Here is a 57,671-nt window from a genome sequence, read left to right on the forward strand (position 1 = left end):
CATGCATCAGCTTGGCGGCATCAGGAGGCGAATGCGAGAGGCAATATTGATTTCCGCCATTTTGTAAAGCTGGCACAAACGGCGGAGAGAGGGAAGCTCGACATGGTTTTTATTGCTGACGCTTTGGCCGTGGGACGCAGCCGTTCGTCCATTGGACATAACCTGGGCGGCGCACTGGAGCCCTTTAGCTTATTGTCGGCTTTAGCCTCTGTCACTGACAAGATCGGTTTGGTCGCAACCTCCTCTACGACCTACAACGAGCCTTTTCATACAGCCCGCAAGCTTGCTACATTGGATCATATAAGCGAAGGCCGTGCTGGCTGGAACATCGTGACGACCGGCACCGAAGCCGAAGCTCATAATTTTGGGCGAGAAACGAATCTGGCCCATGATCTACGTTACGACCGTGCGGATGAGTTTGTTCATGTCGTTAAGAAGCTATGGGACAGCTGGGAGGATACGGCGCTAATTGCGGATCAGCGCTCAGGCGTCTACACGGATCTAGACCAGGTCCGTGAGATTGACCATAAGGGGAACTGGTTCACTGTCAAAGGGCCGCTGGATGTGCCGCGTTCTCCTCAAGGTTACCCTGTTCTTATACAAGCCGGCTCTTCGACTGCGGGTCAGGCTTTTGCCGCACGGACGGCTGAGGTGGTATTTACAGCACAGCAGACAATAGAGGATGCGAAGCAATTTTATACGAGCGTGAAGGGACAGATGGCTGCTTTCGGTCGTGCCGAGCATGAGCTGTTAATTATGCCCGGCATCTCGCCGATCCTTGGAGAAACGGAGCAATTAGCGAGAGAAAAGCAGCATGAGCTTGATGCCTTGGTGCTTCCGCATGTAGCGATAGCTCAATTATCCGGTTTGTTGAATTATAATCTAGCTTCATTCGATCTGGATGGTCCATTGCCTGATATTCCGCTACCTGAATCTTCAACCAGCGGGGTAATCAGTCGAATTAAGATGCTCATAGGCATAGCTGAGAAAGATAACTTGACTATTCGTGAATTGAGTCAGCGCGTCATTGGAGCACGTGGTCACAAAACCTTCGTAGGAACACCTGCACAATTGGCGGATATGATGGAGGAATGGTTTTTGCAGGGGGCCTGCGACGGCTTTAATCTGATGCCGCCTTTGTTGCCAAATGGACTGGAGGAATTCGTAGACAAAGTGGTGCCGGAGTTGCAAAAAAGGAATTTGCTGCGCACTCGTTATACTGGAGTAACGCTTCGCGACCACTTAGGGTTGAAGCGTCCTTTAAATTCTTATCTTTGATAAAATGAAATCGGAAACGGCATGGATAAGTGCCGTTTGTTTTTTTAGGCTTTAGCCAGTTGAGTTGAGTGCGAGAAACGCGCGAAACAAAAAAACCACCCGGGTGGCATGTGAACCGGATTATGCTACGCTGCAGATTCTAACTACTGCTTCACGGGGAAATTCGCCTGCGCCTACGTTTGAGCTTAAGAGGGGGAATAGCAGGAAAAGATACCGTTAATTGTTTCCTTACCCTTTATTTATCATGAATAAAGGGATTTTGTCCTGTTAAAAAGCTCTTTTATCCATAGGTTGGGCAGGAATGAGATAATTAACGGGGGTTTTTATAATGGCTTTCGTTATTTTAGATCCAGAAGCAGCAGCCGTTATGTTCGAAGTGTACAGTATCCTCCAGCTATAGGTGTATAATCTTTGAAAGCTCAAGCACCGGACATTTTTAACTCATTCTCGGGCTTTTTAAATTCTTATTGGAAAAGTGGGATTTATATATTGAATATCTAAAATTAGCATGATATTATCTAATTGCAATAATTCATTACCTATATTTGATATTATTTTAGAAGGAGGAGAGTACACATGTCTAATAAGAAGAAATTGCAGTTTGATTCAAATCCAAGACGAGTAAGAGTGGAGTTTGAAGGGACAACGATTGCGGATAGCAAGAATGTGATCACGGTTCATGAGAGAGGGCATCTTCCGGTTTATTATTTTCCTGAAAGTGATGTTCGCAAGGATCTGTTCGTTGAATCGGAGCATCATTCCCATTGCCCATGGAAAGGTGCAGCATCATACTGGAGTATTCAGGTTGGGGATCGAATTGCAGAAAATGCAGTCTGGAGTTATCAGGATCCTATTCCAGAGAGTGAGCCCATCAAAGGATACATTTCATTCTATTGGAATCAAGTAGATGCCTGGTTCGAGGAAGATGAAGAAATCTTTGTTCACCCGCGTGATCCCTATAAGAGAGTAGATGCACTGCAGAGTTCTCGGCATATCCAGGTAGTGATTGATGGTGTAACGGTAGCAGATAGCAAACGTCCGATCATTGTGTTTGAGACAGGTGTTCCTGTTCGTTATTATTTACCGAAGGAAGATGTGAAGCAAGAGTTCCTGCAGGCAAGCGACTTGGAAACAAGATGCCCTTATAAAGGTAAGGCTTCTTATTGGTCCGCTGAAGTGAATGGTAACGTTCATGAGAATATTGTGTGGAGTTATCTTAATCCGATTCCCGAAATCCCTAAGATTAAGGAATATCTCTCCTTCTATAATGAACGTGTAGAGACTTATATTGACGGCGAGAAAGAAGGAGAGACTTCTTGGTATCGCTCTGCACTAGATTTTTTTAATGCCAATGAGATTAAACCGACGCTTGTTGAAAGTAATTAATTCTAATTCATTCATAGGAATAACTGTATAGTATACTCATATGGCTGACCTGTTCACAGGAGGTCTTTTTTTATGCCTTATAACATAAATCCTCCCCTGATCTGATCGAAATCCTTCCATTACTCAGAGCTAAATAGTACTATGAAAAAGAAAATTTAAATCCGATATGTTTACTTGTTTTTAATGATTGACAAAAAATTATACGTAATATAATATTGCATTAAAGTATTACATTACAGTATTGAATTATCGGATGTTAATAATATAAGAGGCTAACCTGACAAACGGAGGTCTCATTTCCCTTGCAATTATAAGTGGGAGATGTGATCTTTTTTTATACCTAAAAACCAACTAAATAAATGTAATAAGTTGGTTTATATTTTAGAAAAGGAAGAGTGATGGATATGGGGGCTGGCGTAGCCGCAGTAGAGTTCAAGCAAGTGACCAAAAACTATGGTTCAGGCAATGTGTTGGAGAATTTTGATCTAACCATACCTAGTGGTCAAATCGTTACGATTATCGGACCGTCAGGTTGCGGGAAGACAACCCTGCTTAAAATGATCAATCGACTGATTGAGCCGGAATCTGGCTCTGTGTTGGTAGAAGGTCAGGAAGTCAGCACGCTTAATCCGGTGGAGCTGCGGCGGAATATTGGTTATGTCATTCAACAGATCGGACTATTTCCGCATATGACCATTGAACAGAATATCTCTATCGTTCCAAGGCTTAAGGGTGAGAAGAAGAAGGATTTGGTTCATCGCACAGAAGAACTTCTGCAACTGATTGGTCTTGATCCGAAGCAATTTCGCAGCCGTTACCCACATGAGCTAAGTGGTGGACAACAACAGCGCATCGGTGTAGCACGTGCACTTGCTTCTAACCCTTCTATTATTCTCATGGATGAACCTTTCAGCGCATTAGACCCTATTAGCCGAGTACAGCTACAGAAGGAGCTTATTAAGCTGAATGAGAAAGTGCAGAAGACGATTGTGTTTGTAACGCATGATATCGATGAGGCACTTAAAATCGCTGACCAGGTCATTCTGCTGAAGGATGGTTTTATTGTTCAGACTGGAACGCCTGCGAATCTACTTGAGGAACCCGCTTCTGACTTCGTTCGTGAATTTCTCGGGGCAGAGCGGTTTGAACAATATTCAATTTGATCTTGATTATGAATGAAGGGCGTGGTTATGGGTGGATCAATTTTGGAATACCTTGCTAGCAGATTGGCCTATGATTTTGCAAAAGACAGGAGAGCACTTCAATCTGTCACTGATCTCGGTTGTGATTGCTTGCTTGATTGCAGTACCGACTGGAATTATTCTTACTGCCTATAAACGTGTAGCGAACGCGGTCATAACAACGGTATCTGTGATTCAAACCATTCCCAGTCTTGCGTTATTCGGATTTATGATCCCATTTCTGGGTATTGGAACAAAGCCTGCGATTATCGCGTTAACGCTGTATGCGTTACTTCCGATTCTTCAGAACACCTATGTAGGTATTGGAGGGGTGAATCAGGCCTTAATTGAAGCCGGCACGGGGATGGGAATGACCAGATGGCAGATTCTGTGGATGGTTCAACTTCCCATTGCGCGTAGCGTTATTATGGCCGGTGTAAGGCTAGTTGCGGTGCAGACGATCAGTATGGCTACTATTGCTACTTATATTGCTGCTGGAGGACTAGGCGATATTATTACCAGAGGGATCGCGATGATCAATACGGTAACTATTATGGAAGGTGCAATCCCAGTATCGTTACTCGTTATTATTGTTAATTTATTGTTGCTTGGATTGAATAAGTTGCTTACGCCAAAAGGCCTGCGTCAGTAAATCAGAAATTAAGGCAAACCAAGAGAGTGAGCGAATCTTGAATAGGCTCCTTAGAAACTTATGACATCGTGAAAGAGAAACTCAAAGCATAAAGGATGGTGTGTAGAGATGAGTAATAACAAACGACAAATGGCGCTGGGAGCTATGATGTTCTTTCCAGCAGGTGAGCATATCTCCAGTTGGAGACATCCAGAATCGGATGCGGCTGCTCTGCTTGATTTTAATTACTACAAGCATATTGTTCAGACTGCTGAGCGTGGGAAATTTGATATGTTCTTCTATGCAGATGAATTATATGTCTGGGACAGATTTCAGTCAGGGATTAGCGCGGCAAACAGCATTCGTCCAGAGCCATTCACCCTATTATCTGCGCTATCCGCGGTCACAGAGCGAATTGGTCTTGCAGCTACCGTATCCACGACGTATAACGAGCCGTATCATATTGCCCGAAAGTTAGCCACACTGGATTATTTAAGCAATGGACGTTCGGGATGGAATATTGTTACTTCGACGGCTGATGAAGAAGCCCGGAACTTTGGTAAAGATAAGCACTTGGAGCATGAGAACCGTTATGGAAGAGCTGGCGAGTTCGTCGATGTGACCCAGGGGCTGTGGGACAGTTGGGAAGATGATGCCATTGTGCTGGATAAGGCGTCAGGCATTTTTGCAGATAAAGATAAGCTTCATAATCTGAATTATAAGAGTGACGAGTTTCAAGTTCGGGGTCCGTTGAATGTATCCCGACCTCCGCAAGGGTATCCTGTATTGATTCAAGCAGGGGCTTCGGAAGCAGGCAAGGAACTGGCAGCTGCATCGGCAGAAGTTGTATTTGCACCTGGTACAGCCTTCGGACCCTTTGGAACCGTTGAAGAGGGAATTGAGCTTTATGAGGATATCAAATCAAGACTAGCTAAATACGGTAGATCACGTGATGATCTGAAGATTCTGCCGGGCTTTATGCCTGTTATCGGACGGACAGAGGAAGAAGCGGCTGAGCGGTTGGCAATTGTGGAGGATCTCACGCCTGAGAAGCTGGGACTGGATCTGCTCTCTCATTACTTGGGGCATGATGTATCACAGTATCCACTTGATGAGCCATTGCCGTTCACACCAAAGCTGGAGGGCTTCAATCAGAGCAAGAGCAGTCTGGCCAAAATCATTCAATTGCTGGAGCGGGAGACCCTGACTATTCGCCAGCTCTATAAACGTCTAAACTCACGCGGAATAGCCGGAACACCTACGCAAATTGCTGACCAGATGGAAGAATGGTTTGTTCGCGGCGCAGCGGATGGTTTTAATGTGATGTTCCCGCATTTGCCTGGCGGACTGGATGACTTTGTGAACTTGGTTGTCCCTGAATTGCAGCGGCGCGGGATCTTCCGCGAGGATTATGAAGGAACGACCCTTCGTGATCATTTGGGACTGCGTCGCCCTGCTAATCGTTATAGTGTGATCACTGCACGTTAATCTAGTATATAAAAGATTAACAAAAGAGAGTAACAAAAAGCGAGAAGGAACGAAGGGGGAAGTTTGGAACTGTAGGAGCGCAGCGTTCGCCTGAAAGCTTTCCGAAGGAAAGCTCGCATCGGAAGCACAAGCTGTTCCCAGATTTCAACCGCTAAAGGCGGTTTATAAAGAAGAAATCTGGCGACAACAGCGACCGGAAGTCCAAACATTCCACCGCAGTGACGACCAAGCTTTAAGTTGAAATCTTATGTTTATCTTATTTAGAAGACAATATTATACGAATAGATGGGAGATGAATTAGGATGACACATTATGACCCGCAATGGAATCTAAATGATGAATTTGATGGGGATTGGCAGATTCGAGCTGAAGTGAGTCCGAAATGGATTCGTGTAAAAATAGGCGAGACATTCGTGGCCGATAGCAAACGTGTGCTGATCGTTACGGAGACCGGCAAGCTGCCGGTGTACTATTTTCCCAAGGAGGATGTTCGGACCGAGTTCCTTCAAGAATCCTCTCATCGTAGAGAAGATCTACACAAAGGGGAAGCCGTCTATTGGAATATTGGAGTCGAGGATACGCTTGTAGAGAATGCTGTCTGGAGTCATCTGAGTCCGCCCGGGCCCAGTGCGATTATTGCAGGATACATTACGTTTATCTGGAAAAATAAAGAGATTAGATGGTTTGAAGAAGAGGAAGAGGTCATTAACCATGCCCGTGATCCTTATTCGAGACTGGATGCCATTCCTAGCTCCAGACATATAAAAGTAATCGTAGGCGGAAAGGTTGTTGCAGACAGTGATGATCCGGTTATCCTGTTTGAGACAGGATTGACGCCACGCTTTTATTTGCCAAAAGAGGATATTAACTTTGATTATCTAGTGCCAACAGATACAGTGACAACCTGCCCTTATAAAGGAGAGGCTACGTATCATTCGTTCAATAGTGACGGAGTGATTGCTGAGAATGTGTTGTGGAGCTATCAGAAGCCACTGCCCGAGGTTCATGAAATAGCGGGTAGATATAGTTTTTATAATGAAGAAGTTGAGGCGATCTACATTGATGGAGAGAAATGGTCCCTGCAGGAGAAAGACCGTCTGCCTTATAAATCAATCGCTCATAAGCAATGATATGTGCTTCTTCAGTTAATGTAGGGGAGTGCAGGTAATGTCGAGTTATAGATCGGCTATTGTTGGACTTATAGGGGCAACTCTGTGTTGGGGAATAAGCTATATCATGAGTGCGTATCTGATAAATTTTTTCTCTTCTTCATTTCTATCCTTTATACGCATGACTTTGACATGGCTGATTGTCCTATTGTTGCTGTATCGCGTGGGAAAATTAAGATGGCCAACCCGGCGGGAATGGTTGCTTTTGACGGCTAGTTCGTTGTTTGGCACTTTGGTTCAACAGCCACTCTATTTTTCAGGTCTCAAGCTGTCCTCAGCAGCCAACGCTTCCTTAATCTATGCAGTAGCACCATTGGTAGCCATCTTCATGGAGCGTCTATTCTATAAGGTATCGTTGACTGCGGGGAAGCTGGTTGGAGGCCTGCTTGGTGTAGTCGGTGTCGTTATTATTATCAGTTTTGGTGGAGGAAAGTTCAGTCTATCGTTAGGTGATTTGTATTTGGTACTGGCGATGCTGGGGATGACGATCGGTATGATGTTCACGCCACTGCTGGTAAAGACGATGTCACTATCAGCTATTAATATTATTTCTGGTGGCTTAGGCGCTATTCTGATATCGCCTATGGTAGCCATAGAGTCGTATAATGGTGGTTTGATAGCAACAAATGATGTTTATATCTGGTTAATGCTACTTCCGTTAGCCTTGATTACAGCAACCTCGGGGATATGGTGGACAAGGGGCGTAGCGGTCACAGGGCCTGGGACAGCTTCCATGTTCATGAACATCCCACCGTTTATCTCGCTGATCCTAGGGCATTTTTTGTTAGGAGATGAGATATACGTCAGTCAATTGCTTGGTGGAGCCCTGATTCTCATTGGAGTATTCATCTCTAATCGCAATGCTTCCAAAAATGTTACGCAGGTGAATGAGCCAACGACTACAACTTAAACTACGATTGAAGCTACAACATAAAGGAATCGAAATCCCTTCCTAAGTATCTTGCTAAGGAAGGGATTTTTGTTTGGAATGATTATATGGTGGGTGATATCGCTATGTCGCTAGTACGACTCATCATTAATTTATAACTTCAAATAATTCGAGCTTGTGATCACTATGTGCGCAATTCCAAAAATTACGGATGGAATCAGAACGACATAGTTCTTCATCCAAAGCCCGACAAAGAAGAAGTACAAAGGCGGCATGGCTGCAATCCCGATAATGAGTAACCACGGAGCAACCACCCCGTTGTAGTATAGGACCCATGCGATATAGTAGCCGATCAAAAACAGCAGCGCTAATCCGAGATAGATTGCACTATTTCTCTCGCTGCTTTTGTTTATCAGCAAGATCAATAGAGCAACAGTCATAATCCCAAAGACTTGTTCTGTTATGTTCAATATTGGATAGACAGAACTGTTCTTCGTAAGCACATTGTTGGCAGGCGGTGACAGCATCCATACAATATTGGGGAGTAGCTGTAATGCGTATAATAAAAGGCCTGTTAAAGAAAATCCGAGCACATAATTCTTCATCCTTTTCCCACCTTCATATTTTATAAAAGCGCTGGAAGTAGGAGTCGATAGTTGATGAGATTTTAGCATGAAACGCAAAAGAAGACGTTCCAAAATCGCACATTGGAGCGTCTTTTTTGTGATTTAGCACAGTGCTGTTCGATATTCGTGTAACTCGGATTTTCATAGTTTCTTCAGACGTTAACCTTAAACGGGCTTGACGGAGTCACGTATGACCAAACTTGTAGGCAACATGACTTTCTTATTACCGTAAGACGAGCCTTCGGCAATCTTGAACAACAAATCTGCACTCTCATAGCCGAGGACATCGAAATATTGCTTCACTGTGCTCAAGGCGACCTTGGCGAACTTGGCGCTCTCGAAATCGTCAAAGCCCATTAGTGATAATTGGTCGGGGATACGAATGCCAAGCGCGGTCAGCTGTTCGAGCGCTTCGAGGGCTCGTTTGTCGTTCGCGCAGAACAGCGCGGTCACCTCTCCGTTGTGTACAAGGCGTGCAAGCGCAGCATAATCCAATTTCTTCTCCAGGAACAAGAGCGAATCCTGTATTGGCACGGATGAATTCGACATGGCGTTGCAATAACCGTTGTATCTGTCGACCTCCGGACTTAGGTGGTAGTCGTAAGCTGCAAATGCGATCTTTCGATGACCTTGCTTTATCAAGTATTCTACGGCTTCATAGGCTCCGTCATGGTTGTTACACGTAACGACATTGACCGGATATCCGGAAGGGGAACGATCGAGCATGACGAATGGAATCGATTTACTGCGAATCTCCCCGAGATAGCTCTTTGCAGCGTCAGGATCAGAGGAATAGATGAGTAATCCTCTTAGTTCACTTTGAATCAGCTTCAGAACGAGCTCGCGTTCCTGTTCGAAGTCGTTCTCCACGAATTCTACGATCAGCTTGCAGCCATGCTTGCCCAGAAAGGACTGTATGCCCCTCATGATTTGCATATACGAGCTATCGTACAGGTCGACACCGGAGATGACGAGGGCCACCAGATTTGAGGTCTTCTCTGAGACGGCTGCTTGGCTGGCGACAAAGCTTCCCCTTCCCCTCACGCGATAGATCACACCTTCATTCACCAGCTCTGACAGTGCTTTACGCACAGTGATGGAGCTGACATCCAGCAGCTTGGAAAATTCCGATTCGCTAGGAATCCGATCGTCTATTGTAAATTCCTGATTCTCGATCTGGGATAAGACATAGTCTTTTACCATCTGGTACTTTGGCAGAGCCAAGTCTTTCTTGCTCAAGTAGATCCACCTCGTTTCAACATTTCTTCAATTGTAGCGCATTTCGCTTTAAAAAGTATACGTACTTGCAGCGCATTTCGAAAAAAAATTTGTCGGATAGGTGGGTAATTTTCAGGAATTTAGCAGGAATGAAGCGAAAATATATAAAAACTTTGAATTTTATGAGAGTCTGTATTATTATGGAGTCAAATAAAGTATGTGTTTTAATTTGCTTATCATAATAACTTCAAGGAGGAGTACTGTGCAAAATGAAGGGTACTAACCCACGGCGTAATGTGACATAAAAATGAGCCGCTGGGATAACCCAGCAGCTCGATGTTTGGTATTTTATCTAGAAGGTTACAATGGCGCCTTCACTTTCGAACGGGTAGTCGATGACGATGCGCCCAGCTTCTGTATCGCCGATACCGCTGTACAGATTAACCTTGCCGTCAGTACGCATTTCAATGCCAGCGGTGAACGCACAGTCGGCCAGATGTGCCTTCTTGGCAGGGCCATCCGGATAACAAGGACGGGTGCCGATGATTTTCAAATCCGAGAATTGATTGGTTTGCGGATCGAGTACGAATGACATGTTCATATAGGTTGCTTGATCTCCTTGAGCGTAGCAGATATGGCCGATGACGCCGATCTTTCCGCTCTCGAGCAAGTATGCCTGGTTGCAGCCGCCCCACTCATCCTTACGGAACAGTCCATTGATATTCGGTGCGTTCTCAATGACTTCCGGAGACAGTTCGTCCAGGCTGTCAATGACTGTGAATCCCACTAAGGATTCGCTTCCATATTGCTTGCGTATTTCTTCGCCCCGTGGTCTTGAGAAGACGCCGATCTTGCCGTCTCGAAGCTCTACGAGCCGAATGTCCTTCATATAATCCGGACCGGTCGTGAAGTAGAAGAGATCATGAAGATCATGCCCTTTGTAGAAATAACCGTAGAACGTATCGAGCTGTTCTTGCTTAAAACGAACATGTGTCCCGCCTAATACGAGCTGTTTGTTGATCACGCTAATGTAAGGATCTTCAAGCTGATAAATCATCGTATCTGGCACAGCTGTCCACTCATCCGGGCCGCTTTGCTCGAACAGGCGAACCCAAGATCTCGCCCACTCATCGCGTTTTTCCACGCGTCCATAAATGTAGTGCTTGCCGTTCCATTCGAACGGAATGGAAGGGTTGTAGACGTCGAAGTCTTCGACTCCGCGGAAGACAAGCTTGGCGCTCTCATAAATGCGTTTGTTTACTTCGAATTGCTGACGCAGTTCCAATAAGTTCATTTGTGGTAAATCTCCTTTCAGGCTTCAGTAACAACTCTATCCTAATCAAAAGTCTTGCTCTAAATCTTGCTCCATTTTTGAATGCATTATGGTATTTTGACATCGAATTATTGTACAAAACTAGGGAGGGATTGTATATGTTGAAACTTCTTGCGGCGGACGGTATTGATTCTGAGATTCAGGCTCACTATCGACTGATCGCTTCGGTGCGCGATACGATCGGCATGCATACTCACGACTTTTTTGAGTTGTTTCTTATCCTGAAGGGTAGCGTTGTGCATATCATTAACGGCAAACGGCAGCTGTTGCAGGAAAATACACTCGTGTTCATAAGGGATCGGGACGTTCATTACTATGAACAGACGACGGAAAGCGATTGTCAGTTCATCAATTTATCGTTCAATCGGGAGGTCCTGGACGATCTGATTGCTTTTTTGGGAGAAGGGTTCCCAAGCGAAAAGCTGCTTGAGCCGGTCATGCCGCCGTCGACTGTACTGTCCAAAATGGAAAAGGAATATGTGCGGTACCGGCTGGACCAGATTAGTTTGATTCCGCAGGAGAAGAAGCTGGCTGTTAAGGCGGAGGTAAGAGCGATCTTGACAGATCTGTTCTCCCGGTACATCAAGGCTGAAGCCGATCCGATTGAACTAACCGGACAGCCTGAATGGTTTAAGGATCTATGCAGAGAGGCGAGGAAGAAAGAGCACTTCACGCGGGGGGCAGCTGCGCTTGTTGAGCTGTCGGACAAATCGCATGCTTACATATGCAGAATGTTTAGAAAGCATCTCAGGATATCCCCGACCCAGTACATTAACGAATTGAGAATGTCCTATGCCGAGAATTTGCTGCTAAATACGGATATGGAAATCGTGGAAATCAGCTTAGAGATCGGACTCGATAACGTCAGTTACTTCTACGATTTATTCAAGCGGAGACATAGCTTAACGCCTCATCGGTATCGCCAGTTCGGGATCGTTCGAAGATAGTATACTAATTATTTTAGAATTTTGTGTATTGACGGATTAAATAGTATGTGTTATTTTTTTGCCTAGCATAATAACTTTTAGACACCAAGAGCATCAGATTTGTCTGGAACAGTAGCCAGAAGCTATTGCGTATCCGACGAACGAAAAAAAATATACTTTGGAGACGGTGGTGAATGCGCTTACATATAATGCGAATCAAATAACCAGGTTCATGTGTCTACGGGCAAAATATCGGCCGTAACTGATCTCGGGCATGTTAACAGTCAGGAGGTGCTTCTTTGAACGTAAGCAGTAACAGGCTAGTGGCCAGAATCCTCAAGCACCGTTATCTCTATCTTATGGTGCTTCCCGGCTTTCTGACAGTGTTAATCTTTAGTTATTTTCCCATGTATGGAATTTTAATCGCTTTCAAAGATTTTAACGCTTCTAAAGGGATATGGGGAAGCGAGTGGGTGGGATTAAAGTATTTCACTTCTTTCTTTAACGATCCCATGGCGTTTAGAGTTTTGAAGAACACATTGCTTCTAGGTGTGTATACCTTGTTTTGGTCATTTCCGGCGCCAATTATATTGGCTCTACTGTTTAATGAACTGAAAAACAAGCGTTTTAAGAAGGTTGTGCAGACGGTTTCTTATTTCCCGCATTTTATATCGGTCGTCATTGTTGCGGGGATGCTTAAGGAATTTACAGCGAGAGACGGTTTGTTTAATAGTATTGTCACCTTCTTCGGCGGAGATCCGGTGATGTTCCTTCTCGAGCCGAGCTTTTTCCGGACCATATTCATCTCTTCTGGCTTATGGCAGGGCGTCGGGTTCGGTACGATCATCTACCTTGCTGCATTAAGCGGAATAGATCCTACGTTGTATGACGTAGCCGAGGTAGACGGCGCAGGCCGATGGAAGAAGGTTGTACATGTCACATGGCCGTCGCTCAAGTCTACCTCCATAATTTTGCTGATTTTTGCCGTGGGAGGAATCCTCGGGAGCGATTTCCAGAAGATTATTCTGCTCTATTCGCCTGAGACTTACGAAGTAGCAGATGTCATCGGATCCTATGCTTATCGTCAAGGGATATTGGGCGCCCAATACGAGTACACAACGGCAATTGGATTATTTATGTCGGTTATATCATTTATTATTCTTTACTTGACCAATTGGATGAGCCGAAAAGTTTCCGAGACGAGTTTGTTTTAGGTGGTGAGATGTTGAAAAAGGATAGCATAGGCTCCAGAGCTTTCGACGTTGTAAATATTGTTTTCATGATATTTATCCTGATTGTGGTACTGTACCCGATTCTAAACATTATCGCGACATCGCTAAGTGGCGCACGTTACATTTCCTCTGGAAGCGTGACGATTTGGCCTAAGGGATTTAATCTGGAAGCGTACAAGACGGTATTTCAAGATCCATACATTTTTAAAGGGTATCTCAACTCAATTATTTATGCGGTCGGTTCTACGGGCATCATGCTGCTGTTTACTGCTCTGATGGCGTATCCGCTAACGATTCCCGGATTTGCGGGTAAGAAATTTTTTACCCTTTTCCTAATGATTACGATGTTTTTCAGCGGTGGCTTAATCCCGACCTATCTGCTTATGCGTAGTCTGCACCTGTTAGATACAGTATGGGTTATGATTCTCCCCGGCGCGATTAGTGCCTATAATGTGTTCCTGTTTCGAACATTCTTTCTGAATATTCCTTCCGAGCTGAAGGACTCCGCTTATATCGATGGAGCGAATGATGTGGTGGTTCTTTTCCGGATCGTACTGCCGTTGTCGAAGGCGCTGTTTGCGACCTTTGCTCTATTCGGTCTGGTCGGAAGCTGGAATAGTTGGTTTGATGCTTTGATTTATTTGCGGGATCAGGATAAATATCCTTTGCAGATGGTATTAAGAAACTACCTGTTCACCTTGGATACGACTGCGATTCAAGGACGGGTAGGCAGCGGTGCGGTTGCCATTAATGCTCCGGGGGCAGCGCTTGATCCGCAGGCGGTACGAATGAGTGTCATTATTATTACGATGTTTCCGATCATGTGTATCTATCCGATCTTCCAGAAGCATTTCACCAAAGGGATATTCGTAGGCTCTATCAAAGGCTAAGCTGCGGATAGCCGGTGAATAAGGTGAGTGGTAGAGAAATCATGATAGGTATTGAATAGTAGATTTGGAAAAGTAGTTCATTGAGCTAATTGGGGGGACGTTGAATGAACAAGCTGGCAAAAATGCTTGTCCTTGGGTTGGTCATGCTGATGGTTTTTTCTGGATGTTCGAATAATTCTAAAAATTCCGTTTCCAATGAAAATGATTCAGAAGTAATGCGCTTCTCGGTGACACTACCTGCGAGCGGTGTGGATAATCCGAATAGTCTGGTAGGCAAGGAATGGCACAAGCGTATGGAAGCCTATATGGGTAAAAAAGTAGAAATTAAATATAACTATATTCCGGCTTCTGAGTATGACGAGAAGGTCAAGCTCATGATTGCAAGTGCCGATCTGACAGACTTTTTCATAACGCCGTTATTTTATGATGTGAGCCAAATGGCCGGGCAAGGCCAGCTTCTTGAGCTAGCCCAATATAAAGATTTAATGCCGAACTATATGAACTACATTAGCAAGGTAAAGGACGGAATGAAGCGGGTAACGAATTCCGACGGAGAGATGTACGCCTTTAAAGAAACATCCACGCCTAGGTTCCCTGAGGATCGAGGCATGCTTATTCAGAATACAACGTCTTACCGCTATGATGTGTTCAAGGAACATAATATCAAAATTCCGGAAACGCTCGATGAATTTTATCAGGCTGCCAAAAAAGTTAAAGAGCTTTACCCTGACAAATATCCCGTCGCAACAAAATTTAATAGCCTGAGATCGTTGTTCTCTGCGAACCACATCCGGGATGAAATCTTCTGGGACGGAGAGAAGTATGTATACGGGGTTCTGGAAAAAGGATATAAAGATGCGCTCCAATTTGCGAATAAGCTCTATTCGGAGAAGCTGTTAGATCCGGAGTACACGATTGATACAGATGATACGGTGAAAAGAAAAGCACTGAATAGCGACAACTTCATGTGGCTGACTCAGTGGTTTACGACTCCGGCTGAGTACACAAGAACGGCTGACGATGGCAAGATTTTTGCAGTGTCGCTGTATCCCGACAATCCGGATTATGGGAAGGCTTGGCAGGAGGTTGTGAACGCCAATACCCCTGATTTGGGATGGGGGGCTTATGCTATTAACTCTAAAGTCAAAAATCCTGAGGAATTGATTAAATTCATCGATTATCAATATTCAGATGAAATGATCAGGCTCATCACTTGGGGTATCGAGGGTACGACCTATACCATCGGGGAAGACGGCCTTCCGACCTTTGTTGACTCGTTGAAAAATGCCAAGGATCCGTGGTTGGAAGGTGATAAATACGGCATGCGCGCAAGTCGAAACTATAACCCGGGACTACAAATGGTTAGTGACTCAAGAGCGTTCGTAGACTTTGCCGCGACAGACTATACGGTATTTAACGGCAAATACGAAGAGGTGCCGATTGAGAAGTCGGAATTCTTGACGAATCTGCCATTGCATGACAACGACTATATTCCTTCCTGGTTGAGCGAGCCGTCGATTCAACTCACGGGCAACGAAAGCCAGCGGATCTCGGAGATTATGAATCCGGTTAAGACGTTCGTTACCGAAGAGCAGGCCAAATTCGTAGCAGGCAAGAACAGCTTCGATAATTGGCAGGCATTCATTGATAAGGTGCAAAAAATGGGAGCCATTGATGAAGCGCTGAAAATTTATAACGATGCTGCACAAAGAGCAACAGCAAACTAATAGAGATCGTCCTTCGTGGCCGACCGCCACGAGGGCGGTATATCACATAGCGATAGGGTCAAAGATTATGAAACCATAGGATGTGAGAAGAACCTTGAAAGAGAAAAAAGAGATTTTATTCCATGTTGAAAAGCTGCTAAATAAAAGAGATCAATTTATGATTACAAAGCTCTCTTCAATCGATTTTTCCGGTTTTATGACCAAGGAACAGCTGTTCATTCATGAAATGGATGGACAACCTTTCCAAAGCATTACCCCGGGCCAACATTGGGGAGAAAAATGGGGATACGGCTGGTTTCACTCGACAGTTGTTGTTCCAGAAGAGGCCGAAGGCAAACGGCTTGTGGCTATGCTCGACTTTGGATCTGAAGCGACCGTGTATATTAACGGCATCGTGAGCGGTGCAAAGGACCTTAACCATCATTACCTAACTTTAACCCGTTCAGCGAAAACAGGTGAACAATTCGAAATTGTTGCAGAAGCGTACGCTGGTCATGCGGATTCCCAGCCGATATTTGGAAATTCGCAGCTCTGTATTTTTGAAGAGGAAGTGTACCAATTTTTCATCGATTTGGAATGCTTGTACGATCTGCGCAATCATCTTGATCCCAAATCCCTCCGCGTTGCGGAGATTGACCGTGGTCTGACTCAGGTGTTTGCGACGATCGACCTGACCCTGCGCCAGGACTTGTTGGGAGAGAACGTAAAGCAGTGCCGACTAATTATGGAGCCGCTTTTGGCCTGTGTGAACGGTTCAACGGCGCCAACGTTGTACCTTATGGGACAGTCTCACTTGGATATCGCCTGGCTGTGGCCGATTGCGGAGACGGAGCGGAAGATTGCACGGACGATGTCTAATCAGCTTGCACTCATGGACGAATATCCCGAGTATCGCTACACCCAGAGTCAGCCGTATTTGTTCCAGACCGTCAAGACATTGTATCCGGAGCTGTATGATCGCATTAAACAAGCGGTGAAGGAAGGTAAAATCATTCCTGAAGGTTCGATGTGGGTGGAGCCCGATACGAATTTACCGAGCGGTGAGAGCCTGATTCGCCAGGCGTTGCACGGTAAGCGTTTCTTCAAGGAAGAATTCGGTGTGGACAACGAGATGCTATGGCTGCCTGACGTATTCGGCTATGCCGGGAACCTGCCGCAAATTATGCAGGGTTGCGGGATCAAGTATTTCGCGTCTACAAAATTGTTCGGTACTTACGACAATATAGCAGATCCGTTCCCGCACAATACGTTCATGTGGGAGGGGATCGACGGTTCGCAAGTTTTGACCCATTTGATGAACTACGGTGATTACTACCCGATTCGCATCAATCCTTCGTTCTTAATCGATCAGTGGAACGATCGCGTTCAGCTTGAAGGCATTTCTACGCGGCTTACTCAGTTTGGGCACGGAGACGGGGGCGGAGGCTCTAATCGGGATGATATAGAGTTCATGCGCAGGCTCGGTGATTTAGAGGGCGTTCCCAAGACGAAGCATGGATCGCCGATCGAATTTTTTGAGGATCAGATTGAAAAGGGTATACCTGATGTGAAATATGTAGGAGAGCTCTATTATCCAGCTCACCGCGGGACTTACACGACGCAGGCAATCATTAAAAAGTTGAACCGGAAGGCGGAAATTGCTTTCCGCGAGGCGGAGCTTTGGGAAACTGCGGCGGCATTGCTAAATAACCGGACCTACCCTCACGAGGAACTGGACCGTCTATGGAAGATTCTGCTGCTGCATCAATTCCATGATATTTTGCCGGGCTCATCGATCCACCGCGTTCATGAAGAGGCGCAGATTGAGCTGAAGGAATTAAATAAGAACGTGTACGACATGGCTTCAGACGCAAGAGATGCGCTCACGAACGACGATGTCTCCCGCGTTACCGTCTTTAACTCGCTCTCCTGGGCAAGAAAGGAACTGGTCGCGTTACCAGCTGGCGTTCAGGGGATAGCGAACGAGAACGGAGACGTTCTGCCGGTGCAATTGCACGAAGGTATTCATTATACCGAGGTTGAGGCTCCTTCTATGGGCTGGTCAACGTATAAGGTAGAACCGGAAGTGGCGGATGTTCCTGCTGCGTCGACAATCATTGCCACAGAATCGCATTTGGAGAACGAGTGGATTTCAATCGAAATTAACGAACAGGGCGAGTTTACACGTATTTTTGACAAAGAGACCGGCATGGAATGGGCGGCGGACCGCTGCAACGTCATGCGGATGTATCGGGATCAGAATTCGGATTTTGATGCTTGGGAGATCGATCGGCGCTATCGCTTGGCACCTATCGAGTTGAACGCAGCTGCCAAGGTATCTGTTACCGCAAACGGCCCACTCTTCGCGAATATTCGGGTTGAGCGTGAATTGAACCATTCGACTATGATCCAGGATATCCGGCTACGTGCCGGCAGCCGAAGAGTTGAATTCCATACGACGGTTCACTGGCGCGAGAAGAATAAGCTGCTAAAAGTGGATTTCCCTGTCCGTGTTCATACGAACGAGTCGTTGCAGGAAATTCAGTTCGGTTACGTCAAGAGACCGAATCATGCTTCGCGTCCACATGATGCGGATCGTTACGAAGTGGTTCAGCACAAGTGGTCTGCGCTTGCAGAGGCGAATCGCGGCTTCGCGTTGCTGAACGATTGCAAATACGGCATATCGGTCAATGATAACACGATGAGCCTAACGCTGCTGCGGGCTCCGACATGGCCGGATGAGACATCCGATCAAGGAGAGCACCATTTCACCTATGGTTTTACGTTCTGGAACGGCGCGTTCATGGACAGTCCTGTTGTGCAGGAAGCCTATGAGCTTAACTATCCTGTAAGTCTCGCATCAGGAGGAAGCCAGGAGGGACAATCGCTGCTCAGTATCGATCAAGCCAATGTGATCGCGGAGACAGTCAAAATTGCCGAAGACGGATCGGGCGACTTAATCGTACGTCTGTATGAGAGTAAGGGAGCCTCTGTAGCTAGTAAGCTTCATATCGGGTTGACTGTTGCGGTGGTTCGTGAGGCAGATATGTTAGAGGAGAAGATTGGGGAATTATCTTACGAGGGCGAAGATGTATTGCTTCAGTTCCGTCCGTTCGAAGTGAAAACAATTCGTCTCCAACTGAATGGGAGGAATAAAGGATGAAGCTAGAAGGAGGACAACGCCTGGTCATGATCGGCGATTCGATCACGGACTGTGAACGTAGATATCCTTACGGAGAGGGGTTGTTCCAAGGTGTCGGTAAAGGATATGCCGCACTTGTGGAAGGAATGCTGCAGGTGGCATATCCGGAGCTCAACATTCGTGTGACCAATATGGGTATCGGCGGCAATACGGTTCGGGATTTGAAATCCAGATGGCAGAGTGACGTACTGGATCTGAAACCGGATTGGCTAACGGTCATGATTGGCATCAACGATGTATGGCGGCAGTTTGATCAACCCGCGATACCAGAATCACATGTGAATCTTGAAGAATATGAGCAGACCCTGGAAGAGCTGGTGCGTTCGGCCCTCCCTGGTCTGCAAGGACTCGTGATCATGACGCCGTTCTATCTGGAGCCGAATGCCGAAGATCGCATGCGGAGCCGGATGGATGAGTTCGGACTTGCAGCCAGAAGGGTTGCGGAGCGTACAGGTGCGTTGTTTATTGATACGCAGGCGGCTTTTGCCAGCCAATTTGACTACGTCCATCCTACTGCGCTGGCGTCCGACCGGGTGCATCCTAACTTGACCGGTCATCTATTGATCGCACGCGCGCTGCTGGAAGAGATCGGCTTTGATTGGTCGCGCATGCGTGTCGGCTCCTGATGTCAGTTGTCTTATTTGGTAGTATTGCTACTTCATCTTGGAAGGAACGGAAGAATTGTTACTTCCTACATTAGCGTAGTGCAGGTTGTCCGCAGTATGTATGCCGGGATCGGCGTGAGGTTCTTCGAACTTCGCGCCGAAGCGGACCTGTCTTGAGCGAGAAAGTATGATTCATGTGAACATCCGTGCAGTTTGTACGGATGTTACACATAAAGAATAATGTATACGCTTACATAAAAGTATCTACTTGTCTATCTTGATCCTTAACATCTTTGTATCACTCTTTATGCTTTTGAAAGGAGGTGGTTAGAAGGGGACTCTTTAACGACGAAGCCGTCGGCCCCTGCTATTGCATCTTGTTGCGAAATTGAAGAGTAGTCTCAGGCAAGAACTATCGTTTGGACAAGTGGTGACCGGTAGAGCAACGATTTCATGCTATGTAATACGACAAAAGCCGGGAGGTAAACGAATGGGAATGAAGCAGTGGAAAAGAGCAGGGATATGGACTAGCATCATGCTAATGGTTATGACGGCGCCTGGTGCCACGTTCGCAGCGCAGGCGGGGGAGAGCAATGCCAAGCAGAATGTGAACAGCGCAATGAAAATGACCCAACAGCCATTCAAGATCAAGGTCGTGGATGCCGAAACGGGCCGGGGTATTCCCCTGGTTGAGCTGAAGACGACGAATAACATCTTGTATTACACGGACAGCGCAGGTGTCGTGGCCTTCAACGAGCCCGGCCTGATGAATCAGTCGGTCTTCTTCCATCTATCGAGCGACGGCTACGATATTCCCGCAGATATGTTCGGCAACCGTGGACAGGCCGTACAGATTTCACCCGGGGGCAACATTACGATCGAGATGAACCGGGTTAATATCGCCGAACGGCTGTATCGGATTACAGGCCAAGGTATCTATCGCGACAGCGTGATGCTTGGTCTGAATGCGCCGATTCAGGAACCGCTGATCAACGGTCTGGTCATGGGGCAGGATTCTGTGCAGATGATCAAGTATAACAATCGGCTGTACTGGTTCTGGGGCGACACCGACAGGCCGGCTTATCCGCTGGGAAATTTCCGCGTGACAGGAGCGACTTCTAAATTGCCGCAACACGGTGGGTTGGATCCGGACGTAGGTGTCAATCTGAACTACTTTACGAATAACGACGGTTTCGTCAAAAGCTTGGTACCGCAGCTACCTGACGGTGCCGGAATCGCCTGGGTGTTCGGTTTAATGACCGCCAAGGATAACACCGGACATGAGCGCTTGCTCGCCGGCTACAGCACGCATAATCCCGCACTCAGTGCCTTTGGCATTCTTGTCTTTAACGACAATACTAAGGAGTTCGAGCAAGTCGTCCAGTTCCCTTCCAAAGACGATTGGCGCCATCCAGGTGGTCAGGCGACCTATTACGAGGAGAACGGGTTGGGTTACTGGCTCTTTACGGAACATCGGATGCCGAATTTACGCGTTGCTGCCAGCTATGATGCTATCATCGACTATACTAAGTACGAATCGTTTACTTGCCTGACTCCGGGAACGACATACAACGGGGCTCAAACGTCGTTGGAACGAGACGCGAACGGAAAGCTCGTATGGGGCTGGAAAAAGAACACTCCACCGCTTAGCCAGAGTCAAGAGAAGGAACTGATCGATTTAGGTCTGATCCAAGGTGGTGATCCCCGCTATTATCAATTGAAAGATGCTGATACCGGCGAAGATGTTGAAATTGCCTCAAGCTCCATCGAATGGAACGATTATCGGCAGCGGTACGTGATGATTGGGCAGCAGGTGAAAGGCAAAACTTCGTTGCTGGGTGAAATCTGGTACGCAGAAGCTCCTGCGCCTCAAGGCCCTTGGAGCACTGCCAAAAAGATCGTAACGCACACCGATTATACGTTTTATAACGTGGCACAGCACAAAAACTTCAGCAAGTATGGCGGTCGGGTTATCTACTTCGAAGGAACTTATACGAATACGTTCACGAATCATGTTCCAACACCACGCTATAACTACAATCAAGTTATGTATAAACTCGACTTGGCAAATCTGCAGTTAGGGCTTGAGCCGGTTCAAGGAACGATTGGTAAATAGAGTATCAGACCATTTTTAATACCGAAAAAGACCTTTCCGAAAAGCGCTGTAGGGCTTTACCGGAAAGGTCCTCTTTGACTTGAGTGTGTTCCTGCTCGATAGCGTCCTAACCCCTCGCTTCTCCATGACTAGCTGGGAAGGGCTAGAAGGAGTCCCCGTGGATTTCGCGATATTGCTTCGGGGTAAGATTCGTAAACTTCTTGAATGCGGAGAAGAAGTGTCCTTTGGATAAGAAGCCGCATTGATCCGCAATCTCTAGCACCGAGAGCTGGCTGGATACCAGCTTCTCCTTCACTCTTTCGATTCGTTCCTGAAGGATGTACTCGGACAATGACATGCTCATAATCTCCTTGAATAACTGCCTTATGTAGCTCACAGAGAAGGAGAAATTGTCGGCTACCTGCTCGATCGATAATTGCGCATCCTGCAAGTGGTTGTCCACGTATTCTTTGATCTCCAGAACCATCTCTTCCTTGCGGTTTGAAGATTTCGGAGCTTCGGTCTCGGATGCGAGCATCGTGACGATACTCTCCAGCCACGCTTGAAACTCGGACAGTGTGCTGTACCGCTCCAGCAGTTGATGGATGCTGCTGATTTCATGCAGAACGCTGGATTTGTTAAAGCCTTTGAGCAGATCGTAGGTAAAATAGGTCAGGTTAAGCTTCCAGTCACGATAAGGCAGCTCATGGATGCGGTTCATCTGTTGGCGTAGCAGAACGACAGCGCTCTCCGGGCGGCCGCGGCGGATCGACTTGATGATCTCGGTCGTCTCCAGTGCATCGGACGCTGAAGGATACCCGGCCATAAACTCTTCATAATCGCTCTCCAGAAAAATTTGCTTTTCTCCGTTAAGAAATCGCAGCATCGTCAATTCGTAGATATGATCATATACGTTTCGGATATTTGCGCCGAAATCATAGGCATTGCTAACTGCGATGGTTGTGTCGACGCTCAGAATGCGTGCTACCTGATTGTGCGTCTCTTCCAGAAGGTGTTGTAGTTCGAGCCCCTCCAGTTCATGGGCGCCGATGATCAGGATGAGATGGTCGCCACCCATATCCAAGCCTTCGGCTGCATAAGCGCCGGTGCCAATCACTTCTTCGCTAATATTGCGTATAGCGTACTTAATCAATTTCCGGGAAGGGAAATCGTAACGTTCGCAAAAGCCCGTATATGCTTCGATCCGCAGGACGGCCAAAAACAGAACTTTACAGGAAGCCAGCTTGGTTCGAGTCTGAATATATTCGTAGCTCTTGGTGCCCGGCGTCCCGTGCAGTACCCATTGGGCGAGAAACTCTGTTCGAACAAGCTCGGATTGATTTCGCATGGATACATGAAGCTGTTCCACATTGTTTAGCAGCATATCAATGCCATCGTTGATCCACTGGATATCTGGCTTGGCATCAGCCGTGGAGCCCGCCATTGCAATCTTCATCTTCATCTTATCCAACATAAAGGTGATGGGACGCAAGGAGTGGCGCGAGCTCCAGAAGAACAAAGCTGATAGAATTCCCAATAGTAGAGATGTATACGCTATCAATTTTTGCTGGAATGAGGTTATATGGCGAGTTAAAGTATGATACTCGTTCGAGTAGTATACCGACCAATTTTCGGTTGTCAGCGTGGCTGTATTGACGAACCATCTTTGATGTGGGAGTCGAAGCTGAAAATCGTTGCCTTGCTGCTCTCGCCCCGCTTGATAAAGCTGTTCGTTCAAAGTAGGATTTGACGCCCCTAATAAGAGTTGCCCATGCTCGTCCAGAATCCGAATGTCTTGTTCCGCGGAGACGGTTTGACCGAACAGAAGCTTCGACAGGAGCGGCTTATCAATCAGAAGTACTAGATAGAAGTCAGACGGCTTCTCGGGAGTTGCAGGCAAAATAAGGGCGAGGCGGTCTGAACCATCCAGCGAATGATTAATGAAGCGCAAATATTGGCGTTGGAATGATTTTACCCGCTCCAGCATGCTTTGGTCGGCAAAGGATTCATCACGGACGATTCCAGCTTTGGAGTCGACGACAAGATTGTTCTTCAAATTAATCAGATAGGATCGCTCGATGAGTGATTCGGTAGACATGAAGTTAGACTGAGCGACGAGTGCAGCATGGTCGATGAGCGGATCTTTGTTTGTATTGAAGAACCAGTTTTGAATATTCTGATCGGCGTACATGCTGAGCCCGTAAGCTTTCAAATTGCCAAGGATCATTTCGGTCTTCGATGCCAGGTTATTGACTTCGTTCTGCGAATTGCTGCGTACCTCTAGCATGGTGTATTTCGCGAATTCTGCAGACAGCAAATAGACGAAAGGTATAATTGAACAGATCAGAACAGTGGTGAGTAATAGAAAGGTGCGAAAATATGTTTTCTGTAATATCGGTTTGAACTTCATAATTCCAGAACCCCTTGCTTATTGATTGTCTGTTTAAGGGTATACCCTAACTGCATTACATAGAGAAACTAACCGGGACCTCCTTACTCAATCATATCCTGACCTTCCTGTGAAGTCCTGATTTTGACAAACTACAATTTAAGACAATACTGGAAGTTGAATTACCGCGCAATCCTTAAGTTTAGTACTCCCAGTGACACAATGAAGACTATTCCGGAATTATCTATCCACACATAATAGACACTGTCAGAACATGACCGCATCAAACAGAACAGATAGAAGGGAGTGATATATCATTGAGAATGCTGAAGGATTTATTCAAGAATCGGAACTTGTATTCGATGGCGATACCAGGAATCATCTTTCTGGTTGTCTTCTCTTACATTCCTCTGGTCGGACACCTGCTGGCGTTCAAGGACTTCCAGATCAGCAAGGGCATATGGGGTAGTGATTGGGTGGGGCTGGACAACTTTCGCTTCTTTTTCTCCAATCGGGATTGGATTCAAGTTACGGTCAATACAGTTTATTTAAATGCGCTGTTCATTATTTCCGAGCTGTTCTTTGCACTTATCATCGCGCTTCTTTTGAATGAGATTCGCCTGAAATGGTTTAAGCGTACGATCCAATCCGCCGTCTTCCTGCCTTATTTTATTTCATGGGTCGTCGTAGGGTACATGGCGTTCATTCTCTTCAACAACACGGACGGTCTGATTAACCGTGTTCTGGATATGAGTGGGCTTAACACCGTCGATTGGTACCAAACCCCATGGGTATGGCCGATTATTCTAACCTTAACACGGATCTGGAAGAGTGCCGGTTATTTCTCTATCATCTTGCTTGCTGCCATTACCGGTTTCTCCGCCGATTATTATGAGAGCGCACGCTTGGACGGAGCTACCAGGTTGCAACAGATGAGATTCATTACACTGCCATTGCTGAAGCCACAAATCATCATACTCGTACTTTTGGGGGTTGGACGAATCTTCTACGGGGATTTCGGCATGATCTACGGAATTATCGGAGATAACGGGATTCTATTCCCAACGACCGATGTCATCGATACATATTCATATCGGGCGTTAAGGCAGCTTGGCAATTTTAGCATGTCATCTGCCATCGTATTCTATCAGTCTATTATGGGGCTTATCGCCGTTGTTTCGTTTAATGCACTGGTTCGGAAAATCGATAAGGACTCTAGGTTATTTTAAATTCAGGGAATGTAAAGGGAGGTGAATTTTCTATGAATCGTCCAGTTGCTATGATTCCGTCCGCACAAATCCGCCAGAAAAGCGGTTTCCCCGATAAACTGGTGATGCTGTTGTTCGGGCTGTTTCTAATTCTATTTGCGCTGGTGTGTTTGCTTCCGTTCTGGCTGATGGTCATCAATTCGTTCGCCAGCACCCGAAGCTTGGCGCTCAACGGATACTCCATATGGCCCAATGAGTTCACGTTGGAGTCGTATCGCTTTCTCCTTCAAGGCAAGCAAATGTTTACCAGCTATGGCATCACCATTGCTGTAACCGCTATCGGAACCGTTATTGGTCTCGTTGTCACCATGTTGTTTGCTTACGTGCTGGCCCATCCGAAGAACCGATATGGCGGCTTCCTCTCGTTCATGACTTACGTGCCGATGGTATTCGGCTCGGGGCTCGTTGGCTTCTATCTTCTAGTCGTTCAGTGGCTGCATCTGAAAGATTCGCTATGGGCGCTTGTGCTCCCCTATGTCATGAATCCATTCTTTGCATTTATCTTAGTCTCGTTCTATCGCTCTCTGCCGTATGAGCTGAACGAGTCGGCTAATATTGACGGTGCTGGAGAGTGGACGATCTTCTTCAAAATTATCCGACCGATCTCAACGCCGGTTATAGCGACGATTAGTTTGTTCTATGCGCTGCAATATTGGAATGATTGGTGGCTGTCGCTTCTTTTTATTGATAATAGTGATATGTACCCGCTCCAGCTGCTTCTTCGGCAGCTTATGTCACAGATGCAGCTCACGTCGCTCAATCAAGGCAACGTACTGACACTGCCGCCAGCGGAAGGGGTCAAGCTGGCCACAATATGCCTGACCATCGGCCCGATTATATTGGTGTATCCGATGGTCCAGAAGTATTTTGTCAAAGGTCTGACCCTCGGCTCGGTGAAAGGTTGAATAAGGTCTGATATGTATTGCTGCACGTATCGTTATAGACTGGCTGGTTGCTTAATAAGATGACTATTTGAAGGGAGTAATTTATATGGCCAAATTAAAACGCAACTTCTTGGTGGTTGCATTGCTCGGAGTAGCAGTCACTTTATCCGGGTGCTCCGGCGCTGGCGGGGATGCTTCCGCTCCTAGCGATTCTGCAGGAAATGGCGGTGCATCCCTTGAACCGGTTACGTTGGAGGTTGTTATTCCAGGCGCGAAGGGGGCTAACTTCAACGAGGTACTGGCAGAAGTCAACAAGAGGCTGCAAGCCGAGATCAATACCCAGGTTAAATTTACAGTCATCGACTTTGCCGATCTAAGTCAGAAGACCAACGTGATGCTGGCTTCGGGGGAGAAGGTGGATTTGATTTTTGATGCCCCTTGGTTGCATCTGGAGACGATGGCTGCTCAGGGCTATTATGAGGAATTAAGTGGACTTCTGGATAAATACGGTTCCAATGTGAAAAAGACAAGACCGGAACAAATGTGGGATGCAAACAAAATTAACGGCAATATCTACGGCGTTCCCCTGGGAAGCGCCTATACCCAGCAGAGATCCGTCTTCATCCGGAAGGACTTGAGAGAACAACTGAACCTGCCGCCCGTGAAGACGTATGAGGATCTGAAAGCATATCTCTACGCCGTTCGTGACAGTAACTCCGGTATCACACCGCTTCTCGCAGGCGCAGACGACGTCACCTATAGTTGGGTCAACTGGTTAATTCGGGACGATACCAGCGTCAACATTCGTCCAACGAATTTTGCAGGAGCCAGCCTGATGCTGTATTACAAGGGGAATGACGGGAAGGTCTACAATTTCTTTGAAACCAAGGAGCCTAAGATCTGGTCCAACATTCAGGATGTCCGCAAGCTGTTCGTGGACAAAGTCATGTCGCAGGACGTGCTGACGAATAAAAGCGGTCCGGGGGAAATGCAGCTCCAGAACAAAGTTGCCGCCACGCCGCAAATGGTCTTTGGTGTTCCGAAATCGTATAATGACCAGTTGAAGCAGGTTGTACTTAATGGAGAGCTGGAGGCTGTTCGTCTATTCGATATGACCCCTGGTAAGAATCTTTCCAACTTTAAGATGGATAATTTCATTAGTATTGTAAAGACAAGCAAACATAAAGACCGTGCGATGATGTTCCTCGATTGGGCAAACCGGCAGGAGAATTATGATCTGCTAGAGCACGGTATTGAAGGTGTTAACTGGAAACCAGTCGGCGAGCATCAATACGAAACACTGAACAACGATGGCGGTATTGTCTCGTTTCAGCTCATACTGAACCCGACATTAGAACGGGAGTGGGTCGGCACGGACACTGAGACTCAAGAGTACAGTCAATTTATTACGCAAGCCGACAACTTCACGAAGGATGTTATGACCGGCTTTACCTTCGATCCCACTCCGGTGAAGAACGAAGTGGCCCAGTTCTCGACCATTCAAGCGAAGTATTATAGTGGATTATTTAATGGCGCGCTTGAACCGTACGACTATTTTGCCAAGTTCAAAGATGAAGGCGAAGCAGTGCTCAAGAAAATTCAGAATGAGTTGCAGAGCCAGGTAGACGCCTTCTTGGCCAAATAAAATTGTAGCTGTTCATCTGAACTACAACCCGCACAAAAAAAGGACTGATTCTTTTGAATCGGTCCTTTTGTGCGGGGATGTTATATTCTAACGACTAACGGAAAATGATGAATCGGATAGGGAACAAACTTGGCGGATCGTCTCGGCTAATTGCTCGGCCATTTGCTGATGCTTCTTGATGGAGGGGTGTCCACTGCCCCCCATGCCTTCTTCCAGTCGTTGAATGAGCGGAAATTCCACAAAATGAATGTGGGCATCGCCTTCTTCGTTGAGACTGTTTATTAGAGCCTTTAAATAGGGACTAGGATCAAGGGTCATCGGACCAATTGCACAGAATAATTCAGCAGACGGGTATCTTCCGCGAATAAAATTCGTCAATTTACGATACTGTTCCATATAATCCGAAGGCTGGATAGGCGCAGACCAATCATTGGTGCCGAGATTAATGACAATAATTTCAGGTTGGAAGAGATCCATTGCTTCTTGATCGAGATAAGGACAGATGGTTTCCATAAAATAATCCGACATGCGACCTTCCTTGCCACCGCCGAAATTCTGATAACAGCCAGTGCCCGACGCGCCCACGATCAAAGTTTCGGCATTCAAAAGTTGGCCTGTTAGCGAGCTGTAAGCAAGTGCGATATTTTCGCGTGAAGCATCGCAATCGCAGGGAATCTGAGCTTCGTTACCGAAGCCGCACGTGATCGAATCGCCGATGACGAGCAGCCGATGCGGAAGAGGCGCTGGCGGGCTCAGAAAAGTTCCGGTTTCTGTCTTCAAATCGGTAAATTTAATACTGCCAAATGCCGCTTCCGTGCGTTTCTGCAGTGTTAACGTATGAGGTGCGTCCTCAAGGTCATCTGCAAGCTGGTATAGCCTTTTTTCCGGATCTATTCTCATCACCCGGACCGGAAGATCATCGATATAGACGTTAACCCAGCTTTTTCCCTCACCGTTGATATCCTCGATTTCGGCATAAATTTCCCGCCCTTGAAAGCGCACGGTTATCGCACTTCCAGGAAGGAAACAGGAGATGCCATCCTGCTCTTGATGGAAAAGTCCGTGTCTCAAACTCAAATTCAAAAAGTCGAATTTCATAAAGTCTTACTTCCTTTCAATGATGAAATTGAGTAAACATTATGCGTAAGGGTTCTCACATGTAGACTCCCGGAGCACCAAAGAAACACCAGATAATATTTTCGAATTGCCTCCATAATTTTTGCCTTGAATAACCTGATTCAGTAAATTCGCAGCATTTCTGCCGATTTCCTCAAAGTTTTGCCGAACGGTAGACAATCCGAGCGACAGGTTACTAGAATGGTCCCAATCATCGAATCCCATAATGGATACATCCTGGGGGATGTTAACGCCGCGGTTGGTCAGTTGCTCGATCATTTCAATGGCAAGCTTGTCATTGGAGCAAAACAAAGCCGTGATATCCCGCTTCAAAATGCTGCCCGCTAGTCGGTCATAATCCATATGGGTCAATAAATGTTCATCGGTTACAGATAGCCCTGCCTGACGCATGGCGTTGGAAAACCCTGCGAACCGCTCCTGCTCGGATTGAAGGAAAAATTGAAAGCTGGCAAATTTTATTTTGGTATGCTTCAGGCGGATCAGCTCCCGGGTAGCCAAGACCGCTCCGTCGTAATTATTGCATCCGGAAAAATAGCACGGATGATCCACGTTATATCGATCAACCAACAGATAGGGGATATTGTTCTGTTCAATTAATAGGAAGTTATCCTTGCTTTGGATTGGATCGAATGGATAGATCAAGATTCCGTCGACTTTCCGGTCTAGCATTTTCTGAATGGATGCTTGTTCAACGGCCAAGTTTTCGTTGCTCCACTCCACGATTAAGGAGTAATTGAAGTCGGCGGCCACCTGTTGGGCGCCTTTGATGATTTTCATATACGACACATCGAAATTATCCTCTGCGGATAAGATGAATGCGATCAAATGACTCGAATTGTCCGCTGCTTGAACTCCATTTACAAAAGAGCCCTTCCTTTTAATGCGGGTTATTGCGCCCTCGTTGGCCAGTTCTGTCATCGCTTTTCGTACCGTTATTCCGCTTACATGAAATTGCTTCATAAGATCTTCTTCAGTGGGTAGTTTATCGCCAGGACGAAGCTTGCCAGCTTGAATCTGATGCAGCAGCGCTTGTTTAACCGTCTCGTATTTCGGCTCGTTCACAATAATTCTCCTCTATTACAGTCTGGTGGTAAAAATAGAACGACTCTCATTCTTTTTATAAAAGTATACTTTATTATTTGGTTTAAATCAAACTATTAACCTTAAAATAGATAATAAAAGTATAGTTTATCTTTTAAAACCCTCGTTTCAATTGACTTGATGTATATGTAATGATATCATAAATATAGATTTAAGATTAAATAAAGTATACTTTATTTACGTTTATTTTTGCGAAATTTCAGTAGTTTACGAGAAGCTGGAGGAGGAATTGCCTTGGAATTTAGCTTTACCAAATATGCCAGACTGATGGGGAGATTTGATCTAACCGAGAAAGAGTCTCCGAAATGCGGATGGGTTAACAGTGCTGTTTTTCTTACCTTCCGTGGTACAGCCATCTCTATGACGGCTGAGGATTCGGGCGGTCAGGATTATGTTGAAATCGTATTGGACGGTGTGGCCCGTAATTGGATTAATCTGAAGCAGGGGCTGCATGAGTACGTAATTGAACAGGGGCTATCTGATGGTGAGCACACGTTAGAAATCCATAAGCGAACGGGTATTCTAACCGGAAGTATTGTATTCCATTCTTTTTCTCTGCCTGAAGGTGGAGCCTTCCTCGCCCCACCAGCGGCAAAGCCTGTCCGGCTTGAATACTTTGGGGATTCCATTACCGATGGAGCAGGGATCGGCCATCCGCATGTGCTCGCTGAAGCTCCGGATCTTGACGACGGATACATGTCCTATGTCGGAATCAGCGCCAGAATGCTGAATGCGGAATATCACACGATGGCCGTTTGCGGAATCGGCGTTTGGCAGGACGCGATAGGAGGCAATCAAAGATTGCCGGAACATTTTTATGGAACGCTGGGTAAAGGGACAGAGCCATGGGATTTTTCCCAGTATACCCCTGATGGAGTGGTCATTAATTTGGGCCAGAATGATTATTCGACGCCAATTGATGATGAGGAGTATATAGCAGCTTATATCGAATTCATCCAAGCTATTCAAGAAAAATATAATGATCCCTATGTCTTTTGCTGTGTTGGAACGATGAATAATAACTATCTGGCCAGTGTGAATAAGGTGGTATCCTATTTCAATCAAAAAGGAAACTCGAAAGTGCTTGTGGTCGATCTAGGATTGATCCATCCAGAGGTAGAAGGGTGGGGCGGCCGATACCACCCGGGCTATCAAACGCATTACCGAATGGGGTCGGAACTTGCTGGTTTTATTTCCGCCAAGACTGGCTGGGAGCTGCTTAAGCGCCCATTGATCGCAACAGAATGTGTATTTTAAAATCAGTGAGCAAGAGACCTATATAAAAGTTAAGAGTGTCTGAACCTGTCATGGGTCAGGCACTCTTTTGCGTAAAATACACGCTTCTCAATATTATCCCACCATTTAAGAAGCCCTTATAATCATGGATTTCTTAAAAAAGAGTCTTTTTAGGTCACTACTCTCTGTATTTACCTCCATCTCATACCGATAATGTATAAATATATTATTAATAAAATTTGTTCTATATTCGGCTATATGGGCAATATTGGGATTGTTTATTATGATCTTATAATTCAGATTACAACAAATAACTGGGGGAAATAGCGATGAGTGTTGATCAAGGAATCATGTTTACAGCTATGGAACAATCACTTGCGATGATTGCTTTTGATACCTACGGAAAAGTGCTATGGGCGAACCCTATTTTCGCAGAAGTAATGGAACATGCAGTGGATGCTTTGCCAGGGATGCAGCATAGTAGTTTTTGTCCTCCTGAATTTGCAAGGAGCCAGGAATATGCAGACTTTTGGGGTAATCTACGCAATGGAGTAGCCTTTCATGACAAGGTACAGCGGGTGACACGAAGTGGAAGAGTACTCTGGCTGGAGGCTTTTTACACACCGGTATTAGATGAAGAAGGGCGCGTACAAAATGTGGTCAAAATTGCTACAGACATTACGGCCCGCCAACAGGTGCTGGTGGATAGTTCAAGTGAATTTATGTCGGTTGTTACGGCAATGACTGCACGGACGAATGAAGTGCATCATGCCTCACAAGGTATCGTTAATGATATAGAAGTTCTTAATAAAGAGTCACAGGTTGTGAAAAACAACGTGGAAACGATAAGCTCTGTAGCTGCTTTAGTCAAAGAGATCGCCACTCAATCGCATATGCTTGGACTGAATGCGGCTATTGAGGCGGCCCGGGCGAATGAATATGGGCGTGGTTTTGCTGTAATTGCTGAGGAAGTTCGCAAAATGGCGAATACCAGCAAAAATTCAGCGAATGAAATTTCTAATCAGCTAGATGAGATTTTGAAATCGTTATCTGTTATGATGAATATGGTAAATAATGTGACTGAGAAGATAGGGAATAACTGCGACTCTATTAACCAACTCAAAGATTCCTATGAGCATATTGTTCAGACTGCTGAGAAGCTCTCAGCTATTGTTTGATGATTATAAATGCATAAGTAAGAGTGCGAGGAGGTGATTCTATGAAACCAAAAGTAGTTTTCATTGAAGGTTTACCCGGCTCAGGGAAAACAACAACGGCCAGGCTTATTCAAGAAATTCTTATGGAGATGAATGTGAAGTCCCAGCTTTTTTTGGAGGGGGATTTGGATCATCCGGCAGATTATGATGGTGTGGCCTTCTTTGAGAATAACCAATGGGATGAATTATTGAGCACCAATGAAGAGTATAGAGCGTTACTGAGCCGTCATGGGATTCAACAGGGTGACGATGGTGTTTTTCTGGAATATCGCAAGTTAAAGAATACATACGGATCTGACTTCCCTGACGAGCTATTCAACATCGTGTTCCGAAATGATGTATACGAGTTGCCGCTAGAACCACATAAGAAGCTGATTGCAAAGCGATGGAAGTCTTTTGTGGACAATGTTCTGGGTGTATCGGATACCTTTGTGTTTGATTGTTGTTTTATTCAAAACCCTGTGACAATGGGGATGATTAAGTACGGCGCTGAGAAAGAAGAGGTTATAAGTTATGTTACGGACCTGAGTACCATCGTAGATCGTCTGGATCCATTGCTGATTTACGTGGAGCAGGATGACTTGGAGCATTCGTTCCGCAAGGCGATTCAGGAAAGACCGAAAGAATGGTCTACAGGATTTGTTGAATATTATACCAACCAAGGCTTTGGGCTGAAGAATGGATATAAGGAATTGGAAGGTACGCTACAGGTTTTAAAGGCAAGGCGTGAATGGGAGGAAGACATATTTAATAGATTACCTATCGCCAAGCACAAGGTGAATAACTCTTCGTATGCGATAGATCAATACAAGCAAGTGTTGGCGGGGATTGTATCGCAATATTTTAGATAACAGGCACAGAGTGACTTTTATTCGCTGCAGTGCAAGCTAGCTCTTACCTGCGCATAAGCTGTGGGGCAAGGGCTATTTTGTATATTGTAAATACGATGAAGCAAAAAAGGAGAAGTGGGACCATTATGAGAGTAAAGAGAGCGCAGAGCTCCGAACTAATCGTATGAGGGATAATGAGCAAGATAGAATGGACCATGTCGTTCAATATATCAAGGAGAACAGCCATAAGAAGCTCAATCTGGAGCTATTGGCGGGTGTTTCGCATTTGTCGAAGTATCATTTTTCGAGAATATTTACAGCCAAAATCGGTATGACCCCGGTGGCATTTGTAAATCGAGAACGCTTACATAAAGCTGTTCAGTTGCTGGCTGAGGGCAGCCATAAGACGATTCTGGAAATCTCAATTCAGTGTGGGTTTGAGTCGGTATCGACGTTCAATACGCTCTTCAAAAGACATTATGGGCAAACGCCAAGCGAAGTTCGTAGTCGTGCCAGGAAGAATAGCAATTATTCAGTAATCCTTAGCAATAAGCAGGCAGAATTACCTCCTGTGCAAAGATACAATAACCATAACACTGGTAATCAACTACTCAAGAGGGTTTGGGATAACATGATCACTACTCGTGTATTGCCGGGATATGAGGTGGCGTATGTTAGGCATGTCGGGAGCTATCTGGATACGCGGGATGCATGGGATAAGCTGGGGCAATGGGCAAGTGAACAAGGACTGGTACCAGGACAGCACTCTTTTATCGGCATATCTTTAGATGACTCGATTTTCATAGATGAAATGGCCTGCCGGTACGATGCCTGTGTCACATTACCCAGCGGATTTAAGCAGCAGCACGGACATGCCCTGCACATCCAATTCCAGACGTTATCTGGTGGACTGTATGCGGTATATCCCTACTACGATACTGTAGAAAAGTTTGTGCTGGCTTATCAAAATGTGTTTAGCCTCTGGTTGCCTAATAGCCAGTATGAGGTCGACGATCGCCCCTGCCTGGAGTTCTGTCTGAATGATCCTGCACAGGACCCGGAAGGGAAGGTGAAGGTTGAATTATACGTTCCGATAAAGCAAGCTACGAGCTGAATTTAATCCTTATATAAGGAAGGGAGGATCAACGTTGGGAAGCCTGATTACTGCTGTGAATTGGATTGAAAAAGAGGACACGCTAGATGCTCTCTTGAATCAGGTAGAGACACTTAGCAAGCAGCCTTTAAAGCAGGGGTTTGAAGCCGAGGTTCTACGAATACATATTGATCAAGAGGACTTTGTCTTAAAGATATGGAGCAAGGAGTCCAAACCGGATGTAGGTGCTCAGTACCATTTGCTTAAAATCCTTCATGAACGGGGAATCGCTGTTTCCAGGCCAATAGGTTGGGGCATCGATTCCGCTGGGGATCAGGCGTTGTTAACGACCTTTGATGGGACGCCTATTGAAAAAGTGAATGACAAGACTACAACTGAGGTGGCTGGATTATTATCCAGGTTGCACGAAGTCGATGTTTCTGAGCAGGGAGAGGCAGCGGGTCTTATTCCTAAGTATGATTTTCTCAATTATTTTTTCCCCGGGGCCAGTGAATTCCCAGATCTCTATGACACGGCAGTTTCCCTCATTCCATTGACCCACATGAAGCAGGATCGGATTATACATGGTGATTTTCATTCTAATAATATCCTGGAGAACAACGGACGATATACCATCATTGACTGGACGAATGGACAACTGGGGGACCCTAGATATGATTTTGCATGGACTTATGTTCTGCAGAAAATCTACTTGTTGCAGTCCCGTGCAGAGGCGTTTCGTTCAGCTTATCTATCCGATAAGGAGATTCCCAGAGGAGAGCTGGATGCCTTTGAAGCACTAGCTTGTCTGCGCTGGATTTTACTTAGCAGAAGGAATGGAGTTCCTAAAGGACGGGGAACAGCTGAGAAAGTCCGGAAGTTGATAGATAACAACCCATTTCTGAAAGAACGGGAGTTTAGTGATTTTTCTACACAGATAATCATTGAAAAGGGTGACGGAATGAACCTTGAGGCGGTTCTTGAACAATTTCCTGTGCTGAAGTCCGATGAATTGACACTAAAGAAGATAGAAGATGTCCACGTGGACGATGTTTTTGGAATCTACAGCAATGATAAGGTGTTTGAATACTGCGGCATCCTCCCCAAGCATAACAAAAACACGGTGAGCAACATGATCGGGCATTTTGCCAGAGATTTTCACAAGCGATCAAAGATCAAGTGGGGGATCTTCGCTAATGCGGAGCCTGAGCGCTTGCTGGGAATTATTGAAGCCTTCGATTTTAATCAGAAGGTGAATATGGTGACGATTGGTTACTTTTTGGATGAGGCCCATTGGGGCAAGGGTATTGCCAGCGCTGCGGTGAAGCTGTTAGTGCAATTTCTGTTTGAGGATGTCAACGTGAACAGAATTCAGGCAGAAGTGATGCCCAGGAATGATTCATCCAAGAAAGTTTTGGTGAAGAATGGCTTCTTGAAAGAGGGTACGCTTAGACAGGCAAGCCTGTGGGCGGGGAAAGGGATTGTGGATTTGGAGATTTACAGTATTTTAAAGGAAGATTATGTAGCAACAATCTAAGGAGACCCTATGAAAAAGGTTCTAATCATTGGGATTGTAGCTAGTGGTAAAACTACATTAGCCAAGCAATTATCTGAAAAAATGAATATTCCTTGGTATGAGCTGGATTCTATTGTTCATCATCAGACAGCAGAGGGGCGAATTAAACGTACAGCGCATCAGCAGCTTGAAGTGATCATGGATATTGATAAAGACGGACATTGGATATTCGAAGGAACGGATCGTGAATCCTATCAATGTCTATATGAGATGGCAGACACCATTATATTTCTGGATACACCGCTATGGAAGCGCAGAATTAGAATACTCGTACGCTTCCTTAAGCAAAATCTCGGTTTAGAAAAATGTCATTATAAACCTGATCTTAAGATGTTAAAAATGATGTATAAATGGACGAGGGATTTTGAGCGTAATAGAGACTGCTTTGAAGCCAAGCTACATTTGTTTCAAGATAAAGTTATCAGATTATACGATAATAAAAAACTTGAACTTAAAATAAAGGCCAACCAGAAAAGGGTTACGCTATGCTCTCGCCGGTAGGTGGGGGCTATTTGATTTTTATCAAGAAGATAACCAATGGGCAGGAACGTTTAAATAATGAGGTAACCGGGTATCTTTATTTCCTTTTGCCGAGTTAACTTGAGCTTGTGTCAAAAAAATACTTCCCGTGAGATTAGCGCCTGATAATTCAGCATCTCTTAAGTCTGCACCAATAAAATCTACCTTCCGCAAGTCGGCATCCCGCAAATTGGCTGCGATTAATAATGCCCCTCTGAAATTCGATCCTCGCAGGTGAGCCCCTCTTAAATTGGCCCCTAAAAAATCCTTCCGTGGCTTATTTTTCTTATGACTTTGAATATAGTCCTTTCGAATAAATTCGCTTGTGGCAAGTAATAACTGATTTACAGTTTCTCGATGAGCAGGTATGTCTAATTTGAGAATATCTTCGGGATCAAGATTGGATAGAGACTCAATTGTATTGAACGTGTTCTGCAGTTCATTGCGGATCGAGATCGTTTCTTCTAATTCTAGCGCTTGATTTAGGTAGAAAAGCATCTCATGCAATTGTTGGACGATTGGAAATACTGCAAACATGGTCTTTGAGGATGCTGGATTCTCTCTCCAACCTGTTCCTTTGAAGATTTTTTGTGAGACCTGTTGTCCCGCACCAAAACATTCATAAGCAACACAACCGTTAAAACCTCGGTCTCTCAGCTGCTCATGAATGCTACAACGGTGATCTGAACCCATGTTGCGACAAGGAGTGCCGCTATCTTTATCAAAAGCAAAATCTGCTGATTTGGCATACGGCAAAGCCACACAACATAACCCAAAACAATGTTCACAGTCAGACTGTAGTCTACTATTCATACAACACTTCCTAAATTAAATTGGAATATTATACGGACAATAATATAGATCCATATTTTGTGATTAATAATAACCTAAGAAGGATTTTTTTAAAAGTTAGATTCCAAGCATTCTGCAAAATAATTATCCCATTCGACAAAAGCCGCGAAAGCTTGATGCTACGCGGTTTTTGTCTCTTTTTTATCTAAATTTTTCATTATTCTTTTATTGACCCTCTATAGACTTATATATGGAAGCTATGAATTCCGTCTATGAACAAGATAACCGGGAAAGCCCAATACATGCAGTAGGGTAAGGATCGTTTTATGAAGGGGGAAATCATTTTGGGACAGCATTTTGCGAGAAAATGGAAGATCATTGTGTTCAATTGGCTTTTGATTGTGAGTATGCTCACGGGGACGCTGGAGCCTGTGATTGGCCTCGGCAGCAAAGCTGAGGCGGCGGGAAACGCGGCTTCAATCCCTGCGGATATCGCGGGCCATTGGGCGCAGCAGCCGCTCAGTGAATGGGTGGATAAAGGACTCATCAAAGGTTTTGAGGATGGCACCTTTCGTCCGAATGGAATCATCACGCGTGTAGAATTCGTTACGCTGGTGAATCGGTTGTTCGCTTATAAAGGGACAAGCGATGTGACCTTCAAAGACGTGCCAGCCGATGCCTGGTTTGCATCCCAGGTCAGCGCAGCTGTGCAGGCTGGCTTATTTGAAGGGGTTCCCTGACGGGAGCTTCCAGCCGGATAAATCACTGTCCCGCGTGGAAGCCGCGGTGATGGTCGCGAAGCTTGTTCCTCTCCTCCTCAAGGAGGGAGAGAACCCGCTGGAGGCGTTCAAGGACAAAGGCAGTGTGCCTGCCTATGGCCGCGATCCGCTGGCAGCCTTGCTGGCGGCGGGCTACATCAAGGGCTTCCCGGACCAAACGGTTGGTCCGGGCAAGCCGCTTACGCGGGCCGAAGCTGTAGTGCTGCTGGACCGCGTGATGAAACCATCGGCGACCAGTGCCGATGGGGGTGTCATTCCGGCGGCCAAGACGGTGGAATCAGGAGGCACTTATGGGCCGGCGACAGGCACATTTACAGTCGCCGGGGACCTTACCGTCAACGCGCCGGACACTACATTGCGTAATTTGGTGGTGAAAGGAAACCTGGTGATCGGCCAAAAAGTCGGGGAAGGCGATGTCTACCTTGATCATGTGACCGTGCTGGGGAAGACCTCGATCAACGGCGGCGGAGAACATAGTATACATATTGATGATTCTCAGCTCCAGACCGTTGTGGTTAACAGGGTGGATGGCCGGATTCGGGTTGTCATCGGAGGAACGACAGTCATCTCACAGATGGATGTTCAGTCGGATGCCAGTGTCGAGTCGAACGTGGGGCCATCCAGCGGCGGTATAGAGGGTATTACGATTTCTGCCACCGGGGAGGTTACATTATCCGGTAATTTCACTTTGGTTGAGGTCAAGAGCAATGTGAAGCTGAGCATCGACTCAGGAACGACTAGTCGCATCATCGTTAACGAGGGTGTGCAATCCTCAACGATTATGTTGAACAAAGGCGTAAAGGTAGACAGTATCGAATTCCACGGCACAGCCAGTGTTAAAGGTGAGGGAGAGATTCTCAAAGCGCTGGTGGATGCGCCGAATGTTACCTTCGAGACTAAGCCGGGCAGTGTGGAAACAACGGAGCGCGGAAAATCCTCCCCTACACTTTCGCCGAGTGCCGCTGCGGGTGGTAACGGTGGCGGGGGTGGAAGTGGTGGCGGCGGCGGAGGAACAACTCCGCCGACCCCAACTTCGCCAACCCCAACTCCGCCATCCAATACAATGGTGGAAGTAACGGTGACTGTTCCGGCCACAACAGGCTTCCGGCTGAATTTCAGCACTCCCATCACGAATCTTACGGCTGCGGATTTCTCGCTTAAAGATTCTAAGGGCCGTGCCCTGGAAGTCGGGTTCGTGGGCTCGTTAACCGGAGGAAGCTCCTACCGGGTAACAGCTAACTTAAATGAGGGCGAGATTTATTCCGTTGCACTGACTAAGCCAGGGTACGACTTCGGGGCTCCCGTAACCTTCAGTGTACCGGTCACACCGCCACAAGATATTGCTGTCACGAAGACGGTACAGAACATTAGTACTGCTGGCTTTAGGGTATTGTTCGACAAACCGGTGACCGGCTTGCAGACCTCGAATTTCTCACTCATACGTACTGGTAACGGCGAGAGAGTTACGATTGGGGAAGCCACATCGAATAGCGAAGGTACCTCTTATGACGTCACTGCCTCCCTGGAAGGGGGCGTCACGTATTCATTGATGGTTACGAAGCCAGGTTATGGCTTTGGACCAGCGGTAACGATTTTTGTGCCCGTCACAGATCCAGGCACGATTTCTGTAACTGCTGATGTGTACGGAATCAGTGAAGATGGCTTTAAAGTATCGTTCAGCCCAGCGGTGGCTGGATTGGACGCCTCGAGCTTTATCCTTTTGAATAAGGCTAATCAACCCGTTGCAATCCACGGAGCGGCAAGTGCAGACGACGGCAATTCCTATACGATGGATACAGCATTGACGAAGGGAGAAACCTACGGACTTTTCATCGAGAAGAGCGGCTACAGCTTCGGAGCGGCGTTGGCGTTTGCCGTGCCTGGCGAGGAGACGACGACGGTAACACCTTTGGCGAGGAACGTCAGACCCTATGGTTTTCTCCTGACGATGGACAAGACGTTGCCGGAATTGGATGCATTGAACTTCGTTTTGAAGAACGGGCGCAAAGAGAGTGTAAGCATAGATATGCTCAGCGTGGTGGTTGTAGGCAAGGAATACGAGGTGTGGTTCACGCTGGATAAGGCCGACACGTATACCCTCTCACTGGACAAGGAAGGATACGCCTTTAACGAGCCTGTTGTCCTGAAAGTAGAGGCAGAGAAATTGCCGTCTTCGATCGGCTGGGTCACGCATAGCGGCTTTGAAATTGTGTTCCAGAACGCCATTTCCGGTCTTGCTGCTGGAGACCTCAAGCTGGAGGATAACAATGGTCGGTCTATTCAGGTTGACGGTGTTCAGTTCAGTGCTGACGGCAAGTCAGCGGTTGTATCGGGAGATCTGTCTGCAGAAGGGATTTATCGCTACCGCCTGGATACAGAAGATGCGCGGTACTTCGAAGGAACGGTCAGTGTGCCTGCAATAGTGGAGATCAATAAGCATACGACCTATGAGGGTTTTCCCGGCATCTATACCGGACTTAAAGTTCATTTTGCCTTGCCGGTGCCGAGCTTAACCGCGGCTGCTTTTAAGCTGAAGGATGGAAGCGGCAATCCCATTGTCCTGGATTCCGTTACGAGCGACGATCAGGGCAGAAGCTATTTGCTGCAAACGTCACGGCTCAACTCGGGTGGCCCTTTTGTACTTGCAGTTACCGCTGCGGGGTACAGCTTCGGTGATCCGGCGACACTAGTCAGTGCTACCCTGAACGTCTGGAACGCCGGACGGCAGCCGACTCAGTTCATGGCGGGTCTTAACCCGGCTGTGCCAGGCCTGACCAAGGATAATTTCTTTGCGAAGGATGCCGCAGGCAATGAAGTAGCCATTACCAATGTGGCGTGGGACAGCGGTCAACGGATGTACATTGTTACTTTTGCCGGATCAGGGGGGCAGAGCTATACCGTCTCGGTAAAAGTAAACGGATATGACTTCGGGGCTCCGAAAACGATTTGGGTATTTGCCCAGAATAAGATTATTGAGCCTTCTTATACAGGGTTTAGATTAGTACTGGTTCCTCCTGTTGTGATCAATAAGGAGTTTGGATTTAAGCTGACGAAGCCGGACGGCACGCCAGTCGCTATTCAATCGGTCGTGACGGAAGATGAAGGCTCCAGCTACTGGATCTCAGCTAATTTGCAGCCGGGAATCTATCAATTGATGGTGGATGCGGAGATGGACAGCAATATTTTCACAGTCAAGGTTCCCGTGCTTGCGACAGTCTCGGTGAACCAGATTGCTAATAGCGGAGTTAACGTGAAGCTGAATTATGCGCTGGATGGTCTGAGCGCGAGCAACTTTGTTCTTGTCAATGCGGTTACGGGTAACCCTGTTGCTATCCAGTCTGTATTGACAGAGGACCAAGGCAGCAATTATCAGTTGGCAGCCAGTTTGCCGGGTGGAAAATATAATCTGAAGCTGACCGGCCATTTGCCGGAAGCCGGGGTTGATTTTCAGGTAGCGGATACGATTCACGCGGGGGCAACGAAGGTATCCAATATCACGAATGCGGGCTTTGATCTCTCATTTGAGAGCCCTGTGCCCGGCCTGCTTCCGTCCCATATCAGCATTCAAGACGCGCAGAATAACAAGGTTAGCGGACTGACGCTATCGACAGTCGATAACGGTGCATCCTATCATGTGCGTGTAGCTCTCGCTAACAACGCGGACTATACGATGACGCTGCACAAGAATTTTATCGTCTTTGATTCTCCCGTCACGTTCCACGTCAACCGATTTATCTCGGCCAGTGTGGCAGACGTAACGAGTGACGGACATCTGACCTTGAAGTTCACACCAGCTTTCCCGGAGATCGAGAATTACTTGGGCTTGTCGATCACGGATGAAGCCGGCACTGTTTATTATCCTAACCTGTTCGAATCGGCTGACGGCGGCGCGACCTATCAGCTCTATGTGCCGAGCCGGATTCAACCGGGTAGAGCCTATCAGATCAAGTTGAACAAGGATGAATTCTCGATGAACCCGGTGACGTTTATCACTCCGCCGGTACTTACCGTTAGCGAGGCGAATGTTTCGGGATTGAAGCTTAGGCTGGATACACCTATTCCAGGGCTGGACAAGAAACATTTTATCGTGAAAAACGACGCCGGTGAGACTCTAACGCTGACTTCGGCAGCTACAGACGACGCAGGAGCTACCTACCTGCTTCAGGGCACGCTGGAGAGCGGCAGGCATTATACCGTTCAGTACAAGTCGGATCTACTGTACCAAATCAATGACCCGGTGCCATTTACGATTGTCAAAAAAGTCAAGGCAACCATTAGCAGCGTGACAGCCTCCGGCTTCAAGCTTCAGTTCAGCTCCAGCGTCCCTGGCTTGACGCCGCAGCAGGTCATTTTGCATGATCCGCAGGGGAATGTGATCCAGGTATTGTCTTCTTTGAAGACTACGGATCAAGGCTTTAGCTATCTGGCTGCGCTGGATACTGTCTTGCCAGGTAAAGGTTACACCCTCGATTTGGCAAGAGACGAATTCAAACTGGATGCTCCTGTAGCCTTTGATGTTCCGGTCACAGCCAAGGTCAGTCTTGTGAGCACAGCAGTGAATAAAATCATTGTGTCTGTCACTCCAAGTCTGTCAGGTCTGACCACAGATCATTTCTCGCTGTTTGATAGCAAAGGAAGAAAGGTTGCTATCAGAGTAAGCAATCCCGGCAGCGGATTCTACAGCCTCGAAGGCGAATTTAATCCGGCAGAGCTATATACGCTCCAGACGGTCTATCCCGGTTATGTATTCGGAGCACCGCTGTCTATCGGGTTCAAGCTGTGGGTCGATGGCATCATCCATGCTGCTTCCACGAAGGGCTTCAAATTGGCCTTGGTCCCGTTCGTGCCGAATCTCAGTGCGTCTGACATTACAGTCACCGACGAGGCAGGAAATACGGTGGCGGTGCAATCCCTCCAGCCTGTGAGTGCATCTGTTGACTACTACATTGTCAGTGTACCGCTCTCCGGTGGTAAGACTTATCAAGTGACCATAGCAGATAAAGCCCCGTATGCCTTCGGCAAGCTGGACAAGATTAAGCTGAACTCCCGCACTGCCACCGTTGATGGGCTATCTGTGAAGGGCTTCAAGCTGCATATGTCATCAGCGCTCAGTCTGGGAGGACCCGAAGTTGTTCTAGTTGACGAACAGGGCCGGGAAGTCGCTATCGATTCGATCGTCAGCCGCAATGCCGGGCTGACTTATGAGATTGAGGCGACTCTCAAGGCAGGCGTGCACTATTCACTGGGACTGAACAAGCCGGAATATGATTTCGGAGCCAGCATTCCATTACTGGTGCAGCCAGTCGCGGCCACGTTTGAGGGAATGGAGAGAGGGAACAACCATGCCTTTATGCTCCGGTTCGATCATGCGGTGCCGGATATGCTGCCAAGCGAATTCAAGCTGCAGCGGGATGGTATTCAAGTTGCCACTGCTTCGAAGGTATCTACAGAGGACGGGGGCAACACGTATAAAGTGGAGTATGACTTCCGCGGCGCGGCGCAATATACGGTTCTTCCGGTCAAGGACGGTTACGACTTCGGCAAGCCGGTCGTCGTTGAGGTGCCGGTGATCGTAAGCTCCACCGTGCTGAACACGGGAGCCTCGTATATCGACATCGGTCTGAATCCGGTAGTGCCGGGCTTGACCGCAAGCGACTTCACGCTAAAGGATAGCACCGGGCAAGCCTTGGCTGCCACGTCCGTAGTCACGGAGGATGGCGGTGCAACTTACCGGATCAAGTCCTCCTTCATCGGGGGCAAGACGTATACGATTGCGCTAGCCAAGAATGGTTATGATTTTGGTGATGCGGTTTCTGCTGCGCTTCCGAGTGTCATCAAGGGCGAGGTTGGAGACATCGGGGACAAAGAATTTACGATTCTGCTCACCCCTGCTGTCGGAGGCCTCCAGGCCAGCAGCTTCATCCTTCAGAATGCCGGTGGTCAGACCGTGCCGCTTACATCCGTCAAAGCGTTGAACGGTGGATCAGGTTACACCTTGTCTGCGGCGCTGATGGCAGGAGACAGCTATTCGGTGAAGCTGGCAGCGGGCGGTTATACACTGGACGCTCCGCTTGTCTTGACGATGCCGGTACCGATCGAACTGACGACCGAGAATATCCATAGTGAGGGACTGACGGTCAGGCTCAACCGGGCGGTTCCCGGTCTGAACAGCGGGAATTTCCGATTGGCAGATGCTGAGGGGCAGGCCGTTACTGTCACTACTGCGACAACGATGGATGGCGGCTTGACCTATACCGTTCGTGCGGCCTTGCAATATGGCGGCACATACAGCGTGAAGATGACGAAGAACGGCTATGATTTCGGAATAGGATTGCCGTTCACCGTGCTGAAACGTGTTACGAAATCGGTGACGACGCTGTCCGGGAACGGGTTCGTGTTAAGTCTGCAGACGGCCGTTCCTGATCTGAAGACAAGCAATGTGATGTTGAAGGACAGCGCAGGAGAGTCTGTGATCATTGATTCTCTGGTAACCACGGACGGAGGCTTGACCTATGAGGCAGTAGCCAAGCTGACAGAAGGAACGGTGTACACGTTGTCCGTTACTGCGCAAGGCTATGATTTTGGTCCGCCGGTTCAACTGGATGTTAGGGAAATGCCGGTCTTGTCCGCTTCGGATATTACGACCGCGGGATTCAATCTGAATCTTAGCGTGGCGGTTCCGAATCTGAGTTACACGAAGGTGTATTTGACCGGGGCGGATCACCAGTTGATCAAGCTGGATAGCAGCAGGTTCTATGATCCGAACCAAAACACCGCGAAGGCAGGCAGGACGTATACCGTACGCGTGCCGCTAGTGGTTGGACAGACTTACATCCTGTCCATTAACGATCCAGCGCACCCGGCGAAAGGTCCGGTTGAAGTTGTTGTGCCGGTTGCGGTTAGTGCTAAAGTGACGAAATCGGCCGCAAGCGGAATCACATTATTGCTGGGTCAGGGAAAACTTGATCTCCAGGCAGCGGATGTTGAAATCCTGTCCGCAGGGGGTGATCCCGTAGCTGTAACAGGTGTCGCTGCCGGCGAAGCGGCAGGAACCTATACCATTCAAGCAGCACTTGCGGAAGGCAACACGTACTCCCTGCGCTTGAAGAAACAAGGCTACGACTTCGGGTCAGCGGTCAGCGTCTACGTTGCCTATCAGGTGACAGCCAAGTTGATCGGCGTCAACGAGAATGGTTTTACCCTTAGCTTGAATATTCCGGTACCGGAGCTTGGCCTAACTCTGCTCGACGCCGGGACTAAGGTTACGATTAGCTCGGCAAGTACGGCAGATTACGGTCAAACCTATCAGGTGAAGGCCAACCTGGCCTACAATAAAGAATTCAGGCTCAAGCTTAGCAAAGCTGGTTATGAATTTGAAAATGAGCTAGTGGTGAACAACATCAGCTCACCGCCACAACTGCTCAATGCCGTGTCTAACGAAAGCGGTACTCAGGTTATCCTTACCTTTGATAAGCTGCTGGAAAGCGTCATTGCCAGTTCCTCCTTCTCCGTGAAGATTGACGGGCAGTGGCAAAGCATGGTGAATGCTGCGCTTGGGAATGACAAGACGCAGATTATTTTAACCTGGAATGCTTCGGGCCGTGGAATAGGCTCTACTTCAACCGCCTGGGTCGCATATACCGGCGTGAATAGAGTAAAAGCGGTCAATCAGACGTATCTGCCGACGTTTAACGACATGCCGGTGACGAATGTAGCGACCATTCAAGGCTTGGTTACCAGCTATGCGTATAAGAATGATGCGGCCTATCCGGCGAGGGTACTGCATGAGCAATACGGCAAGACCGCGCTGGAGACTGCACAGCTGCTTAGTAACGGGGGCTTTAAGACGGCGAATATTTACAAAACGCTTGTTGCGGAATATATGCTGAGTCGCAGTGATCTTGCTCCGATTCTCTATAAGCTGGATGCTGACGCCATAACCATATTCGAAGCCTATGATTCGATAAGAAGATCCAATAGCGCCTTTGGTTCCGAACTCATTGGAGAGTTAATTGCAGCGGGCTATACAACAGATACACTTGGCCCTGCGCTGCGGAAATTTGGTTATTCCAGCAAGGATCTGACCGGCTACCTGAAGTATTACAAGGTGCCGGCAGCGCAAACCGCAAGTATTCTTCGGACGCATTATAGTGAGACAAGCGGCGGGACTACTGCATTGCTGCAATTCGCCCGTTATGACAAGAAGGAGATCGCTGGTGCCGTTCAAGCGGCCTACGGGTTAAGCTCATTTGATACGGTGCAGGCCCTTCAAGAAGGTCAGCAGACGGCAAGAGATACGGCTTCTCTTATTAAAGACCTGTATGGTGCGGATGCGATTACGGCGGCCACATGGCTGTCCCAAAGTGGATATCCCGATCATGAGGTCGCGGGTGCGATTGCGGAATTCTACAATTTTGCAAGTGCAGAAGAAGCGGTTCAGGCCTTCCTGGGCGCAGGCTTCTCCGTGCCGTATCTGTATTCGATGCTTAGAAAAAAATATCCGCAGCCAGAGGGCGCAGTTGCGCTGCTGAATGCGAAAATTGCACCTAGAACGGTAGCGGAGGCAGTTAAATCGACTGGTGACGGGGCCGGGGTCATAATCAGCGCACTGGGACGCAAGAATTATAGTGTGAAAGAAATTGCAGGTATCGTCAACGATCTGTGGGTAGCCGCAGGTGTAAGCCTGAACGACGTAATGGCTCAATTCGCTGCTAGCGGATATAATCTCTCGGCAAGAGCAGCTCTGCTGCGGGAAGAGTTCGGCGCTGACATCGGGACTGCGCTGGGAATTGTATATCCAGATGCACGGAATGCAACGATGAAGTATTTGCTCGTGGCGGGCTACGATCACGTTAGTCTGACTGATTATTATCTCAGACATGTGTATTCGGGCAATCGTTATGAAGTGTTCCGGCAGCTCCGGCTTGCCGGGCAGACAGCGACCAAATCACTGCAAAGCGTTCATGATGCCCTGATCCAGGCAGGAGAAGCGTTCACCCTGGACGATGCCATGAAGCTTTTCTTCAATGATTATACAAGCCGTTATGAGGCAGCCGATGTCTTGGCGGCCATCCGGTCGGTCTTCGCCGGGGATTTACAGGTCAAGCTGGATGCGGAAACTGTCGCCACAGCGATGAGTAACGTACAAATGTGGGACAAGTACGCGATCGGCAAAGCTCTAATCAGTCAGATGGGTGTAACCCTGGAACAATGGGTGGAGCTGGAGCGGACTAGCGCGTTCGCCAGATTTGGCTGTGCATGCTCCGTTGTTACTGTAGTCAAGGACGTTCAGTATTTGTTCTCCAAAGCTACGCTGCCCGATATCACTGTAGCCATGAGTATGTCCAAGCTGTACACCCTGGACCTTATCATTGAAGGCACGATTAATTTCTACTCCACGCAAGGAATTAGAGCTAAAGGGATGCCGTATCTGCTATCGGCCTTGAAGAATGCGGGGTACGCCTTCGAAGAAGTGGCAGCTGCCTTCGACAGCAAGGGTTGGAGTGAGTGGATTATGGCTTTCAGCAGTTATGGTATTGCTGCAAGCGACGTCACCGCTTATCTGAAGAGCACGGGACTGCCAATGGAGCAGGTTGTGGAGCGGCTGGCTCCCTATCCTCTGAAGGACAGAGCGCTTGTATTGCGTGAGGCTTATGGTCTGGATTCCAGCGCAGCTATGTCGGTGCTGCTTCAGCATACACAAGAAGACCAGGAGATCATCGGCTGGGCGTTGGCCTGGGCATACGGGAGTGATCCGATCACGTTATGGATTCAGACACTCCGGTCGCAAGGGGCAACGGCAACATCCGTGATTAACACTCTGGCCGCACGCTATCGCACGTATTGGGATTCCGAGATGGTGGGTCCCGCACTTGTCCAGGGCGGCTTTAGCCAAGAGGAGGTCATGAAAGGGCTGATTGTTCATTCCTCTAACCGCAACAACCTGCAAGCGACGATTGCTTTGCTGCAAAAGCTGTATGGACAGCAGCAGGTTACCATTGCACAGATTCTCAAAGCTTCCGCGATTGAATCGCCTGCTGAAGGAATCAGTTTCTTGCAAAAAGGCGGATACAAGCTGGGGGATATTGCCCGCGCTTTGAAGGACTATTACGGACTGGAGGCTGGAAAAGCGACGCAACTACTCGTCGCAGCTTATCCCAACAGCCAGAATATGATCCTGACAGGTATGGCCAGTGTCTATGGTCAGACCCTAGAGACGACAGTATTTGAGACCTTGCAGACGCAAGGCATCAGCAATGCCGACGAAGCGATAGATTATTTGCGCAACGCAGGCTTTGGCATCAAAGAAATCTCCGTCGTGGTCAAAGAGAAATTCGGACTAACCGCGGGCCAAACGGCGGCAGGTTTTCTGAAAAAGCCGGTAGGCGACAAGAATGCGCTGATCACAGCGATTGCTACTGCCTATAATCTGCCTGTGGAGACGGCCCTTTATAGTCTGCTTCAAGAGCAGGGAGTTACTTCTTTTGCAGAAGCCATCTCCTTCGTATTCCAGACCCATTTCAGTCTGGCTACCAGTATCAAGCTGGCTAAGGCGTATGGTCTATCGGCAGGCGGAGCCTTGCAGGCTCATCTGAATTCTAATCTGTACCGTCAATCGGATGTAGTGGCGGGTGTATCCGATATTTATGGAAGCACACAGCAGTCTAACATCGCGGATTCGCTGAAGGCAGGCGGTATGAACACACTTGACGCTGCGGTGCCATTCTTGCAGAAGATGCGCTATGACCTGGAGGGCATTGTCCGTGTGGGCAAGGAGCATTATAACCTGACGTCTGGAGAGACCATCGCTGCATTGATGGCAGAGGGTTCGTATGATCGGCCTGAAATTGAGGGGGCTGTAGCCAAGATATACAATCAGTCACTGGAGCAGACGAAGCTGGAGTCACTGAGTTCACTGGGAATCACCGTATTCTCCGATGCCCTGCCGAAATTGCAGCAAGCCGGATTCACGTTGACCGATCTCGTCCTGGCAGCCAAAACCTACTATAAGTTAATGGCTGGCGAAACGACGTATACGTTAATGCAAACACAGCATTATCTAGCAGCAGACATCCTATCTACAGTTGCGCAGGAATACGGCAAGCCGGTTCAGCAAAGTCTGGATCAGCTGCTGAAAGCGAGCGGTATTCCCTCGATTGCTGAGGCTGCACCTTACCTGCGTACCATGGGTTACACTCTGCAGGATGTAATCGAAGTGTCCAAAAATTATTACGGCAACACGTCCAAGGCTACGATAGAAGCACTGAAGGCTCTTCATTTTGAAGATGGGAATGTTATAGAATGGACGGTTCTTCATGTCTACGGGGAGGATTCACAGGAAGCTGTAGGCCGTTCACCGCAAAAGGTGCTGCAGGAAGCTGAGATTACGGAGGAGAAGGCCGTGGTCACTTATCTGTGGGAAGCTGGCTTTTCCCTGATTGAGATTGCAGACATGTTCAAGAACCACTACGGAAAATCCTCCGTGGAAACGGCCGGATTGCTCATTGCAAATGGAACGTTCTCAGCGACGGCAATTCTGAACAGTCTAAATACCGTCTATGGCTCAACGTTTGATGCAGGCTTAATGAATACTTTTAAGACGGCAGGGCTGTTCACGAGTGTGGATACTGCCGCTCTTCAACTGAGCAATGGCGGTTATCGGTTGACGTATGTTGCCGAGATGCTGAAGAAGAGTTACAGCAAGACGAGATCAGAGACAAAGGCTATTCTGACGGCACTGGGTCTGTATTCGGCAACGGCGATCCAATCGGCGGTAGAGCAGGTCTATGACGCAGTTAACACATCGTCAGGTACACTGCAGGATGTGCTTGATCTCTACGGGATCACGACGGCCGAAGGTGCCACAGCTTTCTTGATCAAGCAGAACGCTCCGGTTCAGGATATCCTTCAATATTTGAAGGATGCTTACAACATGGGGGCTGATCAGGCGACAGAAATGCTTGCTCCATCCTACAAAGGTCCGGAACTGGGGCTTGCCGTATTCAAGGTTTACTATAATGATGCCAATGTCGGTTATCTGGCGAAGATCCTTCCGGCAGGCAGCACCTCGTCTCCGGGCAGTGTCGCCAGCTTTATGCGGGGCAAGTTCAAGGATACGGATATCGTGCTGGCTTTGAAGGTGCTCTTCAATCTGGATGAGCTGGGGGTAACGGATGCAGTGTCTACGACAGTGATGTCAGCAGAACGTCTCCGTGCAGCCGTCCGTGAGGTGTTCGGAAGTGATCCTTTATTCGCTTATCTGAAACGGATGAAGGAGCGGGGAGCTAACGCGAACGACGTTGCCGCAGAGCTGGATATCCGGGGACTGCTGGAGCCAGCCCCATCGAGCTACTTGGTCAATACACTGTTGGCGCTGGGCTATGACAACGCCAGCGTGCTGAAGATGCGGTACAATTATTACAACGATTCCCGCAAGAATGCAGGTACTGAGGAAGAACAAGGTAAGCAATTGGTTCAGCTTGGTGTGGATACCCCGGCGGCCATTGTGCAGTACCTAAGAAAGTGGAATTTGCTGCCATACAAGGTCATTAACATTGTAAAAGCAGGATTGCCTAATGCTGCCATGACGGATATTGCACTCGCCATGCGTGAACAAGGATATGGCACCCAGGCTGTCATGGGCGGCCTAGAGGCGGTAGGCCAACGAGGCGATGATATTGCTGCGATTCTGAGACAGCTGGGATTGACGGCAGTGGAAGCCTTAAGCTTCCTGAGTAACCGCTCGTCGGATGATCAGCTTCACTGGCTAATCCGCAACGGCTATACGCCTACTGAATATATCAGATACAGAAGTGTTGGGAATGACAATACCATTGCTATCCTGAAGGCAACGGGTATGTCGGCAGTCGATTTGGCAAAGCTGCTCTCCAAGTACCTGAATATGGGCTACTTTACCATTGCCAAATCTCTATACGATGGCGGATTCAAGACCATCAAGGAGGTAGCAGCTGCGCTGCTTGCCGCAGGCTGCCGTCCGGGCTGGGTTCCGATGTATCTTCAGGAAATTGCGGGCTGGACGCTCAAGGAAATTGCTAAAGCTATGCTGGAATCGAATCTGATTACACTAACCGATTTGGTGACGGCGCTTCAGATAGCGAATGGTAACAACTTGAAGTATACGTTCCAGATTATCAAAGAAGTCTCGACCCGTGAGAGACAGGCTTATTACGATGGGCTGAACTCCGCAGAACGCAAGCTGCTGAACAACAATGAGATCGCACTGATCGTTACTGCTTCAGCTTTGCGCCATGCCAACATCAGTCTTTCCAAAATCACGGACCAGCTAAAAAATGACGGTGTATATGAACCGGAGATCGCGCTGAAAGTGTTGTTCTTATCCGGATTCAATGTGCTGGATGCTACGGATACTGTATGGGATGCCTATCGTGGGGTGATCGGTGCGATGATTATTCTGGCTATGCTCAAAAAAGCCGGAGGTGCGTATATCGCCGATTTCAGCAGATATTACACGCTGATCTCCAAGGTTACCAAAATCGTATATGAACTGAGTAAATAACGTTTGTCGCAAAAGTTTTCAGGGAGGCCGATCCGGTTACGGGTCGGTCTTTTGAAAATAAAAGAGGGATTACGCGGCTCTTCTCCTTGCGTTTATAATGGAACAAACGGGGAGGATAATGCTCCTGTTCTATGTGTAGATTGCAATTATTTGATATAAGGGAGACGCAGCTGTGGACACAAGATTATGGATGTCGGTCACACTTTTTTTCGCAACAGGACTTATGCTGTTCGTCTCTTTCCTGTCTTACCAGAAACGCCATCTGCCTGTTGCCAAAACGATGATTCTGATTATGCTGTCGGCGGCGTTCTATTCGCTGGGGTACGGATTTGAGGTGTTGAGCCGAACTTTGGAGCAAGTGAAGCTGTCGCTTCAAATCGAATATTTAGGTATTCCGTTCATTTCGACGCTCTGGTTCTTTCTAGCTCTCCAATTTACAGGGACGGGATTTCGTTATCGCAAAGTACTTGCACTGATCCTGTTCGCTATCCCCATGACAGTCTTCATCCTTCATCTCACCAATGATTGGCATCACCTGGTGTATGAGCGTTATATTCTGAATACAGAGTCTTCCATCCCCCTCTACACTACGGTCAAGGGAACCTGGTATAAGGTGCATACTGTTTATAATTATTCCGTTGTACTATGCGGTATTTCGCTGTTTATCCCCATGTACTGGAAGGCTTTGCCGATGGTACGGAAGCAGATTGTTGTTCTGCTGCTTGGCGCTGTGGCCCCATTTCTGCTTAATACGTTCTTTTGGTATGGCACGAATGTTGACCTGACACCCTTCGGGTTTGCTATTTCAGGTGTGGCATTCGTGTGGGGTATCCTGCGGTTCAATTTACTGCGATTAACGCCGCTTGCCCTCGCCAAGGTGTTCGAGACGATCAGGGACGGGGTAGTACTGCTGGATTATGATGATCGAATTGTCAGTTACAACAGTGCTGCGATAGAAGTACTCCCGGAGCTGGGATCGACGAAGCATTATCCGGTCGAGATGGAGAAAGTGTTGGGGAATAGCCCTGAACTGCTTGAACGTATTCGGGCGGCAGGGGAGGGGGAAGAGCGGTTCCCTTTTCAGCGATTTCAAGACAACCGCAACATGTACTATAACTGCAGCGTGTCGCTCATCTACGATTCGGGCCGGATTCTGATTGGCCGGATTCTGATGTTCAATGATATTACGGAGATCAAGGAAAGTGAGGCCCGGCTGCGCGAGAATGCCCGGCAGTTATCTGAGCTTAATGCGTTTAAGGACAAGCTATTCACGATCATGGCGCATGATATCCGTGATCCGATTGCTCTTCTCGTCAGTCTGACTGAGCTGCTGGATGATGAATTGACGGCTGCCGATTTCGAGAATGCCGAGTTGGTGCGTGAGCTTAAGGGCCAAGTCCAGAGCACCTTTCATCTGGTTGATAATTTACTGGATTGGTATCGCAGTCAAAAAGGCAAGGTGGCCTTTCGTCCATTAGGCTGGAATCTGCAGCAGGTCGTACGGCAGGCCTTGCTGCTGGCTGGCCCAAAGGCCGCTATGAAGCAGATTGAGCTGACAGAGGATATTAGTGAGAAGCTGGTGGTGAGGGCAGATAAAGAGATGTTGGATCTCATTTTGCGGAATTTGCTGTCCAACGCAATCAAGTTTACGGGGGTCGGCGGTAAGATTGATATCAGAGCTGTGCTGGAGGGTGAGCGGATCATCATCTCTGTCACCGACAACGGAGCCGGAATCGATGAAGAGACCTCGGAACTGCTCCGGCTGGAGGAGCCTTTCCTGAAGGCGATGGCTACCGGAGATGATTCGGGAGATGCGAGATTTGGACTGGCGCTCACCCGTGAATTTGTCCGCATTCATGGCGGAAGCCTTTGGTTCGAGAGCGAATCTGGCAGCGGAACGACCTTCTCATTCTCCTTGTCAGGCTCGCAGGGTGTGCCGGAGAGATTCGATAATAGTGATATGGAGGAGGAAGCCTATGAAAGTTATTTTGGTAGACGATGAGCCTACTATGCATTTGATTTTGCGAAAAATGCTGGTCAAATTGCCTGGCGTTCAGGTCGCAGGCGCTTTTACAGACACACGTGCTGCGACTTCTTTTCTACAGGACAATACCGATGTTGAGCTGGCTTTTGTAGACCTTTCCATGCCGGGCGAGAGTGGAATGAAATTTGCCGCCAGGATGGAAGCCGCAGCTTCTCCTGTACAAGTGGTATTTGTGACGTCGCACAAGGAATTTGCCCTGGAGGCTTACGAATTGTCTGTGGTCGATTATTTGGTGAAGCCAGTCTCCCAGGAGAGACTGGAACGGACGGTAAATCGCGTGCTGGCCAACCAACGGAGCATTCAATCCCCGGCGCAGCCCACTCCTGCTGCATCTGCTGCTGTTGCCCGCAGGAATATCCTTACGGCGCTGGGGGACGTCTCCGTGAGCAATGAGGCTGGACGGGTCAAATGGACCTCACGGAAGTGCGCGGAACTATTCGCTTATCTACTGCTGTACCAGGGCAAGCGAATTCCGCGTTCCAGGCTGGTGAAGGATATTTTTGGCGGGATGCACCAGACGAATGCCGAGAGCTACCTGAATACCACTGTCTATCAATTACGTAAATCACTGGAACCGCTAGGCATACGAGAGTGTGTCCGTTCGGAGAATGATGGTTACGCACTCGAATTGAAGGATTCGCAGATCGACTACGTGGAATTTGAACAAGAAGTAAAAAGTTTGTACTTTATTGATACGGAAAATATTGAACAGGCGCTGAATATTGAACGGATGTATACAGGGGATTTGTTCGGTGACAAAGCCTATGTATGGGCCATCCATGAGACAGAGCGGTATGCGGAAATGTATACAGCGTTTGTAAAACAGCTTGCCAGGGTGCTAATTACGGCGGGAGATACCGCTGCTGCGTCGAAGCTGCTGCTTAAGCTGAACGAGCGTAATCCGCTGGACGAAGACGTGGTTGGAGAGCTCATGACGATCCGGCAGATGACCGGGGATAAAAAAGGGCTGAACGCCCTTTACACCGATTATGTCCGGCTGCTCACCCGGGAGCTGGGCATTCGCCCGTCCCAGGAATTGATTCATCTGTATGATTCATTGATTAGCCGATTGAATGATCGAAAATAAAGTGGCTGGAGGGAGCAGAGACTAATTCTGCTCCCTCCAGCCGCAACAATCAGGTGTCATTACGACGATAATTCCTCTTCCGACGGCAGCTCGCCGTAGAGCTTCAGCGCTTTGATCGCCGATTCCTGCATCCGCTTCTTAAGGTAATTGCCCTTCACGACCCGGACCCGCTTGCCGAGAAAACGAAGCTTGGAGAGCAGATAATCACTGTCGTTCCCGGTTAGAATGATGCTGACACTGTAGGCGTCAGTATCCGCATCGTACGCAACGTCCTTTTCAAAGCTGGAGAAAGCATATAAAATGCGGGACAGCTCCCGGTTATAGTCAGGGACGATTTCAATAACAACCTCAAATTTACGTGCATCGCGCCTCAGGCTGATCTCATGAAGAATGCTCTCATATTTGGAGACAGCTATAGGATGGTGTGAGACGCTGACGATCTTGCTCAGCTTGGTGCTCATGAGCGAGCGCCGCCGCAGTTGGTACCAGAGCAAATACCACTCCCGTTTGACCATGGAGTACTCCAGTTTGTAAGGTACCCCCGCGTGCCCCTCTTGAACATTGCCGCGTTTGGTTCCGTACGTCAGTTGGACCGCTTCTTTAGCCATGATGTGGCGGTGTAAGGTGCGGAGGAGCGGGTGATACACCTGCTTTTCCCTGCTGCGGGCTTTTTGCACCAAGTGGTCGGCAGTATCCATCAGAGGATCAGACTCCAGCAGGGAGACCAGCTTCTCCAGCGTCCCGGCAGTGAATGCTTCCATGGCTGCGGGGTGTTCAAGCATGGTCTTCAGCCAGGCTCTTTCGTGGGAAGTGATCATGAAGGTGCCGTTGTCGTCCATACGGGAGATGATCTGATAGTTAAAAATTTTCTCGAACAGGTTCATAGTAGGCCAATATCTCCTTCCATTCAGCGATCATTTCGCGGCGCAGCCTCACGGGTTCAAGCACTTCACAGCTGGACCCGAAGCTCCGCAGCCAAGGCTTGATCTCGGTCGTCCCATTCACGGTGATTTCGTAGATAAAAGAATACGGGTCTTCGTCCACGATCTGTCCCCACTGTCCTTGCAGCAGCACCCGCTCCCTAACGAAATTCGGTTCGGAAACTCCGGGACTATAGAACCTCGCCCGCACCGTGACCGGCAGTCCAGTATCGATCAGCCAGCTAGTCTTCATTTTCTCGTCAAGCTTGTTACGTTTGGTCTGGAAGGCTTCCTCATTTACAGGCTGATCCTCGGTCTCCATCCGCGTGATCCCTTCCATGCGGTACTTGCGAAGGCCTTCCCGGCCGCTCGCGAGCAGATACCACCGTCCGTACTGATGGTCATAGACGACCTTCAGCGGCAGTGTCTTTATCGAGGAACCTTCGGTTTCGCGCTCGAACAATGGATTGGTGTTTTTGGAGCCGTAGCTTTTCTCGGACTTTGGAGAGAAGTAGAGAAAGGTGACGCTATGGCGCTGGCGAATGGCATTCAAAAGAGTGAACAAATGGGCTTCATCCAAGATGCGTGAATAATAATGATACTTATATAAAAAAGCTTCGATGGCTGGTTGTTCGGTCTGATTGCGCAAGAGATGCCTTTTCAATCCGTCACGCAGCAGATAGCCTTGTACAGAAGGAACCTGAGTGTTCGCCATGACATCCACAAAATCATACAAGTCGATAAGCTCTTCTTGGGTTAACTGCTGCACCAAATCGTTATGTACACGGTAGCGGAAAGGACGGGTGGTCCCTTCTTTGCGGATGACGCCCACCTCTTCCAGGTACTTCAGATCCGAACGGATCGTCTTCTCATCGGGCTGGGGAACACCTGCGGGCAGGCTGCCACAGCACATATCCAGAAGCTCCATCGCTGTCAGTGCCTCTGTATTCATGGCACCCAGCAGGAGAGAAAGGCGCTGGCTTTCGGTTTCTTTTACCGACTTGGCCCGGAAGAGAAATAACAGCATGGGGTCAGTAGAATCATAGTAGCTGTACTTTAGAGTCTCAGCGAATTCTTTACCCTGTTCCTCCGGGAGGTGCTGATAGGTAGCGCTCACGATATCCTTGAGCCGGCGGAGGGTCTTGTCAAAGGTATGCACGGAAATACCCAGCCGGTCAGCGAATTGCTGTCTGTTGAACGCGCCGCTCGTGAGCGCAAGCATTCGCAGGAATTGGATTTCTTTATCAAAGCTTTCCTTGGCCACCTGAATTCCCCGTTTCATGAAAGTCTTCCTTTCATTGTAACAGGGCAAGGGTAGGGGTGAAATGGCAAACTGTGCTCTGATCGTAATACTTTTGCCATGTTCGAACTTCCGGAAATAAGCGAAAATATGCGTAGTAATGGAGCTGAGCAGGAGGAGAGCCTTATGAGCGAAGTTAAAACGATCATTATAGAAGAGCTGAAAAAGATCGAAAGGGAAGAGAACGTCCGCATTCTGTATGCCTGCGAATCAGGTAGCCGGGCCTGGGGATTTCCTTCCAAGGACAGTGATTATGACGTAAGATTTCTATATATCCGGCCGCTGGATTGGTATCTGTCTATTTTTGAAAAACGGGATGTCATTGAACGACCGATCAGCAATATGTTGGACATCAACGGTTGGGATTTGAAGAAGGCCTTGAATCTATTCCGTAAATCCAATCCGCCGCTGCTAGAGTGGCTGCAATCTCCGATTGTCTATATGGAGGATGAAATCGTCGTC

Annotated in this window: 37 protein-coding genes and 1 pseudogene (2 of these 38 running past the window's edge); 29 read left to right on the forward strand and 9 right to left on the reverse strand. The window is 47.6% G+C overall.

Annotated elements, in window-relative coordinates:
* From ACFORK_RS22920 to ACFORK_RS22950, 7 genes are all read left to right on the forward strand, one after another.
* Positions 1–1,278 carry the 3' portion of an LLM class flavin-dependent oxidoreductase gene (locus tag ACFORK_RS22920; protein ID WP_379203398.1) on the forward strand. 57 nt of this gene lie to the left of the window's left edge, so only the last 1,278 of its 1,335 coding nucleotides appear in the window; its start codon lies beyond the left edge, outside the window; it ends in the stop codon at positions 1,276–1,278.
* Between the two features lie 576 nt (positions 1,279–1,854).
* The gene (locus tag ACFORK_RS22925; RefSeq protein WP_379203400.1) at positions 1,855–2,664 is read left to right on the forward strand and encodes a DUF427 domain-containing protein; all 810 of its coding nucleotides are present in this window, start codon (positions 1,855–1,857) and stop codon (positions 2,662–2,664) included.
* A gap of 398 nt (positions 2,665–3,062) precedes the next feature.
* On the forward strand, positions 3,063–3,827 hold the full coding sequence (locus tag ACFORK_RS22930) for an ABC transporter ATP-binding protein (RefSeq protein ID WP_379203402.1): 765 nt from the start codon (positions 3,063–3,065) through the stop codon (positions 3,825–3,827).
* 70 nt (positions 3,828–3,897) lie between these two features.
* Positions 3,898–4,497 carry an ABC transporter permease gene (locus ACFORK_RS22935; protein ID WP_379203404.1) on the forward strand — a complete coding sequence of 200 codons (600 nt, stop codon included), beginning with the start codon at positions 3,898–3,900 and terminating at the stop codon, positions 4,495–4,497.
* Between the two features lie 108 nt (positions 4,498–4,605).
* Positions 4,606–5,964, forward strand: a complete 1,359-nt coding sequence (locus ACFORK_RS22940) for an LLM class flavin-dependent oxidoreductase (protein WP_379203406.1) — start codon at positions 4,606–4,608, stop codon at positions 5,962–5,964.
* A 302-nt stretch (positions 5,965–6,266) separates the two neighbouring features.
* Positions 6,267–7,094: a DUF427 domain-containing protein gene (locus ACFORK_RS22945; RefSeq protein WP_379203408.1), complete on the forward strand. Its 828-nt coding sequence runs from the start codon at positions 6,267–6,269 to the stop codon at positions 7,092–7,094.
* A 37-nt stretch (positions 7,095–7,131) separates the two neighbouring features.
* The gene (locus ACFORK_RS22950) at positions 7,132–8,043 is read left to right on the forward strand and encodes a DMT family transporter (protein WP_379203410.1); all 912 of its coding nucleotides are present in this window, start codon (positions 7,132–7,134) and stop codon (positions 8,041–8,043) included.
* A 131-nt stretch (positions 8,044–8,174) separates the two neighbouring features.
* Here ACFORK_RS22950 and ACFORK_RS22955 read toward each other — a convergent pair whose 3' ends face one another.
* The 3 genes from ACFORK_RS22955 to ACFORK_RS22965 form a co-directional block, all read right to left on the reverse strand.
* Positions 8,175–8,627, reverse strand: coding sequence for a hypothetical protein (locus ACFORK_RS22955; RefSeq protein WP_379203412.1), 453 nt, complete (start codon positions 8,625–8,627; stop codon positions 8,175–8,177).
* A gap of 186 nt (positions 8,628–8,813) precedes the next feature.
* Positions 8,814–9,887, reverse strand: a complete 1,074-nt coding sequence (locus ACFORK_RS22960) for a substrate-binding domain-containing protein (protein WP_379203414.1) — start codon at positions 9,885–9,887, stop codon at positions 8,814–8,816.
* A 331-nt stretch (positions 9,888–10,218) separates the two neighbouring features.
* Positions 10,219–11,160 carry an MTP-1 family protein gene (locus tag ACFORK_RS22965; protein ID WP_379203416.1) on the reverse strand — a complete coding sequence of 314 codons (942 nt, stop codon included), beginning with the start codon at positions 11,158–11,160 and terminating at the stop codon, positions 10,219–10,221.
* A gap of 137 nt (positions 11,161–11,297) precedes the next feature.
* On the opposite strand from ACFORK_RS22965, the gene ACFORK_RS22970 reads away from it, so the two are divergent.
* From ACFORK_RS22970 to ACFORK_RS23000, 7 genes are all read left to right on the forward strand, one after another.
* Positions 11,298–12,146, forward strand: a complete 849-nt coding sequence (locus ACFORK_RS22970) for a helix-turn-helix domain-containing protein (protein ID WP_379203418.1) — start codon at positions 11,298–11,300, stop codon at positions 12,144–12,146.
* 338 nt (positions 12,147–12,484) lie between these two features.
* Complete coding sequence (locus ACFORK_RS22975; protein WP_379203545.1) at positions 12,485–13,339, forward strand: ABC transporter permease; 855 nt, start codon at positions 12,485–12,487, stop codon at positions 13,337–13,339.
* 11 nt (positions 13,340–13,350) lie between these two features.
* Positions 13,351–14,247, forward strand: coding sequence for a carbohydrate ABC transporter permease (locus tag ACFORK_RS22980; RefSeq protein WP_379203547.1), 897 nt, complete (start codon positions 13,351–13,353; stop codon positions 14,245–14,247).
* 104 nt (positions 14,248–14,351) lie between these two features.
* Entirely contained in the window at positions 14,352–15,974 is a 1,623-nt protein-coding gene (locus ACFORK_RS22985; RefSeq protein ID WP_379203420.1) for an extracellular solute-binding protein, read from the forward strand.
* A 157-nt stretch (positions 15,975–16,131) separates the two neighbouring features.
* Entirely contained in the window at positions 16,132–19,116 is a 2,985-nt protein-coding gene (locus ACFORK_RS22990; RefSeq protein WP_379203422.1) for an alpha-mannosidase, read from the forward strand.
* Positions 19,113–19,781, forward strand: coding sequence for an SGNH/GDSL hydrolase family protein (locus ACFORK_RS22995; RefSeq protein WP_379203424.1), 669 nt, complete (start codon positions 19,113–19,115; stop codon positions 19,779–19,781). Before ACFORK_RS22990 ends, ACFORK_RS22995 begins: the two co-directional genes overlap by 4 nt.
* A gap of 469 nt (positions 19,782–20,250) precedes the next feature.
* Positions 20,251–21,876: a hypothetical protein gene (locus tag ACFORK_RS23000; protein ID WP_379203426.1), complete on the forward strand. Its 1,626-nt coding sequence runs from the start codon at positions 20,251–20,253 to the stop codon at positions 21,874–21,876.
* Positions 21,877–22,018: 142 nt separating this feature from the next.
* Here ACFORK_RS23000 and ACFORK_RS23005 read toward each other — a convergent pair whose 3' ends face one another.
* Positions 22,019–24,265 carry an AraC family transcriptional regulator gene (locus ACFORK_RS23005; RefSeq protein ID WP_379203428.1) on the reverse strand — a complete coding sequence of 749 codons (2,247 nt, stop codon included), beginning with the start codon at positions 24,263–24,265 and terminating at the stop codon, positions 22,019–22,021.
* 302 nt (positions 24,266–24,567) lie between these two features.
* Between ACFORK_RS23005 and ACFORK_RS23010 the strand changes: the two genes are divergently transcribed.
* The 3 genes from ACFORK_RS23010 to ACFORK_RS23020 all read left to right on the forward strand — a co-directional run bounded on the left by ACFORK_RS23010 (position 24,568) and on the right by ACFORK_RS23020 (position 28,041).
* Complete coding sequence (locus ACFORK_RS23010) at positions 24,568–25,473, forward strand: ABC transporter permease (RefSeq protein ID WP_379203549.1); 906 nt, start codon at positions 24,568–24,570, stop codon at positions 25,471–25,473.
* Positions 25,474–25,505: 32 nt separating this feature from the next.
* Positions 25,506–26,417: a carbohydrate ABC transporter permease gene (locus ACFORK_RS23015; protein WP_379203431.1), complete on the forward strand. Its 912-nt coding sequence runs from the start codon at positions 25,506–25,508 to the stop codon at positions 26,415–26,417.
* Positions 26,418–26,502: 85 nt separating this feature from the next.
* A complete protein-coding gene (locus tag ACFORK_RS23020) occupies positions 26,503–28,041 on the forward strand; it encodes an extracellular solute-binding protein (protein ID WP_379203433.1) in 1,539 nt (512 codons plus the stop codon).
* A gap of 87 nt (positions 28,042–28,128) precedes the next feature.
* Here the strand turns inward: ACFORK_RS23020 and ACFORK_RS23025 are convergent, their stop codons facing one another.
* Positions 28,129–29,139 carry an SGNH/GDSL hydrolase family protein gene (locus tag ACFORK_RS23025; RefSeq protein ID WP_379203435.1) on the reverse strand — a complete coding sequence of 337 codons (1,011 nt, stop codon included), beginning with the start codon at positions 29,137–29,139 and terminating at the stop codon, positions 28,129–28,131.
* Positions 29,140–29,178: 39 nt separating this feature from the next.
* Positions 29,179–30,240 carry a GntR family transcriptional regulator gene (locus tag ACFORK_RS23030; protein ID WP_379203437.1) on the reverse strand — a complete coding sequence of 354 codons (1,062 nt, stop codon included), beginning with the start codon at positions 30,238–30,240 and terminating at the stop codon, positions 29,179–29,181.
* 273 nt (positions 30,241–30,513) lie between these two features.
* On the opposite strand from ACFORK_RS23030, the gene ACFORK_RS23035 reads away from it, so the two are divergent.
* From ACFORK_RS23035 to ACFORK_RS23065, 7 genes and pseudogenes are all read left to right on the forward strand, one after another.
* The gene (locus ACFORK_RS23035) at positions 30,514–31,536 is read left to right on the forward strand and encodes an SGNH/GDSL hydrolase family protein (RefSeq protein WP_379203439.1); all 1,023 of its coding nucleotides are present in this window, start codon (positions 30,514–30,516) and stop codon (positions 31,534–31,536) included.
* Positions 31,537–31,844: 308 nt separating this feature from the next.
* Complete coding sequence (locus ACFORK_RS23040) at positions 31,845–32,693, forward strand: methyl-accepting chemotaxis protein (RefSeq protein ID WP_379203441.1); 849 nt, start codon at positions 31,845–31,847, stop codon at positions 32,691–32,693.
* Between the two features lie 41 nt (positions 32,694–32,734).
* Positions 32,735–33,583 (forward strand): P-loop NTPase family protein, encoded by an 849-nt coding sequence (locus tag ACFORK_RS23045; protein ID WP_379203443.1) that lies wholly within the window; start codon positions 32,735–32,737, stop codon positions 33,581–33,583.
* 163 nt (positions 33,584–33,746) lie between these two features.
* Positions 33,747–34,676: an AraC family transcriptional regulator gene (locus ACFORK_RS23050; protein WP_379203445.1), complete on the forward strand. Its 930-nt coding sequence runs from the start codon at positions 33,747–33,749 to the stop codon at positions 34,674–34,676.
* Positions 34,677–34,731: 55 nt separating this feature from the next.
* A pseudogene (locus tag ACFORK_RS23055) lies at positions 34,732–35,349 on the forward strand (phosphotransferase family protein); the annotation flags it as partial.
* Positions 35,350–35,616: 267 nt separating this feature from the next.
* Positions 35,617–36,192, forward strand: a complete 576-nt coding sequence (locus ACFORK_RS23060; RefSeq protein ID WP_379203551.1) for a GNAT family N-acetyltransferase — start codon at positions 35,617–35,619, stop codon at positions 36,190–36,192.
* A gap of 9 nt (positions 36,193–36,201) precedes the next feature.
* Positions 36,202–36,732 carry a P-loop NTPase family protein gene (locus tag ACFORK_RS23065; protein WP_379203447.1) on the forward strand — a complete coding sequence of 177 codons (531 nt, stop codon included), beginning with the start codon at positions 36,202–36,204 and terminating at the stop codon, positions 36,730–36,732.
* Between the two features lie 21 nt (positions 36,733–36,753).
* On the opposite strand, the gene ACFORK_RS23070 is transcribed toward ACFORK_RS23065, so the two are convergent.
* Entirely contained in the window at positions 36,754–37,563 is an 810-nt protein-coding gene (locus ACFORK_RS23070; protein ID WP_379203449.1) for a pentapeptide repeat-containing protein, read from the reverse strand.
* A 323-nt stretch (positions 37,564–37,886) separates the two neighbouring features.
* Here ACFORK_RS23070 and ACFORK_RS23075 point away from each other — a divergent pair, with 323 nt between their 5' ends.
* From ACFORK_RS23075 to ACFORK_RS23090, 4 genes are all read left to right on the forward strand, one after another.
* On the forward strand, positions 37,887–38,282 hold the full coding sequence (locus ACFORK_RS23075) for an S-layer homology domain-containing protein (RefSeq protein ID WP_379203451.1): 396 nt from the start codon (positions 37,887–37,889) through the stop codon (positions 38,280–38,282).
* Entirely contained in the window at positions 38,266–51,858 is a 13,593-nt protein-coding gene (locus ACFORK_RS23080; RefSeq protein WP_379203453.1) for an S-layer homology domain-containing protein, read from the forward strand. The genes ACFORK_RS23075 and ACFORK_RS23080 overlap by 17 nt, the downstream gene beginning before the upstream one ends.
* 172 nt (positions 51,859–52,030) lie before the next feature.
* Positions 52,031–53,860: a sensor histidine kinase gene (locus ACFORK_RS23085; protein ID WP_379203455.1), complete on the forward strand. Its 1,830-nt coding sequence runs from the start codon at positions 52,031–52,033 to the stop codon at positions 53,858–53,860.
* On the forward strand, positions 53,835–54,989 hold the full coding sequence (locus tag ACFORK_RS23090) for a response regulator (RefSeq protein ID WP_379203457.1): 1,155 nt from the start codon (positions 53,835–53,837) through the stop codon (positions 54,987–54,989). Before ACFORK_RS23085 ends, ACFORK_RS23090 begins: the two co-directional genes overlap by 26 nt.
* Before the next feature lie 59 nt (positions 54,990–55,048).
* Here ACFORK_RS23090 and ACFORK_RS23095 read toward each other — a convergent pair whose 3' ends face one another.
* Both ACFORK_RS23095 and ACFORK_RS23100 read right to left on the reverse strand, forming a co-directional pair.
* Positions 55,049–55,873, reverse strand: a complete 825-nt coding sequence (locus ACFORK_RS23095) for a WYL domain-containing protein (protein ID WP_379203459.1) — start codon at positions 55,871–55,873, stop codon at positions 55,049–55,051.
* On the reverse strand, positions 55,848–57,173 hold the full coding sequence (locus ACFORK_RS23100) for a helix-turn-helix transcriptional regulator (RefSeq protein WP_379203553.1): 1,326 nt from the start codon (positions 57,171–57,173) through the stop codon (positions 55,848–55,850). Before ACFORK_RS23100 ends, ACFORK_RS23095 begins: the two co-directional genes overlap by 26 nt.
* Before the next feature lie 162 nt (positions 57,174–57,335).
* Here ACFORK_RS23100 and ACFORK_RS23105 point away from each other — a divergent pair, with 162 nt between their 5' ends.
* Positions 57,336–57,671, forward strand: partial view of a nucleotidyltransferase domain-containing protein gene (locus ACFORK_RS23105; RefSeq protein ID WP_379203461.1) — the 5' portion only. The gene runs 450 nt beyond the window's last position; the window shows 336 of its 786 coding nt (coding positions 1–336); its start codon is at positions 57,336–57,338; its stop codon lies beyond the right edge, outside the window.

It is taken from the genome of Paenibacillus sp. GCM10012306 (assembly GCF_042649265.1).
Taxonomy (GTDB): Bacteria; Bacillota; Bacilli; order Paenibacillales; family Paenibacillaceae; genus Paenibacillus_AQ.

What these genes read in the sequence shown, in the direction of transcription:
- ACFORK_RS22925 (WP_379203400.1), top strand. Translation starts at nt 1,855, where the DNA reads ATGTCTAATAAGAAGAAATTGCAGTTTGATTCAAATCCAAGACGAGTA.
- ACFORK_RS22930 (WP_379203402.1), top strand. Translation starts at nt 3,063, where the DNA reads ATGGATATGGGGGCTGGCGTAGCCGCAGTAGAGTTCAAGCAAGTGACC.
- ACFORK_RS22935 (WP_379203404.1), top strand. Translation starts at nt 3,898, where the DNA reads ATGATTTTGCAAAAGACAGGAGAGCACTTCAATCTGTCACTGATCTCG.
- ACFORK_RS22940 (WP_379203406.1), top strand. Translation starts at nt 4,606, where the DNA reads ATGAGTAATAACAAACGACAAATGGCGCTGGGAGCTATGATGTTCTTT.
- ACFORK_RS22945 (WP_379203408.1), top strand. Translation starts at nt 6,267, where the DNA reads ATGACACATTATGACCCGCAATGGAATCTAAATGATGAATTTGATGGG.
- ACFORK_RS22950 (WP_379203410.1), top strand. Translation starts at nt 7,132, where the DNA reads ATGTCGAGTTATAGATCGGCTATTGTTGGACTTATAGGGGCAACTCTG.
- ACFORK_RS22955 (WP_379203412.1), bottom strand. Translation starts at nt 8,627, where the DNA reads ATGAAGAATTATGTGCTCGGATTTTCTTTAACAGGCCTTTTATTATAC.
- ACFORK_RS22965 (WP_379203416.1), bottom strand. Translation starts at nt 11,160, where the DNA reads ATGAACTTATTGGAACTGCGTCAGCAATTCGAAGTAAACAAACGCATT.
- ACFORK_RS22970 (WP_379203418.1), top strand. Translation starts at nt 11,298, where the DNA reads ATGTTGAAACTTCTTGCGGCGGACGGTATTGATTCTGAGATTCAGGCT.
- ACFORK_RS22975 (WP_379203545.1), top strand. Translation starts at nt 12,485, where the DNA reads ATGGTGCTTCCCGGCTTTCTGACAGTGTTAATCTTTAGTTATTTTCCC.
- ACFORK_RS22985 (WP_379203420.1), top strand. Translation starts at nt 14,352, where the DNA reads ATGAACAAGCTGGCAAAAATGCTTGTCCTTGGGTTGGTCATGCTGATG.
- ACFORK_RS22990 (WP_379203422.1), top strand. Translation starts at nt 16,132, where the DNA reads ATGATTACAAAGCTCTCTTCAATCGATTTTTCCGGTTTTATGACCAAG.
- ACFORK_RS22995 (WP_379203424.1), top strand. Translation starts at nt 19,113, where the DNA reads ATGAAGCTAGAAGGAGGACAACGCCTGGTCATGATCGGCGATTCGATC.
- ACFORK_RS23000 (WP_379203426.1), top strand. Translation starts at nt 20,251, where the DNA reads ATGGGAATGAAGCAGTGGAAAAGAGCAGGGATATGGACTAGCATCATG.
- ACFORK_RS23005 (WP_379203428.1), bottom strand. Translation starts at nt 24,265, where the DNA reads ATGAAGTTCAAACCGATATTACAGAAAACATATTTTCGCACCTTTCTA.
- ACFORK_RS23010 (WP_379203549.1), top strand. Translation starts at nt 24,568, where the DNA reads ATGCTGAAGGATTTATTCAAGAATCGGAACTTGTATTCGATGGCGATA.
- ACFORK_RS23015 (WP_379203431.1), top strand. Translation starts at nt 25,506, where the DNA reads ATGAATCGTCCAGTTGCTATGATTCCGTCCGCACAAATCCGCCAGAAA.
- ACFORK_RS23020 (WP_379203433.1), top strand. Translation starts at nt 26,503, where the DNA reads ATGGCCAAATTAAAACGCAACTTCTTGGTGGTTGCATTGCTCGGAGTA.
- ACFORK_RS23025 (WP_379203435.1), bottom strand. Translation starts at nt 29,139, where the DNA reads ATGAAATTCGACTTTTTGAATTTGAGTTTGAGACACGGACTTTTCCAT.
- ACFORK_RS23040 (WP_379203441.1), top strand. Translation starts at nt 31,845, where the DNA reads ATGAGTGTTGATCAAGGAATCATGTTTACAGCTATGGAACAATCACTT.
- ACFORK_RS23045 (WP_379203443.1), top strand. Translation starts at nt 32,735, where the DNA reads ATGAAACCAAAAGTAGTTTTCATTGAAGGTTTACCCGGCTCAGGGAAA.
- ACFORK_RS23050 (WP_379203445.1), top strand. Translation starts at nt 33,747, where the DNA reads ATGAGGGATAATGAGCAAGATAGAATGGACCATGTCGTTCAATATATC.
- ACFORK_RS23060 (WP_379203551.1), top strand. Translation starts at nt 35,617, where the DNA reads ATGAACCTTGAGGCGGTTCTTGAACAATTTCCTGTGCTGAAGTCCGAT.
- ACFORK_RS23065 (WP_379203447.1), top strand. Translation starts at nt 36,202, where the DNA reads ATGAAAAAGGTTCTAATCATTGGGATTGTAGCTAGTGGTAAAACTACA.
- ACFORK_RS23070 (WP_379203449.1), bottom strand. Translation starts at nt 37,563, where the DNA reads ATGAATAGTAGACTACAGTCTGACTGTGAACATTGTTTTGGGTTATGT.
- ACFORK_RS23090 (WP_379203457.1), top strand. Translation starts at nt 53,835, where the DNA reads ATGAAAGTTATTTTGGTAGACGATGAGCCTACTATGCATTTGATTTTG.
- ACFORK_RS23095 (WP_379203459.1), bottom strand. Translation starts at nt 55,873, where the DNA reads ATGAACCTGTTCGAGAAAATTTTTAACTATCAGATCATCTCCCGTATG.